The 55,571-nt window shown below is 71.8% G+C and carries 55 protein-coding genes (2 of these 55 cut by a window edge); 12 read left to right on the forward strand and 43 right to left on the reverse strand.

All coding sequences use genetic code 11. The features are described 5' to 3' along the window. The 14 genes from ACIGXJ_RS30660 to ACIGXJ_RS30725 form a co-directional block, all read right to left on the reverse strand. Nucleotides 1-854, reverse strand: partial view of a YifB family Mg chelatase-like AAA ATPase gene (locus ACIGXJ_RS30660; RefSeq protein ID WP_399652196.1) — the 5' portion only. It extends 772 nt beyond the left edge of the window; the window shows 854 of its 1,626 coding nt (coding positions 1-854); it begins with the start codon at nucleotides 852-854; the stop codon falls past the left edge of the window. Nucleotide 855: 1 nt separating this feature from the next. Then, nucleotides 856-1,218: a YraN family protein gene (locus tag ACIGXJ_RS30665; RefSeq protein ID WP_399652198.1), complete on the reverse strand. Its 363-nt coding sequence runs from the start codon at nucleotides 1,216-1,218 to the stop codon at nucleotides 856-858. Between the two features lie 109 nt (nucleotides 1,219-1,327). Further along, entirely contained in the window at nucleotides 1,328-1,636 is a 309-nt protein-coding gene (locus ACIGXJ_RS30670; protein WP_005311352.1) for a DUF2469 domain-containing protein, read from the reverse strand. A 56-nt stretch (nucleotides 1,637-1,692) separates the two neighbouring features. Beyond that, nucleotides 1,693-2,214 (reverse strand): NUDIX hydrolase, encoded by a 522-nt coding sequence (locus ACIGXJ_RS30675; RefSeq protein ID WP_399652612.1) that lies wholly within the window; start codon nucleotides 2,212-2,214, stop codon nucleotides 1,693-1,695. A 40-nt stretch (nucleotides 2,215-2,254) separates the two neighbouring features. Then, entirely contained in the window at nucleotides 2,255-3,004 is a 750-nt protein-coding gene (gene lepB, locus ACIGXJ_RS30680) for a signal peptidase I (protein ID WP_399652199.1), read from the reverse strand. Between the two features lie 95 nt (nucleotides 3,005-3,099). Further along, the gene (gene lepB / locus ACIGXJ_RS30685) at nucleotides 3,100-4,089 is read right to left on the reverse strand and encodes a signal peptidase I (RefSeq protein ID WP_399652201.1); all 990 of its coding nucleotides are present in this window, start codon (nucleotides 4,087-4,089) and stop codon (nucleotides 3,100-3,102) included. After that, nucleotides 3,977-5,080 (reverse strand): signal peptidase I, encoded by a 1,104-nt coding sequence (gene lepB, locus ACIGXJ_RS30690; protein WP_399652205.1) that lies wholly within the window; start codon nucleotides 5,078-5,080, stop codon nucleotides 3,977-3,979. Before lepB (ACIGXJ_RS30690) ends, lepB (ACIGXJ_RS30685) begins: the two co-directional genes overlap by 113 nt. After that, nucleotides 5,073-5,789 carry a signal peptidase I gene (lepB, locus tag ACIGXJ_RS30695; RefSeq protein WP_399652208.1) on the reverse strand — a complete coding sequence of 239 codons (717 nt, stop codon included), beginning with the start codon at nucleotides 5,787-5,789 and terminating at the stop codon, nucleotides 5,073-5,075. The genes lepB (ACIGXJ_RS30690) and lepB (ACIGXJ_RS30695) overlap by 8 nt, the downstream gene beginning before the upstream one ends. 45 nt (nucleotides 5,790-5,834) lie before the next feature. Continuing rightward, nucleotides 5,835-6,185, reverse strand: a complete 351-nt coding sequence (gene rplS / locus ACIGXJ_RS30700) for a 50S ribosomal protein L19 (RefSeq protein ID WP_030168262.1) — start codon at nucleotides 6,183-6,185, stop codon at nucleotides 5,835-5,837. A 140-nt stretch (nucleotides 6,186-6,325) separates the two neighbouring features. Continuing rightward, entirely contained in the window at nucleotides 6,326-7,159 is an 834-nt protein-coding gene (gene trmD, locus ACIGXJ_RS30705) for a tRNA (guanosine(37)-N1)-methyltransferase TrmD (RefSeq protein ID WP_399652211.1), read from the reverse strand. Next, on the reverse strand, nucleotides 7,160-7,702 hold the full coding sequence (gene rimM / locus ACIGXJ_RS30710; protein WP_399652213.1) for a ribosome maturation factor RimM: 543 nt from the start codon (nucleotides 7,700-7,702) through the stop codon (nucleotides 7,160-7,162). Nucleotides 7,703-7,784: 82 nt separating this feature from the next. After that, nucleotides 7,785-8,024, reverse strand: coding sequence for an RNA-binding protein (locus ACIGXJ_RS30715; protein ID WP_030612780.1), 240 nt, complete (start codon nucleotides 8,022-8,024; stop codon nucleotides 7,785-7,787). Nucleotides 8,025-8,026: 2 nt separating this feature from the next. After that, nucleotides 8,027-8,449, reverse strand: coding sequence for a 30S ribosomal protein S16 (rpsP, locus tag ACIGXJ_RS30720; RefSeq protein WP_399652217.1), 423 nt, complete (start codon nucleotides 8,447-8,449; stop codon nucleotides 8,027-8,029). A 293-nt stretch (nucleotides 8,450-8,742) separates the two neighbouring features. Beyond that, on the reverse strand, nucleotides 8,743-9,339 hold the full coding sequence (locus ACIGXJ_RS30725; protein ID WP_399652220.1) for a hypothetical protein: 597 nt from the start codon (nucleotides 9,337-9,339) through the stop codon (nucleotides 8,743-8,745). Between the two features lie 489 nt (nucleotides 9,340-9,828). On the opposite strand from ACIGXJ_RS30725, the gene ACIGXJ_RS30730 reads away from it, so the two are divergent. After that, nucleotides 9,829-10,683 carry an SAM-dependent methyltransferase gene (locus ACIGXJ_RS30730; protein WP_399652222.1) on the forward strand — a complete coding sequence of 285 codons (855 nt, stop codon included), beginning with the start codon at nucleotides 9,829-9,831 and terminating at the stop codon, nucleotides 10,681-10,683. Nucleotides 10,684-10,830: 147 nt separating this feature from the next. On the opposite strand, the gene ftsH is transcribed toward ACIGXJ_RS30730, so the two are convergent. From ftsH to ACIGXJ_RS30760, 6 genes are all read right to left on the reverse strand, one after another. Next, nucleotides 10,831-12,777, reverse strand: coding sequence for an ATP-dependent zinc metalloprotease FtsH (ftsH, locus tag ACIGXJ_RS30735; RefSeq protein WP_399652225.1), 1,947 nt, complete (start codon nucleotides 12,775-12,777; stop codon nucleotides 10,831-10,833). A 131-nt stretch (nucleotides 12,778-12,908) separates the two neighbouring features. After that, the gene (gene ffh, locus ACIGXJ_RS30740; RefSeq protein WP_399652227.1) at nucleotides 12,909-14,459 is read right to left on the reverse strand and encodes a signal recognition particle protein; all 1,551 of its coding nucleotides are present in this window, start codon (nucleotides 14,457-14,459) and stop codon (nucleotides 12,909-12,911) included. Nucleotides 14,460-14,544: 85 nt separating this feature from the next. Next, nucleotides 14,545-16,989 carry a [protein-PII] uridylyltransferase gene (locus tag ACIGXJ_RS30745; RefSeq protein WP_399652229.1) on the reverse strand — a complete coding sequence of 815 codons (2,445 nt, stop codon included), beginning with the start codon at nucleotides 16,987-16,989 and terminating at the stop codon, nucleotides 14,545-14,547. 24 nt (nucleotides 16,990-17,013) lie between these two features. Then, on the reverse strand, nucleotides 17,014-17,352 hold the full coding sequence (locus ACIGXJ_RS30750; RefSeq protein WP_028802442.1) for a P-II family nitrogen regulator: 339 nt from the start codon (nucleotides 17,350-17,352) through the stop codon (nucleotides 17,014-17,016). Next, a complete protein-coding gene (locus ACIGXJ_RS30755; protein ID WP_399652234.1) occupies nucleotides 17,349-18,689 on the reverse strand; it encodes an ammonium transporter in 1,341 nt (446 codons plus the stop codon). Before ACIGXJ_RS30755 ends, ACIGXJ_RS30750 begins: the two co-directional genes overlap by 4 nt. A gap of 335 nt (nucleotides 18,690-19,024) precedes the next feature. Further along, nucleotides 19,025-20,512 (reverse strand): hypothetical protein, encoded by a 1,488-nt coding sequence (locus tag ACIGXJ_RS30760; RefSeq protein WP_399652236.1) that lies wholly within the window; start codon nucleotides 20,510-20,512, stop codon nucleotides 19,025-19,027. Between the two features lie 422 nt (nucleotides 20,513-20,934). Between ACIGXJ_RS30760 and ACIGXJ_RS30765 the strand changes: the two genes are divergently transcribed. Next, the gene (locus ACIGXJ_RS30765) at nucleotides 20,935-21,597 is read left to right on the forward strand and encodes a bifunctional DNA primase/polymerase (RefSeq protein ID WP_399652238.1); all 663 of its coding nucleotides are present in this window, start codon (nucleotides 20,935-20,937) and stop codon (nucleotides 21,595-21,597) included. Nucleotides 21,598-21,679: 82 nt separating this feature from the next. Here ACIGXJ_RS30765 and ftsY read toward each other — a convergent pair whose 3' ends face one another. Beyond that, on the reverse strand, nucleotides 21,680-22,885 hold the full coding sequence (gene ftsY, locus ACIGXJ_RS30770) for a signal recognition particle-docking protein FtsY (protein ID WP_399652241.1): 1,206 nt from the start codon (nucleotides 22,883-22,885) through the stop codon (nucleotides 21,680-21,682). A 422-nt stretch (nucleotides 22,886-23,307) separates the two neighbouring features. On the opposite strand from ftsY, the gene ACIGXJ_RS30775 reads away from it, so the two are divergent. Then, a complete protein-coding gene (locus ACIGXJ_RS30775; RefSeq protein WP_399652244.1) occupies nucleotides 23,308-23,685 on the forward strand; it encodes a hypothetical protein in 378 nt (125 codons plus the stop codon). A gap of 121 nt (nucleotides 23,686-23,806) precedes the next feature. On the opposite strand, the gene ACIGXJ_RS30780 is transcribed toward ACIGXJ_RS30775, so the two are convergent. The 4 genes from ACIGXJ_RS30780 to ACIGXJ_RS30795 form a co-directional block, all read right to left on the reverse strand. Further along, a complete protein-coding gene (locus ACIGXJ_RS30780) occupies nucleotides 23,807-25,222 on the reverse strand; it encodes a sugar porter family MFS transporter (protein WP_399652246.1) in 1,416 nt (471 codons plus the stop codon). 186 nt (nucleotides 25,223-25,408) lie between these two features. Beyond that, entirely contained in the window at nucleotides 25,409-28,996 is a 3,588-nt protein-coding gene (gene smc, locus ACIGXJ_RS30785; RefSeq protein ID WP_399652249.1) for a chromosome segregation protein SMC, read from the reverse strand. Nucleotides 28,997-29,240: 244 nt separating this feature from the next. Further along, a complete protein-coding gene (locus ACIGXJ_RS30790; RefSeq protein ID WP_351837238.1) occupies nucleotides 29,241-29,444 on the reverse strand; it encodes a hypothetical protein in 204 nt (67 codons plus the stop codon). Between the two features lie 381 nt (nucleotides 29,445-29,825). Next, nucleotides 29,826-30,107, reverse strand: coding sequence for an acylphosphatase (locus ACIGXJ_RS30795; RefSeq protein ID WP_399652252.1), 282 nt, complete (start codon nucleotides 30,105-30,107; stop codon nucleotides 29,826-29,828). A 169-nt stretch (nucleotides 30,108-30,276) separates the two neighbouring features. Here ACIGXJ_RS30795 and ACIGXJ_RS30800 point away from each other — a divergent pair, with 169 nt between their 5' ends. After that, the gene (locus ACIGXJ_RS30800; protein ID WP_399652254.1) at nucleotides 30,277-31,503 is read left to right on the forward strand and encodes a CAP domain-containing protein; all 1,227 of its coding nucleotides are present in this window, start codon (nucleotides 30,277-30,279) and stop codon (nucleotides 31,501-31,503) included. Between the two features lie 93 nt (nucleotides 31,504-31,596). Here the strand turns inward: ACIGXJ_RS30800 and ACIGXJ_RS30805 are convergent, their stop codons facing one another. Next, the gene (locus ACIGXJ_RS30805; RefSeq protein WP_399652257.1) at nucleotides 31,597-31,839 is read right to left on the reverse strand and encodes a hypothetical protein; all 243 of its coding nucleotides are present in this window, start codon (nucleotides 31,837-31,839) and stop codon (nucleotides 31,597-31,599) included. 182 nt (nucleotides 31,840-32,021) lie between these two features. Here ACIGXJ_RS30805 and ACIGXJ_RS30810 point away from each other — a divergent pair, with 182 nt between their 5' ends. After that, nucleotides 32,022-32,408, forward strand: a complete 387-nt coding sequence (locus tag ACIGXJ_RS30810; protein ID WP_399652259.1) for a winged helix-turn-helix transcriptional regulator — start codon at nucleotides 32,022-32,024, stop codon at nucleotides 32,406-32,408. Here the strand turns inward: ACIGXJ_RS30810 and mutM are convergent. From mutM to recG, 8 genes are all read right to left on the reverse strand, one after another. Then, nucleotides 32,381-33,241 carry a bifunctional DNA-formamidopyrimidine glycosylase/DNA-(apurinic or apyrimidinic site) lyase gene (gene mutM / locus ACIGXJ_RS30815; RefSeq protein WP_399652262.1) on the reverse strand — a complete coding sequence of 287 codons (861 nt, stop codon included), beginning with the start codon at nucleotides 33,239-33,241 and terminating at the stop codon, nucleotides 32,381-32,383. The two genes, ACIGXJ_RS30810 and mutM, sit on opposite strands and share 28 nt — an antisense overlap. 75 nt (nucleotides 33,242-33,316) lie before the next feature. Continuing rightward, complete coding sequence (rnc, locus tag ACIGXJ_RS30820) at nucleotides 33,317-34,114, reverse strand: ribonuclease III (protein WP_399652265.1); 798 nt, start codon at nucleotides 34,112-34,114, stop codon at nucleotides 33,317-33,319. Between the two features lie 8 nt (nucleotides 34,115-34,122). Further along, complete coding sequence (rpmF, locus tag ACIGXJ_RS30825) at nucleotides 34,123-34,296, reverse strand: 50S ribosomal protein L32 (protein ID WP_099201005.1); 174 nt, start codon at nucleotides 34,294-34,296, stop codon at nucleotides 34,123-34,125. 2 nt (nucleotides 34,297-34,298) lie between these two features. Then, nucleotides 34,299-34,952, reverse strand: a complete 654-nt coding sequence (locus ACIGXJ_RS30830) for a YceD family protein (RefSeq protein WP_399652268.1) — start codon at nucleotides 34,950-34,952, stop codon at nucleotides 34,299-34,301. Nucleotides 34,953-35,085: 133 nt separating this feature from the next. Further along, nucleotides 35,086-36,150, reverse strand: a complete 1,065-nt coding sequence (locus ACIGXJ_RS30835) for a cell division initiation protein (RefSeq protein ID WP_399652270.1) — start codon at nucleotides 36,148-36,150, stop codon at nucleotides 35,086-35,088. A 67-nt stretch (nucleotides 36,151-36,217) separates the two neighbouring features. Further along, nucleotides 36,218-36,697, reverse strand: a complete 480-nt coding sequence (gene coaD, locus ACIGXJ_RS30840) for a pantetheine-phosphate adenylyltransferase (RefSeq protein WP_399652614.1) — start codon at nucleotides 36,695-36,697, stop codon at nucleotides 36,218-36,220. A 26-nt stretch (nucleotides 36,698-36,723) separates the two neighbouring features. Continuing rightward, on the reverse strand, nucleotides 36,724-37,308 hold the full coding sequence (rsmD, locus tag ACIGXJ_RS30845) for a 16S rRNA (guanine(966)-N(2))-methyltransferase RsmD (RefSeq protein WP_399652273.1): 585 nt from the start codon (nucleotides 37,306-37,308) through the stop codon (nucleotides 36,724-36,726). A gap of 106 nt (nucleotides 37,309-37,414) precedes the next feature. Beyond that, a complete protein-coding gene (gene recG, locus ACIGXJ_RS30850) occupies nucleotides 37,415-39,610 on the reverse strand; it encodes an ATP-dependent DNA helicase RecG (RefSeq protein ID WP_399652276.1) in 2,196 nt (731 codons plus the stop codon). An 85-nt stretch (nucleotides 39,611-39,695) separates the two neighbouring features. Between recG and ACIGXJ_RS30855 the strand changes: the two genes are divergently transcribed. After that, nucleotides 39,696-41,510: an HSP90 family protein gene (locus tag ACIGXJ_RS30855; RefSeq protein WP_399652278.1), complete on the forward strand. Its 1,815-nt coding sequence runs from the start codon at nucleotides 39,696-39,698 to the stop codon at nucleotides 41,508-41,510. Next, nucleotides 41,507-44,446: a tetratricopeptide repeat protein gene (locus ACIGXJ_RS30860; protein WP_399652281.1), complete on the forward strand. Its 2,940-nt coding sequence runs from the start codon at nucleotides 41,507-41,509 to the stop codon at nucleotides 44,444-44,446. The genes ACIGXJ_RS30855 and ACIGXJ_RS30860 overlap by 4 nt, the downstream gene beginning before the upstream one ends. Before the next feature lie 83 nt (nucleotides 44,447-44,529). Here ACIGXJ_RS30860 and ACIGXJ_RS30865 read toward each other — a convergent pair whose 3' ends face one another. Then, nucleotides 44,530-46,212, reverse strand: coding sequence for a DAK2 domain-containing protein (locus tag ACIGXJ_RS30865; RefSeq protein WP_399652283.1), 1,683 nt, complete (start codon nucleotides 46,210-46,212; stop codon nucleotides 44,530-44,532). A gap of 247 nt (nucleotides 46,213-46,459) precedes the next feature. On the opposite strand from ACIGXJ_RS30865, the gene rpmB reads away from it, so the two are divergent. Continuing rightward, nucleotides 46,460-46,645: a 50S ribosomal protein L28 gene (gene rpmB / locus ACIGXJ_RS30870; protein WP_003993230.1), complete on the forward strand. Its 186-nt coding sequence runs from the start codon at nucleotides 46,460-46,462 to the stop codon at nucleotides 46,643-46,645. 183 nt (nucleotides 46,646-46,828) lie between these two features. Here the strand turns inward: rpmB and thiD are convergent, their stop codons facing one another. Beyond that, a complete protein-coding gene (thiD, locus tag ACIGXJ_RS30875; RefSeq protein ID WP_399652286.1) occupies nucleotides 46,829-47,614 on the reverse strand; it encodes a bifunctional hydroxymethylpyrimidine kinase/phosphomethylpyrimidine kinase in 786 nt (261 codons plus the stop codon). Further along, nucleotides 47,611-48,576, reverse strand: a complete 966-nt coding sequence (locus ACIGXJ_RS30880; protein WP_399652289.1) for a thiamine-phosphate kinase — start codon at nucleotides 48,574-48,576, stop codon at nucleotides 47,611-47,613. Before ACIGXJ_RS30880 ends, thiD begins: the two co-directional genes overlap by 4 nt. Before the next feature lie 230 nt (nucleotides 48,577-48,806). Here ACIGXJ_RS30880 and ACIGXJ_RS30885 point away from each other — a divergent pair, with 230 nt between their 5' ends. Further along, nucleotides 48,807-49,040, forward strand: a complete 234-nt coding sequence (locus ACIGXJ_RS30885) for an Lrp/AsnC family transcriptional regulator (protein WP_003997603.1) — start codon at nucleotides 48,807-48,809, stop codon at nucleotides 49,038-49,040. Between the two features lie 20 nt (nucleotides 49,041-49,060). Then, a complete protein-coding gene (locus tag ACIGXJ_RS30890) occupies nucleotides 49,061-49,582 on the forward strand; it encodes a DUF3515 domain-containing protein (RefSeq protein ID WP_399652292.1) in 522 nt (173 codons plus the stop codon). Nucleotides 49,583-49,674: 92 nt separating this feature from the next. Here the strand turns inward: ACIGXJ_RS30890 and ACIGXJ_RS30895 are convergent, their stop codons facing one another. From ACIGXJ_RS30895 to ACIGXJ_RS30905, 3 genes are all read right to left on the reverse strand, one after another. Beyond that, nucleotides 49,675-50,832, reverse strand: coding sequence for a D-alanine--D-alanine ligase family protein (locus tag ACIGXJ_RS30895; RefSeq protein WP_399652295.1), 1,158 nt, complete (start codon nucleotides 50,830-50,832; stop codon nucleotides 49,675-49,677). A gap of 59 nt (nucleotides 50,833-50,891) precedes the next feature. Further along, nucleotides 50,892-51,842, reverse strand: coding sequence for an NAD(P)H-dependent glycerol-3-phosphate dehydrogenase (locus tag ACIGXJ_RS30900; RefSeq protein WP_399652616.1), 951 nt, complete (start codon nucleotides 51,840-51,842; stop codon nucleotides 50,892-50,894). A gap of 74 nt (nucleotides 51,843-51,916) precedes the next feature. Continuing rightward, the gene (locus ACIGXJ_RS30905; RefSeq protein ID WP_399652297.1) at nucleotides 51,917-52,687 is read right to left on the reverse strand and encodes a lysophospholipid acyltransferase family protein; all 771 of its coding nucleotides are present in this window, start codon (nucleotides 52,685-52,687) and stop codon (nucleotides 51,917-51,919) included. 166 nt (nucleotides 52,688-52,853) lie between these two features. Here ACIGXJ_RS30905 and cofC point away from each other — a divergent pair, with 166 nt between their 5' ends. After that, complete coding sequence (gene cofC, locus ACIGXJ_RS30910) at nucleotides 52,854-53,492, forward strand: 2-phospho-L-lactate guanylyltransferase (RefSeq protein ID WP_399652299.1); 639 nt, start codon at nucleotides 52,854-52,856, stop codon at nucleotides 53,490-53,492. A gap of 9 nt (nucleotides 53,493-53,501) precedes the next feature. After that, nucleotides 53,502-53,705: a hypothetical protein gene (locus ACIGXJ_RS30915; protein ID WP_399652301.1), complete on the forward strand. Its 204-nt coding sequence runs from the start codon at nucleotides 53,502-53,504 to the stop codon at nucleotides 53,703-53,705. Nucleotides 53,706-53,789: 84 nt separating this feature from the next. Here the strand turns inward: ACIGXJ_RS30915 and ACIGXJ_RS30920 are convergent, their stop codons facing one another. The 3 genes from ACIGXJ_RS30920 to leuD all read right to left on the reverse strand — a co-directional run. Beyond that, nucleotides 53,790-54,434 carry an HU family DNA-binding protein gene (locus ACIGXJ_RS30920; RefSeq protein WP_399652304.1) on the reverse strand — a complete coding sequence of 215 codons (645 nt, stop codon included), beginning with the start codon at nucleotides 54,432-54,434 and terminating at the stop codon, nucleotides 53,790-53,792. Nucleotides 54,435-54,571: 137 nt separating this feature from the next. After that, the gene (locus tag ACIGXJ_RS30925; RefSeq protein ID WP_399652306.1) at nucleotides 54,572-54,802 is read right to left on the reverse strand and encodes a hypothetical protein; all 231 of its coding nucleotides are present in this window, start codon (nucleotides 54,800-54,802) and stop codon (nucleotides 54,572-54,574) included. A 337-nt stretch (nucleotides 54,803-55,139) separates the two neighbouring features. Continuing rightward, a protein-coding gene (leuD, locus tag ACIGXJ_RS30930) for a 3-isopropylmalate dehydratase small subunit (protein WP_399652309.1) crosses the window boundary here: on the reverse strand, nucleotides 55,140-55,571 show its 3' portion. The gene runs 162 nt beyond the window's last position; 432 of the gene's 594 nt are visible here — the last part of the coding sequence; its start codon lies beyond the right edge, outside the window; the stop codon is at nucleotides 55,140-55,142.

A 55,571-nucleotide genomic window follows, 5' to 3' on the forward strand; every position in this document is an offset into this window, starting at 1 on the left:
TTGCCCGCGGGCAGCAGCCCGGCCACCGAGTGCACGGCCGTGACCTCCAGGGACTCCTGCCGGGTGAGCCGGGGCAGGATGCCGGGCAGCCGCTCGGCGAGCATGGTCTTCCCGGCACCGGGCGGTCCCTCCAGGAACAGGTGATGGCCTCCGGCGGCGGCGACCTCCACCGCCGTGCGGGCCGAGAGCTGGCCCACCACGTCGGCGAGGTCGTGCCCCGGGTCGTGCTGTGCGGCACCCACGCTGTGCATGCCGGTGGCCGCCCCGGTTCCCGGCATGCGCAGTCCGGCGAGCAGCGGGTCGGGGCGCCCCAGCTCGTCGGGGTCCTCGTCGGGCACGGGTTCGTCGGTGAGCACGGCGATGAGCTGCCGCAGACTGCGGACCCCGAGCACCGACACCCCCGGCACCAGGGAGGCTTCCGCGGCCGCGCACTCGGGCACGACCACCTGCTCGTAGCCCGCGTCGGCGGCGGCGAGCACGGCCGGCAGGATGCCCCGCACCGGACGCACCCTGCCGTCCAGACCGAGCTCGCCGATCATCACGATGTCGGCCAGGACACGTGGGTCGATCCGTTCGGCGGCGCCCAGGACGGCACAGGCGACGGCGAGGTCGAAGCCGCTGCCTGCCTTCGGCACCGACGCCGGGCTCAGCCCCACCGTCAGCTTCTTCTGCGGCCAGGCCGTGCCCGAGTTCACCACGGCGGCGCGGACGCGGTCGCGGCTCTCCGTGAGGCTCTTGTCCGGGAGCCCCACGAGGGTGAACGCCGCGACGCCGGGTTCGAGGTCGGCCTGGACCTCGACGACCACGCCCTCGACACCGACGAGGGCCACCGAACACGTACGGGCGAATCCCATGTCAGGCCACCCCCCGCGCGTGCTCGACGACGGGTGCGCCGCGCCGGGGCAGCAGCACGCCGACCAGGTCGATGCGGACGCCGCCCGGCGGTGCTCCCCCGTGCTGCTGGATCCAGCGCTCCGCGAGATTCCGCAGGCGTCGCGCCTTCTCCGGGTTCACGCCGGCCATCGGATGCTCGAAGTCCCCGCCCCTGCGGGTCTTCACCTCGCACACCACCAGGACGTCCCCGTCCCGGGCCACGATGTCGATCTCCCCGGTCCTGCCGCAGCGCCAGTTGCGCTCCAGGATCGCCAGACCGGCGTCGGTCAGCCGCCGGGCGGCCAGGGTCTCGCCGTACTTGCCGAGTGCACTTCGTGCGTTCATGTCGGCACCACCTCCGGCGCCAACGATCACGCAGCCCACCCGGGGCGAGTCGATCCATGTGCACAGGCGGGCGGCTGTGGATAACTCCGCCACCCGTTCGGGTGCGGCCTCAGCTGCCCGGCAGCTCCAGATCGCTCTTGTTCAGCTCCTCGATGTTCACGTCCTTGAACGTGAGCACCCGCACCTGCTTCACGAACCGAGCCGGCCGGTACATGTCCCACACCCAGGCGTCCGCCATGGACACCTCGAAGAAGACCTCACCCTGGACCGAGTGCACCTGCATCTCGTAGTCATTGGTCAGGTAGAAACGCCGCTCGGTCTCGATCACGTACTTGAACAGACCGACGACGTCGCGGTACTCGCGATAGAGCTTGAGCTCCATCTCGGTCTCGTACTTCTCGAGGTCCTCGGCGCTCATGGCATGTTCCCCTTCAGCCGTGCGATCCACCCATTGTGCGCCAGTCCCGAGGGCCCCTAGACGATTTCCGTGTCAAGGATGACGGGCCCGGCCGGGGGACCCTCGTCGAGCAGCGTGCGCAGCAGCCCGGCGAGCCTGGTCGGGTACACCGTCTCATGGGTCCGGGCCAGTTCCTCGCACGCCCACCACCTGGCCCCGGCGACGCTCCGCCGCTCCAGCTCCGTCAGCGCCGTCGCCCGGGTCTCGGTCTGCGCCGTACGGGCCAGGTAGTACCACTCGTCCTGCTCCCAGCGGCGCCCCGCGAACGGGAAGGAGCATCTGCGCCGCCACAGCACCGGGCCGAGTTCGACCTCGGTGATCCCGGTCTCCTCGGCGAGTTCCCGCAATGCGGCCTCTTCGCGCGTCTCGTCGCCCTCCACCCCGCCGCCGGGCGTGAACCACCAGTCGTCCGCCGGATCGGCCGGCTCATGACCGTGCAGCAGCAGAATGCGGTCCCGCGGATCGAGCAGCACCACCCGGGCGACCTTCCGCAAGCCGCCCTCGTACGCATCGACCGACCCGTCCTCCGGCGACTCCACAGACCCGGCCCCGTACGAGGACTGCGGTGCGTCCGTCGCCTCAGCGGCCACGAGTGCCTCCGACCCGCTTGGCGATCGGCCCGTACGCCGCGCCGAGCAGCACCAGCACGGCCCCGCCGAGGATCATGTAGACGATCACCTGGTACGGCCCCGGCTCGGACAGCTCGGAGCCCAGTGCCTGGAAGCCCGTCGGGCGCTCCAGCAGGCCGTTCATCGGCCACACGACGGCGTCGACCCTGCCGGAGACGGCGCTGCGCGCGACCGAGCCGCTGGCCGCGTCCTGGAGGTGGGCGGTGGAGTCCAGCGAGCCGTGCCGCTCGTCGCCGAGCAGGAACAGGCGGCCCTCGGGGACGGTCACCGTGGGGAAGGCGATGCTCTCCGCGGGCTCGCCCTCGGGCAGATACGGTTCCTCGATCTGCTTGCCGTTGACGGTGAGCATGCCCTCGGTGCAGCAGGCCACGGTGTCCCCGCCGACGGCGACGACCCGCTTGACCACGGGGGCGTTCGCCCAGTTGGGGTCCTTGAAGACGACGACGTCGCCACGGCGTATCTCGTCGCCGTCGACGCGCTGCGCCAGCACCCGGTCGCCCGCCTCGATCGTCGGGCTCATGGAGCCGGTGGGCACGGTGTACGGCCGGTAGACCACCGCTCCCCAGCCGAACCCGGCGAGGAACAGCACCAGGCCCAGCGCCACCACCAGCCCGGACAGCATCTGCCCGGCCCGGCCGCCGGCCGCCCGGTCGTCTGTACCGCCGTGCTGCGGGGCCGTACGTGTCGCGCTCTCACCCATGGGTCCGCACCCTACCCGGCGGTACGGGAAGCGGTCAGCCCCTCCTGCCGCGACCGGGGTCGTCGTAGGAGGGGCCGGCGCGGCAGCGGGAGGAGTCAGGGCCTGCGGCGGCGCCACACGGCGATGGGCAGCACGCCCACGAGCGCGAGGGCCTGCGGCGCGCCCGTCAGGGCCGGGGCGGCCGACGCCTGGTCGCCGAGACCGGGCTGGTCGAAGGTGTCCGGCACCGGCAGGGTGCCCCAGCGGTTGATCGGCCAGGCCTTGACGATGGCACGGCCGACGACCTTGTCCACGGGCACCATGCCCTTGTTGGCGTCCGCCTGGTTGTAGCGGGAGTCGCGGGAGTTCTGGCGGTGGTCGCCCATCACCCAGATGAAGCCCTCGGGCACCTTCACCTTGAAACGGCCGCCGGAGGTGTCGTCGCTGCACGGGGTGTTGCCCGGGTAGACGTACGGCTCGTTCAGCGCCTTGCCGTTGACCTTCACCGGGCCGGTGCCGGTGCACTCGACCGTGTCGCCGCCGACGCCGATGACCCGCTTGATCAGGTCCTTCTCCTCCGAGGACGGCATCAGGCCGATCCAGCTGAGGACGGTCTGCAGGGCGTTCGGGTCGGGCGTGGGCTCGCCGGCCAGCCAGTTGTCCGGGTCGTGGAAGACGACGACCTCGCCGCGCTCGGGCTCGGAGCCGAACCAAGGGGTCAGCTTGTCGACCAGCACCCGGTCACCCTGCTGAAGGGTGTTCTGCATCGAGTCGGACGGGATCGAGAACGCCTGCACCAGGAACGTCTTGATCAGCAGCGCCAGCACCAGCGCGATACCGATCAGGATCGGCAGCTCCTTCCAGAAGGAGCGCTGCTTCTTGGTCTGCCGCTCGCCGGGCTCGCCCGGCTCTCCCGGCTCCCCGGGTTTCCTCGGCTCGTCGCCCTGCGGTGCCTGCTCGCCCGTCACCGTGCCGTCCTCGGTCGTACCGGCGTCACTCCCTGGGTTCACGATGCTGTCCGCGGCCGCACCGGCCGCTTCCACGGGGCGTCCGCGGTGTTCCTCGCCGTCGTGTCCGGACCGTGCGCCAACCGCCACATCCCCCACGCCAACTCCTTACTCTGTGCCGCCGCCTGCGCCGTACGCGGTGCAGGCCCACCACTCCCATAACGAGCGGGAGTTCCGCAGGGCTCGGGAGCTGGGTCATTGCGTTCGGATCGTCGGGGGCAACCCTATGCGACAGCCGGGGAGCCGCGGTCGACCCGGGCGCCGAGTCGGGCACGGAGGCGAAGGTTTCCGGCTCCTCCAGACCCGTCCAGTGGCCGACGGGCCAGCCGATGACGATCGCCCGCCCCACCACCTCGTCGACGGACACGGTGCCGCCGTAGTCGGTGTCCTGGTGCGAGCGGGAGTCCGCGGAGTTGTCGCGGTGGTCGCCCATCACCCACAGCCGGCCCGGCGGCACGGTGACGTCGAACTTGGATTCGGAGGGGGCGTTCCCGGGATACAGGTAGTCGGTCTCGTTCAGCGGTACGCCGTTGACGGTCACCCGCCCCTGCGTGTCGCAGCACACGACATGGTCGCCGCCGACCCCGACGACCCGCTTGATGAGGTCCTTCTCGTCGTCGGAGGGCAGCAGGCCGATGAAGGTCAGCGCCTCCTTGACCTGCTTGACGACGACGGGGTCGTCCTTCTTCTGGGTGGGCTGCTCGTCCTGGAGCCAGCCGCCGGGGTCCTTGAACACCACGACGTCACCCCGCTCGGGCTCGGAGCCGAACCAGGGGGTGAGCTTGTCGACCAGCACCCGGTCGCCGATCCGGATCGTCTGCTCCATGGAGCCGGACGGGATGACGAAGGCCTGGACGAGGAACGTCTTCAGGACGAGCGCAATCAGCACCGCCACACCGATCAGGAGCGGGATCTCCTTGATCGCCGAGCGCCGCCTGCGCCGCTTGACCTTGCGCTGCAGCTTGCGCCGCTCGGCCCGGGTGCGCCCGCCGGACGGCCCGGCCGCACCGGACGCACGGCGGGTGCCGGTGGGCAGCAGTTCCTCGGCGGCACCGTCGGACGTCCCGCGCGGCTTTCCGCGGTTACCCATGCGCACCGCCGGACGCGGGCACACGCGCGTACGCGCCCGGACGTTCCAGTCGCGTCAGATGACCGACCGGCCATACGACGGACTCGGCCCGCCCGATCACCGCGGTGACGGGCACCATGCCGCCGCCGGGTGAGCCCAGGCGGTCGCGGGAGTCGCTGGAGGCGCTGCGGTGGTCGCCGAGCAGGAACAGCCGGTCCGCGGGCACGACGACGTCGAAGGACACCGTGGAGGGCCGGTCACCGGGATACAGGAAGGCCGACTCGTCGACCGGCCGGCCGTTCACCTCGATCCTGCCCTTCCTGTCACAGCAGACCACGTGGTCTCCCCCCACACCCACGACGCGTTTGATGTAGTCGGCGTCACCGAAGTACCCCGAACCGTCGAAGACCACGACGTCCCCCCGCTGCGGCTCGGCCCCGAAACGGTACGCCAACTTATTTACGAGAACGCGGTCCCCGATCCTCAATCCCCGCTCCATCGAGCCGCTGGGGATCTGGAAGGGCTGCGCCACGAACATGTTGACGAGCAGCAGGAACGACAGACAGACCAGCAGCGTGAGGGTGAACCGGCCGCCGGGCAGCCAGGACGTGATCCGCCCCGGCAACGCGAAACGCGACCGTCCCTCCGGCCCCCCGGTGTCCGAGGTCTCCTCGGATCCAGAGGGGCGGGAGGAGCGGTCGCGCTCCGTGTGCTGTGCTTCGGTGTCCATCGGGGCCAGATGCTATCCGGCCCCCATGTGAGCCCCGACGCGAGATCAGCTCTCGCGCTTCTCCTTGATCTTCGCCGCCTTGCCGCGCAGCTCGCGCAGGTAGTACAGCTTGGCGCGGCGCACGTCACCGCGGGTGACGAGCTCGATCTTCTCCACGATCGGGGTGTGCACCGGGAAGGTGCGCTCGACGCCGACGGAGAAGGAGACCTTGCGGACCGTGAAGGTCTCGCGCACGCCGGAACCCTGGCGACGGATCACCACGCCCTTGAACTGCTGCACACGGGAGCGGTTGCCCTCGATGACGCGGACGTGGACGTTGACGGTGTCACCCGGGCGGAAGGCCGGGACGTCGCTGCGCAGCGACGCGGCGTCGACGGAGTCGAGCAGGTGCGACATTTCGTCTGCTTTCTTCGCTGATGCCACAGGTCATCAACGGAAACTAGATCTTCTGGTGGGAACTGCCGTGCGTGTCGGTGCGGGCGTCGTGTCCCCCTGTGGCAGGTGGGGCGCACCGCCGGACGACGCACAACAGCGGCCTATTCTTCCACGTCCTCGACCCGCCGCCAAAATCGGCCGTACGGCTCGCCCTCCGGGTCCGGCGCCCAGCCCAGGATGGACAGCATCTCCCGGTCCTTCTTGTCGAAGGCCTTCGGGTCGCAGGTCTCGATCAGGTCGGGCCGGTTGGCCGTCGTGCGCCGGAGCGCCTCGTCGCGGCGCCAGCGGGCGATCTTGCCGTGGTGGCCGCTGAGCAGCACCTCGGGAATGTCCCGGCCGCGCCACAGCGGGGGCTTGGTGTAGACGGGGCCCTCCAGGAGGTTCGCCATCGCGCCGGGCGCGAAGGAGTCGTCCCGGTGCGACTCGGCGTTGCCCAGCACCCCGGGCAGCAGCCGGGCCACGGCCTCGGTGATGACCAGCACGGCCGCCTCGCCGCCGGCCAGGACGTAGTCGCCGATGGAAACCTCGTAGACCGGTATCCGGGTGGCGTACTCGTCGATGACACGCCGGTCGATGCCCTCGTAGCGCGCGGGCGTGAAGATCAGCCAGGGGCGCGCGGAGAGTTCCACGGCCAGTTCCTGGGTGAACGGGCGGCCGCTCGGCGTGGGCACGATCAGCGCGGGCGCGCCGGAGCCCGCCTCGTAGCCGTCGGCCAGGACGGAGTCCAGGGCGTCGCCCCACGGCTCGGTCTTCATGACCATGCCGGGGCCGCCGCCGTAGGGCGTGTCGTCGACCGTGTTGTGCCGGTCGTACGTCCAGGAGCGCAGGTCGTGCAGCCGGACGTCCAGCTGTCCACGCGCGCGTGCCTTGCCGACCAGGGAGACGTTCAACGGCTCAAGGTACTCGGGGAAGATCGTGACGACGTCGAGGCGCATCTACGCCTCGTCCCGGCCGGAGGCAACCTCCGCCTGGTCGTCGATCAGCCCGGGCGGCGGGTCGATGACGGCCCGCTGCTCCTCCAGGTCGATCTCGGTGACGATCTCCTGGACGAACGGGATCATCACCTCGCTGCCGTCCTCCCGCTCGACGATGAACAGGTCCTGCGAGGGCAGGTGCGAGATCTCGGTGATCCGCCCCACCTCGACGCCGTCCTTCGTCACCACGTCCAGGTCGATCAGCTGGTGGTCGTAGTACTCGTCCTCCTCCTCGGGCAGCTCGTCCGGGTCGACGTCGGCGATCAGGAGGGTGTTGCGCAGGGCCTCGGCGGCCGTGCGGTCGGCGACGCCCTCGAAGCGGAGGAGGAGACGGCCGCTGTGCACCCGGCCGGTCTCGATGGTCAGGGGTCCCGCGGAGGCGGGATCGGTGGCGAGTACGGCGCCGGGGGCGAGCCGCAGTTCCGGCTCGTCGGTGCGGACCTCGACCGTGACCTCGCCCTTGATGCCATGGGCACGGCCGATGCGAGCGACTACCAGCTGCACTGTGCTTGATCTCCTGTAGATACGACTACGGGCCGGGGACGGCCCAGTGGCCCTCCCCGGCCCGAGCCGGTGCTGCGTTACGTCAGCGGACGTCGTCCACGTCGACGAGGTCGACACGGACACCGCGGCCGCCGATGGCGCCCACGACGGTACGCAGAGCGCGTGCGGTGCGGCCGTTGCGGCCGATCACCTTGCCGAGGTCGTCCGGGTGGACCCGGACCTCCAGCACTCGCCCGCGGCGCAGGTTGCGCGAGGCCACCTGCACATCGTCAGGGTTGTCGACGATGCCCTTCACGAGGTGCTCGAGAGCCTCCTCGAGCATGCTCAGGCCTCGGCCGACTCGGAGGACTCGGCGGCAGCCTCGTCCTTCTTCTCCGCCTTCTTCTTCTGGGTGATGGCCTCACCCTTGCCCTCGTCGTCGCCGCCCAGGGCCTCGAACGACGGGCGGGCCTTCTTGGGCTCGGCGACGAGCAGCGGAGCCGGGGCGGGCTCGCCCTTGAACTTCTGCCAGTCACCGGTCTTCTTCAGGATGGCGAGAACCGGCTCGGTCGGCTGCGCGCCGACACCCAGCCAGTACGCCACGCGCTCGGCGTCCACCTCGATGACCGACGGGTTGTAGGTCGGGTGGTACTTGCCGATCTCCTCGATCGCACGGCCGTCACGACGGGTACGCGAGTCGGCGACGACGATGCGGTAGTGAGGCGAACGGATCTTACCGAGACGCTTGAGCTTGATCTTGACTGCCACGGGAGTGGATTCTCCTGGATTTGACGTGGTTGGGCACGGCGAGAGAGCCGCGTGGGGTTGCGGTACCCGAGTGCCCGATGGACGCGTCAGCCGGAGGAGAGAGGGGTCCTGTGCGGCTGTCGAGTACAGCTAGCCATTCTGCCACACCCGGCGGGTCCCCTCGGACCGGGGAGCCCCGCCGGGGGCCGTAAGGGCACGACTGAGGGGCACCCGGCGCCCAGAGGTGACAGACGCCGGATGCCCTGGAGCCCGGCCGCACCGGCAGCCACGAGATGCCGGTGACAGAGGCCCTCCTACGCCGCTCCGACCACCTCGGGAATCCGGAACGGCTTCCCGCAGCCCCCGCACACGATCGGCGCCTGGGCGAGGACGGACGGGACCACGCGGACGTTGCGACCGCAGTCGCAGACGGCCTTGACGCGGACGCCGCCGCCGGAGGAGCCATGGCGCGCGGCCGGGCCCCGGAAGGTGCGGGAGGTGTCGGCCGAGGTCGCCGCCAGGTGGGCCTTCAGGGCCCGCTGGAGGCGCTCGATCGTCGGGCGGTAGCGCCGCTTGGCCTCGGGGTTGAGCGTGACCAGCGAGAAACCGCTGCTCGGGTGCGGCTCCTCGGGGTGGTCCAGGCCCAGCTCCTCGGCGATCGCGAGGAATCTGCGGTTGTGGTACCGGCCAGCCCGGGAGGTGTCGCGCACTCCCCGGGCGGCGGCGATGCCGTGGACTGCCTCATGGAGCAGCCGTTCGAAGGAGAGTTCGTGACCGCACGCGGACGACGACTCCCCGATCAGGGACTCGGGCGCGGCAAGGTCCGGCAGCTCGGGGTGGTACCGCTGAATGTCGGCCCACGCCTGTGCCAGCTCTGCGGCGAGAACAGGTGGTGTCTGTGTCGTGCTCACGTAATGACAACGAGCCAGGGCACCGCTGTGTTCCTATTCCGGGGCATCCCAAATAATTTGCACGTACCCGTCAGTTGCCGCTGATGCGTCCCGACGAGGGCGGGTGCGCTGATCTGCGGAGAAGCCACGCAGCTCCTACCAAGCCGGTGCGTAGCAACCTCTACGACCCGACGTGTAGAGCAGTCGGCGACGGTGGCCCGCGGATGCGCAAGACGCGTTTCGGCCGCCTCCGGTATCCCACCCAGCGCACGGGGCCACAGCGACGTTACCGGGCGCCCACCGCGCCCCTGACACCGCCCCGTCCCGGCTCAGGTTGCGGGCGCGTGAATTCTCGCCACATGGGCGGCCGGCCCCCAAGCCGGGCCACACGACCACTGGACGCCACCGCGAGCCGGGAGTTACCTGGCATACGGGGGAACAGCGAGCGCACGGCACGCGGGCCACGCGAACCGGCCCGGCAGAAGACTCTTCGCGGATTGGGGCGCTTTGATGACACCTACGCTCGTGCGGCAGCACCAGCCTCATACGGGGGCGCGTCCCCGTGTGGACCTGCGGGCACGCGCGCGTGACTGGTCCGAGATCCAGGAGCGGATGCTGGTCCCGCTCTACGAGGCCGTCTACGAACGGCTCGACGTGGGACCGCCGACGCGGCTGCTGGGCCTCGGCTGCGGCAGCGGCCTCGCCCTGCTGCTCGCGGCCTCGCGCGGTGCGGCCGTCACCGGTGTCGACGGCTCCTCCCCCGAACGGCTCGACCTGGCCCGGCAGCGCCTGCTGCCCGGCTCGGGCCCGCACGCGCGCGTGGCCGCCCGGCTCGTCGAGGGCGCGCCCCGGGACGCGGCCGGGCCCGAGTCGGCGCCGTACACGCTGGTCACGGCGTTCGAGCCGGTCGGCAGTCTGGACGGTGACGCGGAGGGGCTCGGCGAGCTGCTCGCGGCGGCGGCGCCGCTGGCCGAGCGCGGGGCGCCCGTGGTGCTGACCGGCTGGGGCCCGCCCGAGCGGTGCGCCACCGCGGGTGTGCTGCGCGCGGTCCTCGGTCCCGCCGAGCCCGCGCGCGGCAGCGGCGGCTGGCGTCCCGCGCTGCGCGACGAACTGGAGGAGGTCGCCCAGCGGGCGGGCCTGCGCCCGGACGGCTCGGGGCGGGTCGCCTGCCCCTTCGGGTACGCCGACCTCGACAGCGCGGTGCGCGGAATGCTGTCGACGGGCCTGTTCGACGGGGCCCTGACCGGGGACGACCGCGAGCAGGTGGACAAGGAGCTGGCCGAGAACCTGCACGCGCACCGGCGGGTGGACGGCACGGTGTGGATGCCGAACGTCTTCCGCTACCTGATCGCCCGGGTGCCCTGATCCCGCCCCGGATCCCGCCCCGGATCCCGCCCCGGACCCGTCACGCTCCGGACGTGATCCGGTCCCGATCCCGCCCTGATCCGGTGGTGATCTTGTCCTGATCCGTTCCGGACCTCCGACAGTCCAGGCCGGTTCTCGACCGTTCGGCTACCCGCCGCCCTCGGTGTCCTTCGACAGCCGGGTGACCCCCGCGATCCGGTACGCGTCCGCCTCCTCCAGGGTCTCCCGCTCCAGCAGCGCCCGCGCCAGCGCGTCCAGCTGCCCGCGGTGGTCGCGCAGCTTGCGGCAGGCCTCCTCGTAGCAGTCGTCGACGATCCGCCGCATCTCGCCGTCGATGACATCGAGGGTCTGGGGCGCGGCCGCGAGCCCGTACGCCTGCTGGGCGTCGCCCGGCAGGGCCGACAGCCGGCCCACGCGCTCGCTCATGCCCCAGCGGGCGACCATCCCGCGTGCGATGCCGGTGACCTGCTCCAGGTCGTTCTCGGCGCCGGTCGTCACGACCCCGAAGACGACGTGCTCGGCCGCCATGCCACCGAGCGCGCCGATGATCCGGCCGCGCAGATAGTCCTCCGTGTACGCGTACTTGTCCGATTCCGGGGTGGACAGCGTCACGCCGAGCGCCCTGCCGCGCGGCACGATGGTGATCTTGCGAACCGGGTCGGCGCCCGGCTGGAGCATCCCGAGCAGCGCGTGCCCGCTCTCGTGGTACGCCGTCCTGCGCCGCTCCTCCAGCGGCATGACCAGCGGCCGTTCGGCACCGAGCTGCACCTTCTCCAGCGCCTCCGACAGGTCGGACCGCGTCACCTGCCGCTGTCCGCGCTTGACGGCGAGCAGGGCCGCCTCGTTGGCGAGGTTCGCCAGCTCCGCGCCGGTCATGCCCGGTGTCGTACGGGCGACATGGGCCAGGTCCACGTCGTCGGCCAGCGGGATCTGCCGGGTGTGGATCTCCAGGATGGCCTCCCGGCCGCCGCGGTCGGGCGGCGAGACGTTGACGATCCGGTCGAAGCGGCCGGGCCGGGTCAGCGCCGGGTCGAGGACGTCGGCGCGGTTGGTGGCCGCGATGACGATGACGCCCTCGGAGCCGGAGAAGCCGTCCATCTCGGTGAGGATCTGGTTCAGCGTCTGCTCACGCTCGTCGTGCCCGCCGACGGTCCCCCCGCCGCCGCGCGCCCGGCCGATGGTGTCGATCTCGTCGATGAAGACGATCGACGGCGCCACCTTGCGGGCCTCCGCGAACAGCTCCCGCACCCGGGAGGCGCCCACGCCGACGATCATCTCGATGAACTCCGAGGCCGACGCCGAGAAGAACGGCACCCCCGCCTCTCCCGCGACCGCCCGCGCCAGCAGCGTCTTGCCGGTGCCCGGCGGTCCCGCGAGCAGCACACCGCGCGGCATCTTCGCGCCCATACGGCGGTAGGCGTCCGGGTTCTTCAGGAAGTCCACGACGTCGTTGAGCTCGCCCGCGACCTCGTCGATGCCGGCCACGTCCGCGAAGGTCGTGCGCTTGTCGCCCGCCTCCAGCTCGACCGGCTTGGGCGGCGCCTTGCGCCCGAACACGCCGCCCGGGCCGCCCATCCCCTGACGCATCCGCCGCGCGATGACGATCCACACGACGACGATCAGCAGCATCGGTGCCAGCGAGATCAGCAGGTTGGCCAGAAAGCTGCGCTGCTGGACGACCGGCTCCGCCGTCACCGTGACCTTGTTCCTGCTGAGGTCCTCCCACAGCCGGTCGTCCGCGAAGGACGGCCGCTGTGTCTTGAACTTGGTGTAGGTGCCGTCGTGATCCGGCCGGTCCCGCTTCTCCTTGAGCTGCCCCTGGATCGCGTCGCCCTTGGAATAGATCTTGCTGACGTTCCCGGCGTCGACCTGCCTGCTGAACTCCGTGTACGAGATCGTCGGCTCGTCCCCCTCGCCGAAGAACGACAGCACGAGGTTGGCGATCAGGAACACGATCAGCGCGGTGAGGGCCAGGCTCCACCAGCCGCCCCGCAGCCTGCGCCCGCCCGACGGCGGTCTCGGCGGCTCCTCGGGCGTGCCCTCGGTGCGCCAGGGCTGCTCGGGCGACTTGCGCGGCGGCGCCGGGTTGGTCATATCGGGACGTTACGACAGGAAAGCCGCGCAGGCATGCGGATGTACGACGCCGGAGTGCGGCCCTCCGCGAACGCCCTGGGGGCGCCCTCCGTGACAGAGGGCGCCCCCAGGGGACGTACGGCGGGACCCGCTCAGCCCATGAACTTCTTGAACTCGTCCGGCAGCTCGAAGTCCTGGCCCGCCTGCTGGCCCGGCAGCCCGAAGGCACCGCCCTCGGCGGCGGCCGCGCGGCGGGCGGCCTCCTCCTGCTCCTGCTGCTTGCGCTTCATCGGGTTGCCGGAGCGCTGCTTGCCCTTGGCCTTCTTCGGCTGCTTCTTGGAGCGGCCGGGGCCGCCACCCATGCCCGGGATGCCGGGCATACCGGGCATGCCGCCGCCCTGGGCCATGCGGGACATCATCTTGCGGGCCTCGAAGAACCGCTCGACCAGGTTCTTCACCGCGCTGACCTCGACACCGGAACCGCGCGCGATACGGGCGCGGCGCGAGCCGTTGATGATCGTCGGGTCCTGGCGCTCGGCCGGGGTCATCGACTTGATGATCGCGGCGGTGCGGTCGACGTCCCGCTCGTCGATGTTGTTGATCTGGTCCTTGATCTGCCCCATGCCGGGCAGCATGCCGAGCAGCTTGGAGATGCTGCCCATCTTCCTGACCTGCTCCATCTGGGACAGGAAGTCGTCCAGGGTGAAGTCCTGGCCCTTCTTCGACGCCAGCTTGGAGGCCATCTTGGCGGCCTCTTCCTGGCTGAACGTCTTCTCCGCCTGCTCGATCAGGGTGAGCAGGTCACCCATGTCGAGGATGCGGGAGGCCATACGGTCCGGGTGGAACGCGTCGAAGTCGTCGAGCTTCTCGCCGTTCGACGCGAACATGATCGGCTTGCCGGTGACCTCGCGGATCGACAGCGCGGCACCACCGCGGGCGTCGCCGTCGAGCTTGGAGAGGACCACCCCGTCGAAGCCGACGCCGTCGCGGAAGGCCTCGGCGGTGTTGACCGCGTCCTGACCGATCATCGCGTCGACGACGAAAAGGATCTCGTCCGGGCTGACGGCGTCCCTGATGTCGGCCGCCTGCTGCATCATCTCCTGGTCGATACCGAGACGGCCGGCGGTGTCGACGATGACGATGTCGTGGACCTTGGACTTCGCGAAGTCGATGGAGTCCTTGGCGACCTTGACCGGGTCACCGACGCCGTTGCCCGGCTCCGGCGCGTATACGGCGACACCGGCGCGCTCGGCGACGACGCTCAGCTGGTTCACGGCGTTCGGCCGCTGGAGGTCACACGCGACCAGCAGCGGCGAGTGGCCCTGCTCCTTCAGCCACCGGCCCAGCTTGCCCGCGAGCGTGGTCTTACCGGCACCCTGCAGACCGGCCAGCATGATCACGGTCGGCGGCTGCTTGGCGAACCGCAGCCGGCGGGTCTCACCGCCGAGGATCTGCACCAGCTCGTCGTTGACGATCTTCAGGACCTGCTGGGCGGGGTTCAGCGCCTTGGAGACCTCGGCACCGAGCGCGCGCTCCTTGACGTTCTTGATGAACGTCCGGACGACGGGCAGGGCCACGTCCGCCTCGAGGAGCGCGATCCGGATCTCGCGCGCGGTGGCGTCGATGTCCGCCTCGGAGAGCCGTCCCTTGCCGCGCAGGTTCTTGAAAGTCGCTGAGAGGCGATCGGAGAGAGTATCGAACACGGCGCTCGCGGTCCTCGGGGTCGGTGGCTGCGGATGAATCGCCCTCCAGGGTATCCCGGCGGCACAGGTCGCCGGAGCCCCCCGGTCAGCCCCGGAGCATCTCCTCCAGCTTCCGCGCCACCGACGCCGCCTCCTCCCCCGGCAGGGGTGCCCCGTCCGGGCCGGTGACGTAGAAGGCGTCGACGGCGTTCGCGCCCAGGGTCGAGGCATGGGCGCTGCGCACCCGCACCCCCGCGTCCTCCAGCGCCCGTCCGATGCGGAACAGCAGGCCGGGCGCGTCCTGGGCGCGGACCTCGATCACCGTGGCGGAGTGGGAGGCGGCGGGGGCGACCGTCACGCGGGGCGGCGGGGCGACGACGCCCCGGCGCCTGGGATAGGCCGCGTCCCGCTCCGCCAGGCGTCCCGCCACGTCCAGCGAGCCGTCCAGCGCGCGCACGAGGTCGGCGCGCAGCCGGGCGGCCTGCGGCAGGGAGCCGTACTCGGCGGCGACGCGCCAGTTCAGCAGCAGGACCGAGCCGTCGACGCCGTCGGGCAGGTCCAGGGCGCGCAGCTCGGCCGTGCGGACGGTCAGGCGGTGCATGGCCAGCACTCCCGCGGCGGCGGGCAGCACACCCCGCTGGTCGGGTACGGCGATCAGCAGCTCCACGCCGAGCGGCTCGGGTGCTCCGGTGGGCTCCTCGGCGGGCGGCTCGGCCTGTGCGCGCAGCGCGAGCACGGGCCCTGCCGTGCGGAAGGCTTCCAGGGCGAGCCGCTCCTGTTCGGCGGTCGGCGCGGCCGTCTCGGGCTCCTCGGCGGCGTCCCCCGCGAGCACGGCGGCGACCCGTTTGACCAGGTCGGCGACCAGTGAGCCGCGCCAGGACGACCAGGCGGCCGGGCCGGTGGCCAGCGCGTCCGCCTCGGTGAGGGCGTGCAGCAGCTCCAGCGTGCTCTGCGAGCCGACCGCGTCGGCGACGGCCCGTACGGTCGCCGGGTCCTCCAGGTCGCGCCGGGTGGCGGTCTCGATGAGCAGCAGGTGATGGCGTACGAGGGTCGCCAGGACCGCCACGTCCGCGCGGTCGAAGCCGATGCGGGCGGCCACGTCGCGGGTGATGATCTCGCCGGCCACCGAGTGGTCGCCCGGCCAGCCCTTGCCGATGTCGTGCAGCAGCGCGCCGACCAGCAGCAGGTCGGGGCGGGACACCCGGCGGGTGAACTCGGAGGCGCGGACGGCGGTCTCGATGAGGTGGCGGTCGACGGTCCACACGTGCACGGCGTTGCGCTGCGGCCGGCACCGCACCCGCTCCCAGTCCGGCAGGAGGCTGCTGATCAGCCCCTCCGCCTCCAGGGCCTCCCACACCTCGACGGTGGGGCGGCCGGAGCCGAGCAGGGTGACCAGCTGCTCGCGGGCCTCGGCGGGCCAGGGCGCCGGAAGGGGCCGTACCCCGGCGGCCATACGGCGTACGGCGTGCAGGGACAGCGGAAGGCCGGCCTGTGCGGCTGCGGCAGCGGCGCGCAGCGGGAGCACGGGGTCGCGGTCGGGGCGTGCGGCGCGGGCCAGCACCACCTCGCCGTCCTGCTCGACGACGCCCTCGGCGAGCGGCGACCTCTCGGGGACGGGCTTGCCGCCGCCCAGCATGGCGCGCAGCCGGGGCCGTACGGCTCGGGAGCGCAGCACACGGCCGACCTCGCGCCAGGTGACGTCGCTGGCGTACGAGATCACCCGGGCGGCCTCGTAGACCTGGCGCAGCAGGGTGTCGGCGTCCAGGAGGCCCAGTTCGGCGGCGACCTGGTCCTGCTCCTGGAGGGAGAGCCGGTCGGTGGCGCGGCCGGTGGCCAGGTGGAGGGCGTCGCGGACGTCGAGGAGGCGGCGCCTGGCCTCGGCGAGTCCTTCGCGCGGGGCGTCGGCGAGCCAGGAGGCGGCGACCGCGCGCAGGGCGGTGGCGTCGCGCAGCCCGCCGCGGGCCTCCTTCAGGTCCGGCTCCAGCAGGTACTGCAGCTCGCCCTGGCGTTCGGCGCGTTCGGCGCACAGCTCCTGGAGTTCGGGGAGGCGTTTGGGTGCCTGGTTGCGCCAGTCGGCGAGGACGGTGGTGCGCAGCGAGGCGGTCAGCCCGAGGTCTCCGGCGATATGGCGGGCGTCGAGGAGGCCGAGCTGGACCTTGAGGTCCTCCCCGGCGGTCCGGCGTGCCTCGGCGGGGGTGCGCACGGAGTGGTCGAGGGCGAGGCCGAGGTCCCACACCGGGTACCAGAGCCGGTCGGCGAGGGCCGCGACCGCGTCGGTGTCGGAGCCGTCGTGCAGCAGGAGCAGGTCGAGGTCGCTGCGCGGGGACAGCTCGCCGCGGCCGTATCCGCCGACGGCGACCAGGGAGACGCCCCGCTGGTCCTTGGCGCCGGCGGCGAACAGGCCGGCCAGCCACTCGTCGGTCAGCTCGGCCAGGGCGGCACGGCGCGGCGGCCCGGACCGCGCCCCCTCGGTGAGGAGGCGCAGCCGGGCCGCCGCGTAGCCGCTGGGTCCCGAACCTTCTTCTTCTGTACGGATGCCCGTGTTCGTCACCCGGCGACTCCTGTTCTGGAAGTGTCAGAGCGCGTCGGGACCGCGCTCGCCGGTCCTGACCCGTACGGCCGTGTCGACGGGGATCGACCAGACCTTGCCGTCACCGATCTTGCCGGTCCGGGCGGCCTTCACGACGACCTCGATCAGCTGCTCGGCGTCGTCGTCCTCGGCCAGCACCTCGATGCGGATCTTGGGGACGAGGTCGACGGTGTACTCGGCGCCCCGGTAGACCTCAGTGTGGCCGCGCTGGCGGCCGTAGCCGCTGGCCTCGGTGACGGTCAGGCCGTGCACCCCGAAGGCCTGGAGGGCTTCCTTGATCTCGTCGAGCCGGTGGGGCTTGACGACGGCGGTGATGAGCTTCATGCGTCCACCTTCTTGCTCGCGGCGGTCTCGGCGACGGGGGCCGGCACGGCGGTCCGGGCGGCACCGCCACCGGCGCCGCTGAAGTCGTATGCGGTCTCGGCGTGCTCGGCCTGGTCGATGCCGGTGACCTCGTCGTCCTCGGAGACCCGCATGCCGATGGTCTTGTCCAGGACGAAGGCGAGGATCGCGGAGACGACCAGCGAGTAGGCGAGGACGGCGAAGACACCCGCGCACTGCTTCCAGAACTGCTCCAGGCCGCCGCCGTAGAACAGGCCCTCCACCTCGGACTGGCCCTTGCCGCTGGCGAAGAGGCCGACGAGCAGGGAGCCGACGACACCGCCGACCAGGTGGACGCCGACGACGTCGAGCGAGTCGTCGTAGCCGAGCCTGTACTTCAGGCCGACGGCCATGGCGCACAGCAGACCGGCGACGGCGCCGACGGCGATCGCGCCGACCGGGGAGACCGCGCCTCCGGACGGGGTGATGGCGACGAGGCCCGCGACCGCGCCGGAGGCGGCGCCCAGCGTGGTGAACGCGCCGTGGCGGATCTTCTCGTAGGCGAGCCAGGCGAGCATGGCGGCGGCGGTGGCGACCTGGGTGTTGACGAACATCAGGGAGCCGGTGCCGTCGTCGTTGCCGAGCCAGGAACCGGCGTTGAAGCCGAACCAGCCGAACCACAGCAGACCCGCGCCGAGCATCACCAGGGGGAGGCTGTGCGGGCGCATCGGGTCCTTCTTGAAGCCGACGCGCTTGCCGATGACCAGGATCACGCCGAGCGCCGCGGCACCCGCGTTGATGTGGACCGCCGTACCGCCCGCGAAGTCGATCACGCCCATGTCGAAGGCCCAGCCGCCCTCGCCCCACACCCAGTGGGCGACGGGGAAGTAGACGACGGTCGCCCACAGCGTGATGAACAGCGCCCACGCGGTGAACTTCACGCGGTCGGCGAGCGCACCGCTTATCAGGGCGGGGGTGATGATCGCGAACATCAGCTGGAAGACCATGAACACGAGCAGCGGGATGTTGTACGAACCCCACAGCTCGTTCTTGTCGACGCCGCTGAGGCCGACCCAGTCGGCGTTCCAGCCGATGAGGCTGCCGGAGTCGTCGCCGAAGGCGAGGGAGAAGCCGTAGAGCACCCACAGGATGGTGACGATCCCGAGGCTGATGAAGCTCATCATCAGCATGTTCAGGGTGCTCTTGACGCGGACCATGCCTCCGTAGAAGAAGGCCAGCGCCGGCGTCATGAGCATCACCAGAGCGGAGCAGATGAGCATGAAACCTGTGTTGGCGGCAGAGAGCTCCGTCTCTGCGGCAAGCGTGATGGCTGGTGCCATCGGCGTCTCCTCGTCGTTGGTACGGCCCCGTGCGGGCGAAGCCTGAGCGGATTGAGGGGTGGGCCGGTTATGCGCCATGAGATTGGCGCAGCGCGGTTTCGGTGGAAGCCCCTCGTTGTTTCGCGGCGGTGACGAAGGCGCCGTGCGTGTTACGCGTCGGTGAATCGGCAGATCTCGGCGCGCGCGATCGTTATCGTGGCGCAACCTTCTCCGGGAGGACGTGAACCGGCCGCGGTCGGCCTTCCGAATGACTGGCATGGGGGAGCCGAGTCGGGCAGTTCGGGAGGGCCGGCCGCGGCCGGGGTTCTGGGGTTGCCCAGCGGGTTCTGTGCGGTTCAGACCGCTTCCGCGGTCTCCGGCAGCTCGATCGCGAGCCGGTCGGTGAGGTCGACGACCTCGGCGAGGTCACCGAAGTCGCGTACGGCGGTGTCGACGGTCTTTCGGATACGGGTGTTCACCCGCTCGGAACGCACCTTCTTGGCCACCTGCATGGCCTGCGCGGCCAGCACGGTGGCCTGTTCCGGCTCACGCTGGAGCAGGTGCACGGTGGCCATGCCGATGAGGTTGAGCGCGTACGACCGCTGGTGCTCGCCGTCCTTGGCGAACAGGTCCACGGCCCGCTGCATCAGCGGCTCGGCGAGGGAGGCGTAGGCGGGGCTGCGGCCGGCGACATAGGCGAGGTCGCGGAAGGAGTGGCTGTTCTCGCCGTGCAGTTCGGCCTCGGAGAAGAAGCGGATCCAGTCGGGGTCCGGGTCGTCCCACTCGTCGGCCTCGGCGAAGGTGTCCTCGGCCATCCGCACGGCCCGCTTGGTCTTGCCGGGCTGGCCCATGTTGGCGTACGCGCGGGCCTCCATCGCATACAGCATCGCCTGGGTGCGCGGGCCGGCGCAGTCCCGGCTGCCGTACTGCGCGAGGTGGATCAGCTCCAGCGCGTCCTCGGGCCGCCCGAGGTGGATCATCTGGCGGCTCATGCTGGACAGGATGTACGAGCCGAGCGGCCGGTCGCCGGCCTCCTTGGCGGCGTGCAGCGCGAGGACGAAGTACTTCTGGGCGGTGGGCTGCAGACCGATGTCGTACGACATCCAGCCCGCCAGTTCGGCGAGTTCGGCGGCGACCTTGAACAGCCGGCGGGTCGTCGCCTCGGGCTGCGCCTCCTGGAGCAGGTCGGTGACCTCGTGCAGCTGGCCGACGACCGCCTTGCGGCGCAGGCCCCCGCCGCACTGGGCGTCCCACTGCCGGAACATCACGGTGGTGGACTCCAGCAGGTCCAGCTCGGGCCGGGACAGCTCACCACGCGCGCGGGCGGCGGGTGTCGACGGCTCGGCCTGCTGTGCGGCGGCCTGCGCGACGGGGACCAGCCAGCGCTGCATGGGCTCGATGAGGGCGGGGCCCGCGGACAGGGCCAGCGAGGTGCCGAGGAAGCCGCGCCGGGCCAGCATCAGGTCGCTGCGGGAGAACTCGCTGAGCAGCGCGACCGTCTGCGGGCCGGTCCAGGGCAGGTCGACGCCGACCGCGGAGGGTGAGGGACGGGCCGCGCGCAGGCCGAGGTCCTCGACGGAGACGACACAGCCGAACCGCTCGGAGAACAGCTCGGACAGAATGCGCGGGATCGGCTCGCGGGGGTTCTCGCCGTCGAGCCAGCGGCGTACGCGGGAGGTGTCGGTGGAGACGTGGTTGGCGCCCAACTGGCGGGCGCGGCGGTTCACTTGGCGGGCCAGCTCGCCCTTCGACCAGCCGCTTCGCACGAACCACGAACCGAGCAGCTCGTTGGGGCGCTTGTCAGCGTGTCCGCCGCTTGCGCCGCTTCCGCCGTTGCCGCCCACTGGAACGCCCCCATCCCTGAAGACCGCTTGCCGCCGCTTTGCGTCAAGCCTTATCAGAATGCCCTTGGTTCGGGCTTCCCGTCCGCAAGTTCTCACCCTTGGAACGGGAAAGCGAGTTGCCTCCGGCATACCCACGAGTGCATGTGCCGAAGGGCTCGTGTACTCAAAGTAATCCTACGATCACCCGCCCAGCCATGGCGATTGCGGAATCGCCACCATTCGCCACCCCTTCGAATGAACTCACGGTGGCCTTCACACGATTCACTTGACATAGGACAGCCGGGAGTGGGCGGAGCGATGCACACAGGGGCGCGCGCTGCCGGGCGCACCACCCGGTGCACTTGAAGGCGCCATTTGCACCACGGCTCATGAGTGTCCGGCGGTCTCGTAACCACCGGTGCGTCGGACCCGTTGGAGGGGGCATGGGCTTCACGATCGGCAGCAGTCGGGGCATCCGCGACATCCGGTCCGGCTCGCGTCGCCGCGGACGCACGTCGGAGTGCACCGCCGTGGCCGAGTACACCGGACTCTGGGGCTGGGACGTCGTCCCGGGGGCACGGGCCGCGGCGGGTGTGTGCTCCTGCGGCCGCGCCGACTGTCCCTCCCCCGGCGCGCACCCGCTGGACTTCGCCCCCGAGGTTCCGGCCGGGGCCACGCTGGACGAGGCGACCGGGGCGTGGGCGGAGTTCCCGGGTGCGGCGGTCATGCTTCCGGTGGGCCGGGCGTTCGACGTCATCGAGGTGGGCGAGGCGGCGGGGCGCCGGGCCCTGGCGCGGCTGGAGCGCATGGGCCTGCCGCTGGGCCCGGTCACCGCGACGCCCGACGGCCGCGCCCACTTCCTGGTCGCGCCCGGTGCCGCCGCCGAGCTGCCCGCGCTGCTCTACCGGATGGGCTGGGACGACCCGGGCCTGGAGCTGCGCGCCCTGGGGGCCGGCGAGTACATCACCGCGCCGCCCTCCGACCGGGGCGGCCTCGGCCCGGTCCGCTGGCTGCGCGCGCCCGACCTGGACTCGGCGACGCGTCCGCCGCAGGCGCGGCTGCTGCTGGGGACGCTGGCCTACGTGGCGCACCGGTCTCGGGCGTAGCCCTGACGGGCGGTGACCATGGCGAAGGGCCCTGCCGCATCTGCACCGTGCGACGGGGCCCTTCTTTTCTGCTCCCGGGGGCTCACTCCCCGATGAGCGCGTCCACGAACGCCTCCGGCTCGAACGGCGCCAGGTCGTCCGGCCCCTCGCCGAGCCCGATGAGCTTGACCGGCACGCCCAGCTCGCGCTGTACGGCCACGACGATGCCGCCCTTGGCGGTGCCGTCGAGCTTGGTGAGGACGATGCCGGTGATGTCGACGACCTCGGCGAAGACACGGGCCTGCACCAGACCGTTCTGCCCGGTGGTGGCGTCCAGCACCAGCAGCACCTCGTCGAGCGGGGCGTGCTTCTCGACGACGCGCTTGACCTTGCCGAGCTCGTCCATGAGGCCGGTCTTGGTGTGGAGGCGGCCGGCGGTGTCGATGAGGACCACGTCGACCCCCATCTCCTTGCCCTCCTTGACCGCGTCGAAGGCGACGGAGGCGGGGTCGCCCGCCTCGGGCCCGCGCACGGTGTAGGCGCCGACGCGCTCGCCCCAGGTCTGGAGCTGGTCGGCGGCGGCGGCCCGGAAGGTGTCGGCGGCGCCGAGCACGACCGAGCGTCCGTCGGCGACGAGGACGCGGGCGAGCTTGCCGGTGGTGGTGGTCTTGCCGGTGCCGTTGACGCCGACGACCATCACGATGCCGGGCTTGCGGTCCTCCGGCTCGGTCTTCACGGTGCGGTCGACATCGGTGCCGACCAGCTTCAGCAGTTCCTCGCGCAGCAGGGCGCGCAGCTCCTCGGGCGTGCGGGTGCCGAGCACCTTCACACGCTCGCGCAGCTGCTCGACCAGCTCCTGGGTGGGCTGCACGCCGACGTCGGCGGTGAGCAGCGTGTCCTCGATCTCCTCCCAGGTGTCCTCGTCGAGGTGCTCGCGCGACAGCAGCGTGAGCAGCCCCTTGCCGAGGGCGTTCTGGGAGCGGGACAGACGGGCGCGCAGGCGCACCAGGCGCCCCGCGGTGGGCTCCGGGACCTCGATCTCGGTCGGCGGGAGCTCTTCGACGACGGGAGGTTCCTCGACGGCGGTGGCGCCGGCCGGGAGGTCCACCTCCTCGATGGTGCGGCGCGGTTCCTCCCGCGGCGTCTCGGCCTCGTCGCCGACGTGCGGCTCGGCCGGAGGGGCGGTGATGTCGGGGGCTGCGGGGGGCGGCGGGGGCAGCGACTTCTTCCGCCGGCTGCCGACGACGAGCCCGCCGAGCGCGCCGAGCACGACCACGGCGATGACTACAGCAAGGATGAGGATGTCCATAACCCGTCCAGTATCGGCCATGGGTCCGCTCCGGAGCCGCTCGGACGTTCCTCCAATGGGCGGGCGTGCGGACCCCAGGCCACCTGAAACACCGTCAGCTGCGGTTCCGCCGTCCGGGCCGCCCGCCCGCCGAGGGGCACCACGGCCCGTCCCGGCCGTACGCCTCGACCTGGGCGGACGGTGCGCCACCCCCGCCCCCTCCGCCGCCCGCCGCCGGGCCGCACTGGGAGATGACGGCGTACGCCCACGGCCCCGCGATCACCACCGAGCGGACGGAGAGCACCACGGCGTGGCGGACGACTGCCCAGGCGCGGACTGCGCCGGCAGGGCCCGGCTCCGGGACGGGCCCGTCGCCGGGACCCCGCTGCCGCACCTGTCCTTTATCGGTGCCGCGGGCCTCCGGTCACTGATCCACTGGGCGCATGAGCCTGCTGGTGGAAGCGTTCGTCCGGGAGCCGGACGGAAGTATGCGCATCCTCGACGTGCCCGACGACGTGTACCGGTCCGGCGGTTTCGAGTCCTGGCGCAGGACGGTGTGGGGCTCGGAAGCCGTGCGCTCGCTGGGGGCCCGCCTCCTCCCCGTGCCGGCGGAGGAGGACCTGGTGGTGGAGGCAGCCCAGGTGCCGGAGTTGCTGCGCGAGGTAGCCGTCCTGCGCGCCCATCTCGAGGTGATCGCCGGGACGACCGAGCGTCCGCGCTCGGCCGGGGAACGCCGCGACCAGCTGGAGCTGCGGCTGCGGATCATCGAGGACAGCGCCCGCAAGGCCCTGGAGATCGGCGGTGGCGTCCTCGTCTGGTGAGGTGAGGACGGCTGGGCACGCACACCGCCGCTCCCGGTCCTGGCGGTGGCCAGGGCCGGGAGCGGCGGGGGTTACGAGGAGAGGGGCAGCGGGGACTTGGCCCTTCTCCCCGAGCCGGGGGTCAGCCCATCTCCTCCAGGGACTTGCCCTTGGTCTCCTTGACGAACTTCAGGACGAACGGGATGGAGAGCGCGGCCGAGACCGTGTAGATCACGTAGGTCGCGGACAGGTTCCAGTCGGCCAGGGACGGGAAGCTCGCGGTGATGGCCCAGTTGGCGATCCACTGCGCGGAGGCGGCGACACCGAGCGCGGCGGCGCGGATCTTGTTCGGGAACATCTCGCCGAGCATGACCCAGACGACCACGCCCCAGGACAGGGCGAAGAAGAGGACGAAGACGTGCGCGGCGATCAGGGCGGTCCAGCCCTGCGCGGCCGGGAGCTTGCCGTCGACGAGGTCGTAGGAGAAGGCCCAGGCCTCCAGGGCGAGGCCGATCACCATGCCGACCGAGCCGATGATGGCGAGCGGGCGGCGGCCGACGCGGTCGACGAAGATCATGGCGATCACGGTGCCGACGATGTTGATGATCGACGTCGTGAAGGAGTAGAAGAACGACTCCGTCGGGTCGACGCCGACCGACTGCCACAGCGTCGAGGAGTAGTAGAACGCGACGTTGATGCCGACGAACTGCTGGAAGACCGACAGGCCGATACCGACCCAGACGATCGGCTTGAAGAAGAAGGAGCCGCCGAGCAGGTCCTTGAAGGAGGACCGGTGCTCGCTGCTCATGGCGTGCTCGATCTCGGCGACCCGGGCGTCCAGGTCGATGTCGCCCTCCACCTCGGCGAGGATCTCGCGGGCGCGCTCGCGCTTGCCGACGGAGAGCAGGAAGCGGGGCGACTCGGGGATGGCGAAGGACAGCAGGCCGTAGAGGACGGCCGGGACGACCATGACGCCGAGCATGACCTGCCAGGCCTCGAGGCCCCACAGGCTGCCGCGCTGGTCGCCGTCGGCGGCGTTCAGCAGACCCCAGTTGACCAGCTGCGACACCGCGATGCCGATGACGATGGCGGCCTGCTGGAAGGAGCCGAGACGGCCGCGGTAGGCCGGCGGGGCGACCTCGGCGATGTAGGCGGGGCCGATGACGGAGGCCATGCCGATGGCGAAGCCGCCGACGACCCGCCAGAAGGCGAAGTCCCACAGCGAGAACGGCAGCGCGGAGCCGACGGCGCTGACGGTGAACAGCACGGCGGCGATCTGCATGACCCGGATGCGGCCGATGCGGTCGGCGATGCGGCCCGCGGTCGCGGCGCCGATCGCGCAGCCGATCAGCGCGATGGCGATGACCTGGGCCAGCGCGGCCGAGCCGATGTCGTAGCGGTCCCGGATGGCCTCGACGGCGCCGTTGATCACGGAGCTGTCGTAGCCGAACAGGAAACCGCCCATCGCGGCGGCGGCCGCGATGAAGATGACATGCCCGAGATGGTCGGGGGGAGCCGTCCCGGCTCCTGACTTGGATGCCTGCGCTGTGCTGGTCACGTTCAACTCCTCGGGCCATCGGCAGCGCTGCCGAAGGTAAAAACGACGTGGCTGAGACTATGCGTTCAAGTTTCGAAGTCAAGAGGTGCCGACTGTGACTTTTACGCACACCCGTGAGGGCGATGTGTTCAATTCTTGAAGAACGGTGGGAGATGGGGCCAGGAGAGGGGCCAGGAGACGGGATCCTCAGCGCAGCCGCTGGCTGATGACCTTCGACACCCCGTCGCCCTGCATGGAGACGCCGTACAGCGCGTCGGCGACCTCCATCGTGCGCTTCTGGTGGGTGATCACGATCAGCTGCGAGGCCTCCTGCAGCTCCTGCATGATCCGGATCAGCCGCTGGAGGTTGGTGTCGTCGAGGGCCGCCTCCACCTCGTCCATCACATAGAACGGGCTCGGCCGCGCCTTGAAGATCGACACCAGCAGGGCCACGGCCGTCAGCGACCGCTCACCGCCGGACAGCAGGCTCAGCCGCTTGACCTTCTTGCCCGGCGGGCGCGCCTCGACGTCCACACCGGTGGTCAGCATGTTGTCGGGGTCGGTCAGCACCAGACGGCCCTCACCGCCCGGGAACAGCCGGCTGAAGACACCCTCGAACTCCCGGGCCGTGTCCCGGTACGCCTCGGTGAAGACCTGCTCGACGCGCTCGTCGACCTCCCTCACGACCTGGAGCAGGTCCGCGCGGGTCTTCTTCAGATCCTCCAGCTGCTCGCTCAGGAACTTGTGCCGCTCCTCCAGCGCCGCGAACTCCTCCAGCGCGAGTGGGTTCACCTTCCCCAGCTGCTGGTACGCCCGCTCGGCCGCCTTCAGCCGCTTCTCCTGCTCCGCGCGGACGAACGGCCTCGGCTGGTTGCGCGGGTCCTCGGGGTCCTCGGGCAGCACCTCGCCCTCCGCGGGCGGGGAGGGCGGCACCGGCTGATGCGGGCCGTACTCGGAGACCAGCCCGGCCGGCTCCACGCCCAGCTCCTCCAGCGCCCTGGTCTCCAGCTGCTCGATCCGCAACCGCTTCTCCGCGCCGAGCACCTCGCCCCGGTGCACCGAGTCCGTCAGCTTGTCCAGCTCGGCCTTCAGGTCGCGGCCCTGTGCGCGGGCCGCCGTCAGCTCCTGCTCGCGCAGCGCCTTGGCGGCCTCGGCGGCGGCCCGCTCGCGCTCGGCGCGGCCGAGGGAGACCTCGACATGCGCCAGAAGGGTGCGCGCGCCCTGGGCGACCGCCCCCGCGACGGCCGCCTCGTGCCGCAGCCGGGCCTGCCGCCGCTCGGCACGCGCGCGTGCCTCGCGCTCCGCCCGGGCGGCCCGGTCCAGGGAGTCGGCCCGGCCGGCCAGCCCCTTGACCCGCTCCTCGTGCGTACGGACCTGGAGGCGGGCCTCCATCTCGGTCTGCCGCGCGTTGGCGCCGTCCGCGGCGAGACGGTCCCGTACCGACGTGTCGGGCTCCTCCTCGAACGGCATCTCCTCGGCGACGGCCAGCCGCTCGGCGAGCTCCTCGACCTCCTGGAGCGCCTTGTCGAGGGCGTCCTGGGCGCGTGCGGCGGCCGCACGGCTGCGCTCGGCCTCTCCGGCGGCGCCCCTGGCCTGTCCGGCGAGCCGGCCGAGCTGCTGGGCCACGGCCGACTTCTCGCGGTCGGCGGCACGGCGGCGCTCGCCGAGTTCCTCTACGAGGGCGCTTGCTTCTCTACGTCGCTCAGTGGCGGATTCCTGTTGTCGCCGCAGGGCCTCGCAACGGACCTGGAGCTCCTCCAGCTCGGCGGCGGCCTCGTCGACGGAGGCCTGGACCTCCAGAAGGCTGGGCGCGCCCGCGGAGCCGCCCTGGGCGAAGTGGGCGCCAAGAAGGTCGCCCTCGGCGGTGACCGCGGTGAGCTGGGGGTGCGCGTAGATCAGCTCTTCTGCGTCGTCCAGGGTGTCCACGACGACGACGTCGTGGAGAAGTCGGTGTACGGCGGGCATGAGGTCGGCGGGGCCACGGACGAAGCTCGCCGCGGGTGGAGCCGGCACGTCGTCGTCCGCGGGTGCGTCGTGGCCGGCCGCGCAGTTCCCGGCCTCTGTGTGGGGCGGCGCGGCGGACGCCGGCAGCAGGGCCGCCCGTCCTCCGTCCTGCTTGCGCAGCAGGCGGATCGCCTCGGCCGCCTGGGCCGGGGTCGTCACCGCGACGGCGTCCGCCGCCGCGCCCAGGGCGGCCGCCAGTGGCACCTCGTAACCCGGGGTGATCGTCAGCAGCTCGGCCGCCGGGCCCAGCAGGCCGGTCAGTCGGTCCGGGGCGCCGAGCAGTACGCCCGTGCCGTCCTTCCGGCGCAGGCCCAGGGCCAGGGCCTCGCGGCGGGCCTCGGTCGCCGCCCGCGCGCGTTCCGCCGCGGTGGCCGCCTCCCGGGCGGCGGACAGTGCCGACTCCGCCTCGGCCAGCCGGCGCTTGGCCTGCTCGTGCTGCTCGGAGAGCTCCGCGTCGCCCGCGTCGAGGCCGTCGACCTCTGCCTGGAGGGCCTCGTACTCCTCCTGGGCGGCGGCGGCACGTTCCTGTGCCTCGTCGCGGGCGGCGGCGAGACGGTCGATCTCGGCCTGGGCGGAGGCGGCGCGGGAGCGGGCGGCGCTGACCTGGCCGGCGAGGCGGGCGAGGCCCTCGCGGCGGTCGGCGATGGCGCGTGCCGCGTCCTTCAGGCGGCGTTCCTCGACGGCCAGCTCGCGTTCCAGTTCGGCGCGGTGGGCGACGGTGTCGTCGAGGGCGCGCTGGGCCGCTTCCAGGGCGGCCTCCAGCTCGGCCTCCTGTTCCCGGACGCGGGCGGCCTCGCGCTCCATGTCCTCGGGGTCGCGGCCGCGCCGCTCCTCGGGGGGCGCGGAGGTGGCGCTCTTGACCCGGGCGTCGGCCAGCGAGATCGTGCCGCGCACCCGCTCGGCGAGCTGGGAGAGCTCGTACCAGGTCTGCTGGGCGCGCTGGAGGCGCGGGGTGAGGCGGCGCACCTCGTCCTCCAGGAGCGCCTCGCGCCGCAGTGCCTTCCTCAACTCCTGCTCGGCGGCCTCCCTGCGCTCCTTCAGGGCGGCCTCGTCGGCGACCTCGGCCTGCAGCGCCTCCCGCAGCCGTACGAGATCGTCGGCGAGGAGGCGCAGCCGGGCGTCGCGCAGGTCGGCCTGGATGACGGCGGCGCGCCGGGCGACGGCGGCCTGGCGGCCGAGCGGCTTGAGCTGGCGGCGCAGCTCGTCCGTGAGGTCCTGCACGCGCGCGAGGTTGGCCTGCATCGCGTCCAGCTTGCGCAGGGCCTTCTCCTTGCGCTTGCGGTGCTTCAGGACGCCGGCGGCCTCCTCGATGAAGGCCCGGCGGCCCATCGGGTCGGCGTGCAGGACGGAGTCGAGCTGACCCTGGCCGACGATGACGTGCATCTCGCGGCCGATGCCGGAGTCGGAGAGGAGTTCCTGGATGTCGAGCAGGCGGCAGGTGTCGCCGTTGATCTGGTATTCGCTGCCGCCGTTGCGGAACATGATCCGCGTGATGGTGACCTCGGCGTACTCGATGGGCAGCGCCCCGTCGGAGTTGTCGATGGTCAGCGACACCTCGGCCCGGCCGAGCGGCGGGCGGCCGGTGGTGCCGGCGAAGATGACGTCCTCCATCTTGCCGCCGCGCAGCGACTTGGCGCCCTGCTCTCCCATGACCCAGCTGAGGGCGTCCACGACGTTGGACTTGCCCGAACCGTTCGGGCCGACCACGCAGGTGATGCCCGGTTCGAACCGGAGCGTGGTCGCGGAGGCGAACGACTTGAACCCCCGGAGGGTCAGGGCCTTGAGGTGCACGCCGCCGGACTCTACCTTCCGGTGCCTGTCTCACTCCATGAACGCGCGGTTTCGCCGGTGAACGCCGGGGGCACACCAGACGTTGAAGAGGCTGAAAGGATGCACGGGGGAAAGAAAACGCGGGGGAAGGAAAGGGCGGGGCAAGAAAGAAGGGACGCCGAAGCGTCCCTTGCAAACTCTGACAACTGAGCGGTTGGATACGGGCAGCCCAACCACTGCTTGTCGATGTGCTGCGATGCAGTGATCAGGTGAGCGCAGGCTCCGCCTGGTGTGCGTCGATGCTCTCCATGATCTCGTGGTGAGAAGCGGCAGCCGTCAGCGCGTCGTTCTCAGCCTGGATCCGTACGAGCTCCGATTCCAGGTCCTGTACACGCTGCTGGAGCCGTCGCATCTCGGCGAGGAGTCGAGGGTCGGAGCCGCCGACGTAACCGAGAAGCGCCTTTGCCATGATGGATGGTCCTCCACACTGAGTGACCGACCGATGCGGTTGGGTCGTGAGGGATTTCGCACCCGCGGTGCTTGGCAGGATCAAGTGCTGCACTGCCGTTGTTCCATGCCAAACAGCTAAGGTGCGCGGGGCTTTCAGCGTCTCACCAAAAAGTTTGACGGTCAACACGATCACGCCCCGTATTGGGGGGCTACCCGCGGTCTGCGGCCGGAAAACAGCGGCGACGCGACTCCTGCGGGGCCCTCGGGGCGTGGCGATCATCTTTCCGTGCGGAGCCTGCCAGGGCAAGGGGTTCTCCGCAACAACCAGGAGCTTTCCCCTTCGGGCGGCCTGTGCCGGAATGCCCCGGCGCCGCAGCCGGGGACCGTGCGCGGCCGGGGTTCAGCGAATGGCGAAGCCGTCGTAGCCGCCGCGCGGTGTGTCCCAGATCTCGGTGACACCGTCCACGCGCCCGGGCGTGTCGTCACCCCGGAGCCAGTCGAGGAGCCCCTCGCAGCCTGCGCGCGGCCCCTCGGCGACGACCTGGACCCGTCCGTCGTCCAAATTGAGAGCAAAGCCACTCAGGCCGCCGATCTCCAGCGCCTTGGCCCGCGTGAACCAGCGGAAACCCACACCTTGGACGCGTCCGCGCACCCAGGCGACCAGTCGTACATCCTCGCTCATGGGTGCAACCTAACCGGCCGATGTCACTCGGCACACTTCCTCCCCTTGCGCCATGCGGTACCGTCCCCACCCAATGCATCTCATATGAAACTCACTCGATCGGGTGAGTCGCGTCGGCCGTGGGGGACGAGTCGACGGCACGGATCGCAAGGACGAGGAAGGCCAGAACATGGGACGCCACCGACGCTCCGCCGCCGGCCGCGCCGCCAAGGGCCGCACCACGGGGGTCACGCCGGCGGAGCGTTCCGTCGCGGGGGGCCGCGACCCGCAGCACTCGTACGGGAAAACCCCCACCGCGCCGGGCATCGCGCCCTATCTGAACCCCGAGGCGTATGCCGAGGTGTACGCCAGGAGCAGCGCGTACCTCTTCGCGACCGACGACCCGGGAGCGGGCGGCGAGGGCACAGCCGCGGACACGGCCGTCCTCGACACCTCCGCCCTTGCCGGCGGCCCGGGCGGCAGCGGGTACAGGCCCGACGACGGCTCGCGCCACCGCGCCGGATCCACGCATCCCGCCGGCACCCACCGCCGCCGCAGGAAGGCCGCGACGCCGGTGAAGACCGGTCTGCTCGGGGTCTCCGCCGCGGTCGCGCTCGGCGCGGTGGCGGTCGCGACCGGTGTCCTGCCCGGCGGCGACACCTACCGGCTCGGCGGCGGCGACTCCGACAAGGTGCAGTCCGCCGAGACGTCCGGCAACATCGAGGCGCAGCAGGGCGGCACGTCCGGCGCCGCGACCGAGGAGGCGCCCAGCGCCCCCGGCTCGGCCGGCGGCGGCAGCGGTGACGGCAGCCGACGCTCGACCTCCCCCAGCACGACCCCGTCCGCCTCGGCCTCCGCCTCCGCTTCGGCCTCCGCCTCCGCCTCCGCGTCCGCGACGCCGAGCAGGACGCCGCGCGAGGAGAGGACGCAGCAGACGCGGAAGCCGACGGCCCCGCCCTCCCGGAAGCCGAAGGCGACGCCGTCCCAGAAGCCCACCGAGGCCCAGGTCGAGCCGACCGCCCCGGCGACGGTGTCCGCGGAGGCGGCGGCCGAGGCCGAGGTGCTCCGGCTGGTCAACGTCGAGCGCGTGCAGGCCGGCTGCACCCCGCTGGCCGCCAACAGCGGCCTGTCGCAGCTGGCCCGCGCCTTCAGTGTGGACATGGCCGAGCGCGGCTTCTTCGACCACACCGACCCCGACGGCCGCACTCCCTGGGACCGCGCGGAGAAGATCGGCATCACCGACCTCGGCGGCGAGAACATAGCCCGCGGCCAGGCCGACCCGGCTGCCGTCATGGCCGCCTGGATGAACAGTCCCGGCCACCGGGCCAACATCCTCAACTGCGACTTCAAGACCCTGGGCGTCGGCGTGCACTACGGCGAGGGCGGCCCCTGGTGGACGCAGGACTTCGGCTACTGAGACGGCCCCGGGCACCGGGACCCGGAACGGGGAGCAGCGGGCCGCTGCGACCCGCTGCCGTGGAGGGTGCTCCCCTCCTCTCGTCCCGTGGTGTCAGTTCTGCCCGGGCGGGGCGTGGCCGGCCGGGTTCTGGTTCTCGGACTCCTGGGTGAGCCCCGCACCCGTACAGCTCGGCTGCTGGCCGCCGGGCTGATGGCCGCCTCCGTTGGTGCACTGGGTGTCGACCGGCTGGATCTTGGCGTCCGCGATGCTCGCGCCGCCGAGGCTCAGTGCGAACGCCGCGGCGACTCCGGCGAAGACAGCTCCCAGCCGCCTGGCTGTCAGTCTGCTCGGCATCTTGACCGCCCTTCACGATCTTCGGCTGTCGTATGTCCCGGGCAACGTTTGTGTGGCATATGCGACATGTCAAGCGTTGGGTCGCATAGCGGACAGCGCGTCTCATAACGGCTGGCGATTTCGGCTTATGCAGCTGCCGCACCAGGCACACTAACCGACGGTTAGTGTCGTACGCTCGACATATGACGACCACGCCCGAGAACCTGCCCTACGACGTCTTCGCCCGGGCCTGCCCCTCGCGCGGCACGCTGGAGCATGTCACGGGACGCTGGGGCGCACTCACCCTGGGCGCGCTGCACGAGGGCTCGCTGCGCTTCAACGAGCTGCGCCGCCGGGTGGACGGCGTCAGCGAGAAGATGCTGTCGCAGACGCTGCACGCGCTGGAGCGCGACGGCCTGGTGCACCGCGAGGCCCAGCCGACGAACCCGCCGAGGGTGGACTACGAACTGACGCCGCTCGGCCGCGAGGTCGCCGAGCGGCTGCTGGGCCTGATCCACTTCGTGGAGGGCCGGATGGACGAGGTCCTGGCCGCCCGGGAGCGCTACGACACCACGCGTGGCGCGCGCTGACACTTCGGGCAGAAGTAGCTCGACCGGTTCATCCACGGCCGCCTGCGCATCGGCGTACCGCACCGCTTGCACGGCAGACCCTCACGGCCGTACGCGTCCAGCGAGCGGTCGAAGTAGCCCGACTCCCCGTTGACGTTGACGTAGAGGCTGTCGAAGCTGGTGCCGCCGACGGCGAGGGCCGCGTTCATCACATCCCTTACGTGGCCCAGGAGTTCGAGGGTGCGCGGGCGGGTGAAGCCGGCCGTGGGGCGTTCGTAGTGGACGCGGGCGCGCCAAAGAGCCTCGTCCGCATAGATGTTGCCGACGCCGCTGATCAACGACTGGTCCAGCAGGGCGCGTTTGATGGTGGTCCGCTTGCGCCGCAGAGCCTGGTGGAAGGCCTCTTCGTCGAACAGCGGGTCGAGGGGGTCGCGGGCGATGTGCGCGATGACGTCGGGCAGCCCGTCCTCGCCGGTGTCGTGCAACGACAGCCCGCCGAAGGTGCGTTGGTCGACGAAGCGGAGTTCCGTGCCGAGCCCGTCGGCGAAGCGGACCCGGATCCGCAGGTGCTTCTCGTCGGGCGCCTCCTGCGGCTGCACGAGCAGCTGCCCGCTCATCCCGAGGTGCGCGAGCACCGCCTGCCCGGTGTCCTCCAGCGGCAGCCACAGATACTTGCCCCGCCGCCTCGGCACCCCGATGCGATGCCCCTTCAGCCGCTGCGCGAAGTCGTCGGGGCCGGCCACATGCCGGCGCACCGCACGCGGATGCAGCACCTCCGCCTCGGCGACGGCCCGGTGGGACACCCACCGCTCCAGGCCCCGCCGGACGACTTCGACCTCGGGCAACTCGGGCATGGGGCTCCCCCGGGAAAGAGGCGAACGCCCGCACCCTGGAAGGGGATGCGGGCGCTCGGTGTACGGGTGTGTCGGTCAGGCGGAGGCGGACGCCTCGTCGGCGTTCGCCTCGACGGCGTCGGCCGCCTGCTTGGCGCGCTCGTCCGCGTCGGCGCGGATGGCGCGCCAGGCGGACTCGGCGGCCTGCTGCTCCGCCTCCTTCTTGCTGCGGCCGGTGCCGGTGCCGTACGAGACGCCTCCGACGCGGGCGGCAGCAGTGAAGGTCTTCTCGTGGTCCGGACCGGTCTCCGTGACCAGGTACTCGGGCACGCCCAGACCTTCGGTCGCGGTGAGCTCCTGGAGGGACGTCTTCCAGTCCAGGCCGGCTCCGAGGTTGGAGGACTTCTCGATCAGCGGGTCGAACAGGCGGTGCACCAGCTCCGCCGCCGATTCCAGGCCCTGGTCGAGATAGACCGCGCCGATCACCGCTTCAAGGGTGTCGGCGAGGATGGACGCCTTGTCCCGGCCCCCCGTGCCCTCTTCACCACGGCCGAGCCGGATGAAGGAGCCGAGGTCGAGCGTGCGGCCCACGTCCGCCAGTGCGCGCGAGTTGACCACCGCGGCCCGCAGCTTGGCCAGCTGGCCTTCGGGCAGGTCGGGGTGGGTGCGGTACAGCGTGTCGGTGACGACGAGGCCGAGGACGGAGTCACCGAGGAACTCCAGCCGCTCGTTCGTCGGCAGACCGCCGTTCTCGTACGCGTAGGAACGATGGGTCAGCGCTCGCACCAGAAGGGCGGACTCGACCTTGTAGCCGAGCCGCCCTTCCAGAAGCGTGTGGGACGAGGCTGTGTTGTCCGATGCGTTCTTCTTCGGCGTGGACACCGTGCCTCTCACCAGCCCGCTCAGACCGCGAGGACCTGGCGCTTGTTGTAGGTGCCGCAAGACGGGCACGCGATGTGCTGCTGCTTGGGCTCGTGGCAGCGCTCGCACGCAACCAGGGTGGGGACCGCAGCCTTCCACTGCGACCGGCGGTGGCGCGTGTTGCTGCGCGACATCTTCCGCTTCGGAACAGCCACGGCTACTTCTCCTGCTTCTCGTCGGCGCGTGCTGACTGAGGCGCGCCGCCGCTCATCTCGTCCTTATCGCCGTCTTCGATTGAATCGGCGAATCCCTGCAATGCCGCCCAACGGATGTCGACGGCGTCGTGGTGGTGGTCCGGGCTGTCGTTCAGGTTGGTTCCGCACTCGGAACACAGTCCCGCACAGTCCTCCCGGCACACCGGCTGCATCGGCAGTGCGAGCACCACCGCATCGCGCAGCACGGGTTCGAGGTCGAACAGGCCGTCCTCGATGAAGAGCCTGTCCTCGTCTTCCTCGGCGTCGTCGGTCGGTTCCGCCTTGGAGCGGCCCCGATCGTCGGCGTCAGGGTACGAGAACATCTCCTGGAAGTCCGCTTCGACATCCATCTGAAGCGACTCCAGACACCTTACGCACTCCCCCTCGGCCTGTGCACGGGCGGTGCCTGTGACAAGCACCCCTTCCATGACCGACTCGAGGCGGAGGTCGAGCTCCACCGGGGCGCCTTCCGGCACTCCGATGACTCCCGCGATACCGAGGTCGTTGGGAGCGTCGATCGTGCGGGTGAGCCGCTGCAGCGCACCTGGACGCCGCCCCAGCTCGTGCGTGTCGAACACGAGGGGGTTGCGATGGTCGAGGCGAGCGTTGGAGGCCATTCCTGCTTTCGATCTTCTAGCTCAGAGGGACGCGGCCCTTCGGTGTGCCGGGGCAGCGCTGATCACGGACGTACTCGCGACCGAAGAGCCAGGATACTGGACCTTTCGCTCTCGGCCCAATCCGGGTCGTCGGCTACTGGCCCCGGCCCTGCTCGTACGCCCTGAGCTGCTCGGCGCTGATCATGCCGGTGTCGAAGAGGCTGGTCTCGTCGAGCGCGTAGCCCGCCTGCGGGGGCTGCTGCGGCTCGTGGTGCGACTGGTGGGGCAGCTGGGCCTGCTGAGGCTCGTAGGCGGGCTGCTGGGGGGCCGCGTAGCCCTGGTAGGCGTACGGGTCCGCCTGCGCCGTCTGCTGGTAGCCGTACGGGTCCTGCTGCGGATAGCCGCCATACGGGTCGGCCTGCTGCTGATAGCCGTACGCCGGCTGCGGCTGGGGGTCGTACTCCGGGCGCTGGGGCTGCTCGGCGGGGGCTGCGTCCTGCTCGGCGAGTGCCGCGAGGTCGGCGAGGTAGTCGGCGTCGCTGGAGTGCTGCAGGGTGCTGGTGTCGTCGGCGAGGGCGCCGAGGTCGTCGGTGGCGATCCGGCCGTGCAGCTTCTGCCGGCCCCGTCCGACGGCGTCCAGGGTCTTGGCGAGGACCGCCTCGAAGGCGCCGAGCTTGGCGTCCACGTACTGGTCGGCGGTGCGGCGCAGCGTCTCCGGGTCGTGGCTGCGCTCGGGCGCGTCCTCGTCCTCGTAGCCCTGCTCGTCCAGGCCCGGGCCGGTGCCCAGCAGCTTCTCGCGGCCGCGGCCGACCGAGCCGAGGGTCTTGGTGAGGACGACCTCGAAGTTGGCGAGCTTGGAGTCGACGTAGTCGTCGGCCTCCGAGCGGATCTCCTCGGCCTCCTGGCGGGCCTCGCTGAGGATGCGGTCGGCCTCGGCCTGGGAGCGGCGGGCCACCTCGGTGTCGGAGATCAGGGAGCCGCGCTCGGCGTGTGCCTGCTCGATGATCCGCTCGGCCTCCTGGCGGGCCCGCTCGACCATGTGCTCGCGGTCGCCGATCAGCTCCCGCGCCTGGGCGAGGGAGTCGGGCAGGGCCGCCCGTACCTCTTCGAGCATCGCGAGCAGCTCGGCGCGGTTGACCACGCACGAGGCCGACATGGGCATCGACCGGGCACTGGAGACCGCGGCGACGATCTCGTCGAGCTTCTTCTGCACGTCCACCGTGTGCTCGCCACTCTCTACAGCTGTGATGGAGACGGACGGGACGACTGTAGTCCCCCGTCTGCCATCAGGCGTCTCGCAGGCGCTCGTTGAGGGCCTCGAGGACGATCGGCGGCACCAGGTGGGAGACGTCGCCGCCCCAGGTCGCGACCTCCTTGACGAGCGAGGAGGACAGGAAGCTGTAGGTGGGGTTGGTCGGCACGAACAGCGTCTCCACCCCGGAGAGGCCGTTGTTCATCTGGGCCATCTGCAGCTCGTAGTCGAAGTCGCTGACGGCACGCAGGCCCTTGACGATGGCGGGGATGTCCCGCTCCTTGCAGTAGTCGACGAGGAGGCCGTGGAAGGCCTCGACGCGGACGTTCCCGTACTCGGCGGTGACCCGGCGGATCAGGTCGATCCGCTCGTCGATCTCGAACAGGCCCTTCTTGGACTTGTTGATCATCACCGCGACGTACACCTCGTCGTAGAGGCGGGAGGCGCGGGAGATGATGTCGAGGTGTCCGTTGGTGATCGGGTCGAACGACCCGGGACAGACGGCGCGGCGCACTTGAGATCCCTCGCTCTCCGGTCCGGTCATCGTGCGTCTTCGCACGTAGAGGCGGCGCGACCGTACCAAAACGTTCCCTCGCCGTAGCGACGGGCCCTCAGCGGCTCGAAGCCCTCGGGCCAGTGGAATTCGCCGCCTCTGGTGCTGCGCTCCACGGTGACGAGCGCTTGCTCATCGAGCCAGCCTTCCGAGCGGAGTGTGAGGAGGATCTCGCGAAGATCGTCGTCTGTGACCGCATATGGGGGGTCCAGGAAGACCAGGTCGTACGGCTGTGAGGGGGGCGTCCTGATGATCTGCTCGGCCTTGCCGTGGCGTACCTCGGCGCCGGGGAGGCCGAGGTTCTTCACGTTCTCCCGGATGACGCGGGCGGCTCTCGCGTCGGCCTCGACCAACAGGGTGTGGCCCGCGCCCCTGGAGAGGGCCTCCAGGCCGACCGCGCCCGAGCCGGCGTAGAGGTCGAGGACGCGGTCGCCGTCCAGGGGGCCGCCCAGGAGCGACTGCCAGGTGGAGAAGAGACCTTCGCGGGCGCGGTCGGAGGTGGGGCGGGTTCCCGTGCCGGGGGGTACGGAGAGTCGACGTCCGCCGGCTGCGCCGGCGATCACGCGGGTCATCTTCGGTCCTTGGTCGTGGGCGGGTGCACGTTCATTGTGGCTGGTCGCGCCCATGCGGCGGTAGCCGCATACGGATTACAGCCCCGCGCCCCCGCGGTGCGTCCCCTCACCCCTTTTCCAGGTACTGCTCGCGCTCCTCGTCCAGCAGGGCGTCCAGGGCCGTCCGCAGACCGGGGAGGCCGGTCAGCTCCGGGTCCTTCGCGACCAGCGCCGCCGCTTCCTCCCTCGCCTCGGCGATGATCTCCTCGTCCTCGATCACGGCGAGGACCCGCAGGGAGGAGCGGGCCCCCGACTGGGCCTGCCCGAGGACGTCGCCCTCGCGGCGCTGTTCCAGGTCGATGCGGGACAGCTCGAAGCCGTCGAGGGTGGCGGCGACGGCGTTCAGCCGCTGGCGGGCCGGGCTCGCCTCGGGCATCTCGGTGACCAGCAGGCACAGGCCCGGCGCGGAGCCCCGTCCGACGCGGCCGCGGAGCTGGTGCAGCTGGGAGACGCCGAAGCGGTCGGCGTCCATGATCACCATGGCGGTGGCGTTCGGGACGTTCACGCCGACCTCGATGACGGTCGTGGCCACCAGGACGTCTGTGTCGCCCGCGGCGAAGCGGCGCATGACGGCGTCCTTGTCGTCGGGGGCCATCCTGCCGTGCAGGACCTCCACCCGCAGGCCCTGCAGGGGTCCCTTCAACAGTTGGCCGGCGACGTCGAGGACGGCGAGCGGGGGCCGCTTCTCCGCGTCCTCGGCGGCGGGCTTCTTCTTCGGGTCCACTTCCTCGTCGCCGATGCGGGGGCACACCACATACGCCTGATGGCCGTTCGCCACCTCCTCGCGGACCCGCTCCCAGGCGCGGGCCAGGAAGTGCGGCTTGTCGGCGGCCGGGACGACATGGCTGGCGATGGGCGAACGGCCGGCCGGCAGCTGGTCGAGGACGGAGGTCTCCAGGTCGCCGAAGACGGTCATCGCGACGGTGCGGGGAATGGGCGTGGCCGTCATGACGAGCAGATGCGGCGGCTGCTTGCCCTTGCCGCGCAGTGCGTCGCGCTGCTCCACACCGAACCGGTGCTGCTCGTCGACCACGACCAGGCCCAGGTCGTGGAACTGCACCTTGTCCTCGATCAGCGCGTGCGTGCCGATCACGATGCCGGCCTCACCGGTCACCAGGTCGAGCAGCGCCTGCCGTCGCGCCGCCGTCCCCATGGACCCGGTCAGCAGCACCACCTTGGTGGCCTGCTCGGCCCCGCCCAGCATGCCGCCCTCGGCCAGTTCGCCCATCATCTCCACGACGGACCGGTGGTGCTGCTGGGCGAGCACCTCGGTGGGCGCGAGCATGGCCGCCTGTCCGCCGGCGTCGACGACGGCGAGCATGGCCCGCAGGGCCACCATCGTCTTGCCAGATCCGACCTCCCCCTGGAGCAGCCGGTGCATCGGGTGCTCGGTCGCCAGGTCGTCGAAGATCTCTTTCGAGACCTTCTGCTGGCCCTCGGTGAGGGTGAAGGGCAGACGGGCGTCGAAGGCGGTGAGCAGGCCGTCCGGCCGCGGTCTGCGGGCCACCGCGGGGAGTTGGGCGTCGGCGTGGCGGCGCCGGGCGAGGGCCACCTGGAGGACGAAGGCCTCGTCCCACTTGAGGCGGGAGCGGGCGTCCTCGATGTCCGCCTTGGTGTGCGGGCGGTGGATCTTGAGCAGGGCCTCGGGGAGCGCGACCAGGCCGCGGCCGGCGCGGAGGGTCTCCGGGAGCGGGTCGACGGCCTCCTGCGCGCTGGGCAGGACGGTCTGGACGGCCTTGCCGATCTTCCAGGACTCCAGCTTGGCGGTGGCGGGGTAGATGGGGATGAGGGAGCCGGCCCAGGTCTCGACGGCCTCCTCGCCGTCGCCGCGCAGGAGTTCGTAGGCGGGGTGGGCGAGTTGGAGGCGGCGGTTGAAGACGGAGACCTTGCCGGCGAACATCGCGCGGGTGCCCGGCAGGAGTTCCTTGTGGGGTTTGTGCACGCCGTTGCCGAAGAACACCAGTTGGAGCCGGCCGCTGCCGTCGGTGATCGTCACTTCCAGGCGCTGGCCCTTGCCGCGGGGCGCCTTCGCGGAGGCGAACGCGTGCAGCCGGGCGTCGGCGACCTGGGCGACCACCGTGACGTGCTCGTCCATCGGCAGGTCGGCGAGGTGCGTGAGCTGCCCGCGCTCCTCGTATCTGCGCGGGTAGTGGTGCAGCAGGTCGCCGACGGTGTGCAGGCCGAGGTGCTCGGCCATCACCTTCGCGGTGGCGGGGCCGAGCACCTTCTTCAGTGGTTCTTCCAGTGCGGGCACGAGATCCATTGCACACCACGCCACTGACAATGCCCCAAACGTGGCGGGAAACCCCTGGTCAGACGGCTCGTTCGGGCCATAGGATGGCCCGCCCATGGACCCCCGGACGTCACCGTCACCCCCGCATACGTTCCAGGTCGACCTGCGCGGTCTGGTGGACCTGCTGTCCCATCACCTCTACTCCAGCCCGAAGGTCTACCTGCGCGAGCTGCTGCAGAACGCCGTGGACGCGGTCACCGCGCGGCGGGCCGAGCAGTCCGGCGCCCCGGCGCGGGTGCTCGTCCACACCGCCGACGGCCGTCTGCGCGTGGAGGACACCGGCGTCGGACTGACCGAGGCCGACGTGCACACGCTGCTGGCCACCATCGGCCGCAGCTCCAAGCGGGCGGACGGCATCCAGGCGGCCCGCTCCGACTTCCTCGGCCAGTTCGGCATCGGTCTGCTGGCCTGCTTCCTGGTGGCCGAGCGGATCCGTGTGGTCAGCCGCAGTGCGCGTACACCGGACGCCGCTCCCGTGGAGTGGACCGCGTGCGACGACGGCTCGTACACCGTGCGCACCCTGCCGGACGAGGAGCGCCGCGAACCCGGCACCACCGTGCATCTCGTGGCCCGGCCCGGCGCCGCCGAATGGCTGGCGCCCGAGCGGGTGCGGGAGCTGGCGCGGGACTTCGGCTCGCTGCTGCCGTACGACGTGACGGTGGACGGCGAGGCCGTCACCGAGCTCCCCGCGCCCTGGGACCGGGAGCACCCCTCCCCCGCCGCCCGCCGGGTGGCGCTGGGCCGGCACTGCCACGGGGTGTTCGGGTTCACGCCGCTGGACTCGATCGACCTGTCGGTCCCGCTGGCGGGGCTGCGCGGGGTGGCGTACGTGCTGCCGTCGGCGGTGAGCCCCGCGCAGCGTGCGCGGCACCGCGTCCACCTCAAGGGCATGCTGCTGACCGAGCGGGCCGAACAGCTGCTGCCGGACTGGGCGTTCTTCGTGCGCTGTGTCCTCGACACGGACAGCCTGCGGCCCACCGCCTCGCGTGAGGCGCTGTACGAGGACGAGACCCTGGCCGCCGTCCGGGAGGCGCTCGGTGAGCGGATCCGGGCGTGGCTGCGGGACCTCGCGGCGGGCGATCCGGAACGGCTGAGGGCGTTCCTGCGCGTGCACCACCTCGGGGTGCGGTCGCTGGCGCGGCACGACGAGGAGATGCTGCGGACGATGCTGCCCTGGCTGCCGTTCGAGACGACGGACGGCGAGCTGTCGCTGGAGGAGTTCGCCCAGCGGCACCCGGTGGTGCACTTCACGCGGTCGGCCGAGGAGTTCCGGCAGGTCGCCCCGATCGCCGCCGCGCAGGGCATCGGGGTCGTCAACGGCGGCTACACGTACGACAGCGAACTGGTGGAGGCGCTGCCGTCGGTGCTGCCGGGCGCGGTCGTCGCGGAGCTGGACGCCGACACCGTGACCGCGCACCTGGACTCGGTGGACCCGGCTGAGGAGCTGGCGCTGTCGGACTTCCTGGCGGCCGCGCGGGCGGTGCTCGACCCGCTGGACTGCGATGTCGCGCTGCGGGCCTTCCACCCGGTGTCGGTGCCCGCGCTGCACTTCGACGACCGGGCCGCCCGGCACGAGCGGGAGCGGGCGGAGGCCGAGGCACAGGCGGACGAGCTGTGGGCCGGCATCCTCGGCTCGCTGCGCGGCGGCGCGCCCCGCGCGCGTCTGGTGCTGAACCATCTCAACCCGCTGGTGCGGCGCATCGGTTCGCTGAAGGAGGCGGGCCTGGTCGGCACCGCGGTGCAGTCGCTGTACGGCCAGGCGCTGCTGATGGCGCAGCGCCCGCTCAGACCGGCCGACTCGGCACTGCTGAACCAGGCGTTCATCGGCCTGCTGGAGTGGGCCACCCACGAGGAAGGCGGCCGGCGATGACCGACGTCACGGACATCGGTTCCCTGCGGCTGGCGATGGCGGAGAACGCCGGGCAGCCGGAGGGCCCGGCGCGCAACCGGCGGGCCGAGCAGCTGGTGCGCGACGCCGAGCGGCTGGGCGTACCGGCCGCGCTGGTGGAGGCGCTGGTGCACCACGTGCGCGTGGGGAACTACAGCTCCGAGAAGGACCGGATGTTCGTGCCGTTCACCCGGCTGCTGGGCCTGTGGGACGAGCACCCGGAGCACTTCGGCGAGGAGGAGATCCACGCCCTGCACTGGTTCTTCAAGTGGATGTCGTCCGGGATGGTCGACCAGCCGCAGATCCCGCTCGCGTCGATGGAGAAGTGGCTCGGCGAGATGGAGCGCCGCTACCGCCTGGCGGGGTACTCCGACCGCGCGGTGCGCAGCGCCGAGCTGTGGGTGGCCGCGCATGTGGGTGACACCGAGCGGGCCGAGCGGGCGTTCGCGGCCTGGCTCGCCGCCGACCGGGACGAGATGGCCGACTGCCACGCCTGCGAGCTGAACGGGCAGGGCTGGTGGCACGCCGAGCGGGGCCGGGACGAGGAGGCGCTCGAGCTGTGGGGGCCGGTCCTGGAGGGCGAGTTCGCCTGCGCGCACGAGCCGCACAACGTCCTGGCGTCCTCGCTGGTGCCGCTGCTGCGGCTGGGCCGCGCGGAGGAGGCACGGGCGCACCATCTGCGCGGGATCAGGCTGGTGCGGCCGATGGAGAGCATGCGGGCCGCCTACGCCGACCATGTGGAGTTCTGCGCGCTGACCGGCAACGAGGCACGCGGGCTTGAGCTGCTCGCGGAGCGTCCGGGGCACTTCGTCGCCACCGGCAACCCGAGCAGCGGGATGGAGTACCTGGCCGTGGTCGCCCTGCTGATGGACCGGCTGACCGCGCTCGGTCTGGGTGACCGCGCGGTGCCCGGGCCGCCCGGCCGGGAATGGACCGCGCGTGAACTCGGCGCGCACGCGCGCGAGGAGGCCCTGTCCCTGGCGCGGCGGTTCGACGAGCGCAACGGCACGTCGTCCGTCGGGGAGCGCATCCGCGCGCGGATGGACCGGGAGCCGCTGCTGGACCGTCTGCCGCTGGGCGTACGGGCCGCGCCGCCCGCCGCCACGCACCCGGCGTCCGCGTCCACGCGCGTGACGCCCCCGCGGGCGCCCGGACCGGATGCCGACCCGGTCGCCCTGCTGGCGGAGGCGCGGCGGCTGTCGGAGACGCTCCGGCCGAACGCCGTCGAGGCGTGGGCGGCGGCCGCGCGGGCCGCGCGGGGGCTGGAGCTGGGGGTGCGCGACCGCGCGGAGATCGCCGACCACGAGGCGATGGGGCTCGGCCCCGAGGGCGCCGCGCTGTTCGAGCGGGCGGCCGAGCTGTACGCCGAGGCGGGCGACCTGGGCGAGTCCCTCGCGGCACGCACGCGTGCGGCGTACGTCCGTGCCCTGGGCGGCGACGTGGAGGGCGCCCTGGCCGCGGTCGCCGAGCCCTACGAGCAGGTCCTCGCCCTCTACGCCGAGGACGCGACCGGCGTACGCCAGACCGCGTCGGTCGTGATGGGCCGGGCCCGCGTCCTGATGCGCCGGGTCCAGGAGGCCGCGGAGCGGGGCGGGGCCGCGCCGCAGGCCCTGGCCGCGGCCCGGGACGCCGTGGGCGAGGTGCTCGCGCTGGTCGACGGCCACGACGGCGGCGACGTACGGCTGGCGGCGCGGCGGGCGGAGGCGCGGGCCATGCTGGCGGACCTCGCGGCGCACGCCGGTGAGCCGCGCGAGGCGGTCGCGCTGTTCGGGCGGGCCGCGGCGGAGTTCGTGGCGGCGGGCCTGCCGTGGTTCGCGGTGGAGTACGAAGCGCGGCTGGCGATGCTGGCCCACCACCTCGGGGACGTCGAGGAGACCGAGCGGGCGCTGCGGGCGGCACTGGAGCACGGCGGGCCGCATCTGGAGCCGCCGGGGCGCGCCCAGTTGCACCTGCAGCTGGCGGAGGTGCTCGGCGGGCGGGACGAGCCGGTCGAGGCCGCCGAGCAGGCCCTGGAAGCGGTGCACTGGGCCGACGCCGCGGGCGACGCGGCGTTCGCGGCCTGGGCGCGGCAGATGCTGGGCGGGTTCCTGCTGCGGCAGGCGCGCTGGGCGGAGGCGGCCGAGGTGCTGGAGTCGGCGCTGGCGGACCTGTCGACGGACACGCACGGCGACGGCGCGGTGGTGCAGACCCAGTGGTGGCTCGGTGACGCCCTGAGCGAGCTCGGCGAGCACCGGGCGGCCGCGGAGCTGCGGCTGCGGGCGGCCGAGATCGCCCGGCACTGGCCGGAGCAGCAGGACCACGCCACGCTCGCCCACCTGGCCGGCGAGTCACTCGGCGCCGCGGGCCTGCACAGCGAGGCCGACCGGGCCTACGCCCGCGCGGGCGACCTGTGGCGGGAGCTGGGCGATCCGCACGGCCTGGTCCGCTCCCTGCGCGCCCGCGCCTGGCTGGCGCTGCACACGCGGGACGGGGCGGACCGGGCGGCCGAGCTGATGGAGGAAGCCGTGCAGCAGTGCGCCACGGCTCTGGACGCGGCCACAGGCGCGCAGGCCCGGGCCGAGCTGGCCGCGGAGCTGGGGCACACGCATCAGCAGTTCGGGGGTCTGCTGGCGGGCATCGCCGAGGAACAGCGGCACGAGCAGGACCGCGGGGCCGGGTTCGAGGCGGCCCTGGCCCGGCTCCTGGAGGCCGTCGCGGTGTTCTCCGCGCTGGGCGAGGACGCCGTGCACGCGCGTACGGACGCCGAGCTCGCGGCGGCCCGGCTCGCCCTCGAGCTCGGCCGTCCCGCGCAGGCGGCGGCGCACGCGGACGCCGTGCTGGCGGCCTGCGCCGGCCTGGACGGCGAGTCGGACGCGGTGGCACACGCGCGTGCCGTGGAGGCGAGCCGCCTGCTGCGGCTCGCGAGGGAGCGGGGCTGAGCCACTCCACGCCGAGGAGCGGAAGCGGAGCCGGCCCACTCCACGCCGACAAGCGGGAGCGGGGCTGAGCCGCTCGGGGTTGGTTACTCCACGCCGATCAGCAGCAGCGAGCCCTGCCGTCCGCCGCTGTAGACCACCGTGTCGACGGCGAGGTAGGACTCCCGCACACGGGTCCGGAGGCGCTCGGCGATGTCGTCGGGCGCCTCGTCGCCGAGGACGAGGGTGACCAGCTCGCCGCCGGCCGCGAGCATCCGGTCCAGCACGGTCCGCGCGGTGTCGGCGACCTCGGACCCGATCACCGCCACGTCGCCGTCGATCAGCCCGAGGACGTCCCCGGCCTGGCAGATGCCGGCGCTGGTCCAGGACTGGTGCTCGGCGACGGTGACCTCGGCGTACCGGGTCGCGCCGGCCGCGGACGTCATGGCGACGACGTCCTCGTCGAAGCGGCGGTCCGGCTCGTGCACGGCCAGCGCGGCGATGCCCTGGACCGCCGAGCGCGTCGGGATCAGCGCCACGCGCACGCCCTCGGCGCGGGCCTGCTCGGCGGCCGCGGCGGCGGTGTGGCGCAGCTCGGCGTCGTTGGGCAGCAGCACGACCTCGCGCGCGTGGGCACGTCGTACGGCCTGGACGAGCTCACCGCTCGCGGGCGGCTCCCCGGGCCGCGCGAGTACGGCGGTCGCGCCGGCCTCGGCGTACAGCCCGGCCAGGCCCTCACCGGGGACGACGGCCACCACCGCCCGCTGGGCGCGCTGCGCGGGCGGCCGTTCGCCGCGCGTGGTGTGCACATCGCCGAGCCCGAAGTGGGTGATCCGGATCCGGTACGGGCGTCCGGCCTCGATGCCCGCCTCCACCGCGGCTCCGGCGTCGTCGACGTGCACATGGACGTTCCACAGGCCGTCGCCGCCGACCACGACCAGGGAGTCGCCCAGCGCGTCCAGGCGGCGCCGCAGCCGCGCCACGGCCTCGTCGTCGGCCTCCAGCAGGTAGATCACCTCGAAGGCGGGCCCGTCCTCCTGCGGCCCGTCGTGGCACGCCGCCGTCTCGGTGACCTCCCCTACACGTACACGCACGCGCGCGTGCGAGTCCGTCGGCGCACCGCCCGGCGTCTCCCCGGTGAGCGTCTCCACCAGGGCGCCCAGGACGGCGACGAGCCCGCGCCCTCCGGCGTCCACCACGCCCGCGCGTCCCAGGACGGCGAGCTGCTCCGGGGTCCGGGCGAGGGCCGCTCGCGCGCCCTCGTAGGCGGACCGGGCGACCTTGCCGCAGTCGCCGTCCGCTCCGGCGGCCCCGTCGGCGGCGGCCGCGGCGACGGTCAGGATCGTGCCCTCGACGGGGTGGGCGACGGCCTGGCGGGCGGAGTCGGCGGCCCGCCGCAGGGCGAGACCGAGACCGGCTCCGTCGGTGTGCGGGGTGCCGCCGTCGGCGGCGAGCACCTGGGCCATGCCGCGCAGCAGCTGGGCGAGGATCGTGCCGGAGTTCCCCCGCGCGCCGATCAGCGCGCCGTGGGCCATCGCCCCGAGGGCGTCCGCCAGGGAGGGGCCGGCCGGGCCGCCGCGGCCGGCCGCGTGACCGTCGAAGACCGCCTCGACCGCTCCGGCGGCGGACTCCACGGTCAGATAGAGGTTGGTGCCGGTGTCGCCGTCCGCCACGGGATAGACGTTGATCGCGTCGATCTCCTCGCGCGCGTGCCCGAGCGCCCGCAGCGCGAGTCCGCACCAGGTACGCACCGCGAGAGCATCGAAGAATGTCTGCGGCACCTGCGCCACCTGCGCCTCCTTGGACTGCTGACGTGGACGCAGCGTAGACCCCGGGCCGGTGGCGGACGGAAGAGGGCCGGGAGCGGGGCGCTGAGCAGCCATGGTAGTTTCGTTGTACGGGAGCAGCCGTTGTATGCTGCTCCGGTTGCCCGATCCACATCGGGCTATTCCCCTGGCACCGCCACTCAGATCCTAGATCTCGATTCCGGCATGCCGGGATCAACCGTAAGTGCATCTGAAGTCTTTGGAGTGACCCGTGGCTGCCAACTGCGACGTCTGCGGCAAGGGGCCGGGCTTCGGCAACAACATCTCGCACTCGCACCGCCGTACGTCCCGTCGCTGGAACCCCAACATCCAGCGTGTGCGTACCGTGGTCGGCGGGACGCCGAAGCGCGTGAACGCCTGCACCTCGTGCATCAAGGCCGGCAAGGTCTCGCGCTGACGCTCAGCTGAGCGCGCGGCCACCCCGGTTCGCTGCACAGAGCCGGTCCACCTCCGGGTGGGCCGGCTTTTTGCCGTACCCGCTTTCGCCGTACCCGCTTTCGCCGTCCCGTTTCGCCGTACCTGGGGCGGAGCGCAGGGCACCGCGGCCCCGGGTCGGCGGCCGGGGCCCCCGGGACAGGGATCAGTCCCTGAACCGCCACCCGTGGTCCACCGGGCCGATCCCGCCGCCCAGCGCGAATCCCGCGGCGATGGCCCCGGTGACGTACTCCTTGGCCCGCCCGACGGCCTCCGGCACGCTCAGCCCCTTCGCCAGCCCCGAGGCGATCGCGGAGGCGAGGGTGCAGCCCGTGCCGTGGGTGTGCCGGTTGTCGTGCCGGGGCGCCCGCAGCCAGTGCTCCGCGGACCCGTCGGTGAGCAGATCCACCGCGTCACCGGACAGATGCCCGCCCTTGATCAGCACCCAGCGCGGGCCGTACTCCAGCACGGCCGCCGCGGCCGGCCGCAGGTCGTCCTCGGACTCGACGTGGACGCCTGTGAGTCGGGCCACCTCGTCGAGGTTCGGGGTGGCGACGGTCGCGGCCGGGAGGAGCTTGGTACGCACGGACTCCAGCGCGGAGGCGGCCAGCAGCGCGTCCCCGTGCTTGGAGACGCCGACCGGGTCCACCACGGCCGGCGCGTCCGTGCCGGAGATCAACTCGGCGACCGCCTCGACCAGTTCCGCCGAGGCGAGCATGCCGGTCTTCACCGCGTCCACGCCGATGTCGTCCACGACGCCGCGGTACTGCGCCCGTACGGCCTCCACCGGCAGTTCCCAGGCGCCCTGGACGCCCAGGGAGTTCTGCGCGGTCACGGCGGTGATCACGCTCATGCCGTGCACGCCGTGGGCAAGCATCGTCTTCAGGTCGGCCTGGATGCCGGCGCCCCCGCCGGAGTCCGAGCCCGCGACCGTGAGCACCCGGGGGATCACGCGTCCTCGTCCCCGAAGTGGTCCCAGCCGCCCTTGCTCGTCCACGGCGCCCCGTCGACGGTCACCTGCGGCAGCGCGGAGGGGTTGAGCACCTCGCCGATGACCTTCCAGCGGGCGGGCAGCTTCACGTCCGGCGGGAAGGTCGCCACGATCGCGTGGTCCTCTCCCCCGGTCAGCACCCACTGCATGGGGTCGACACCGACGGCCTGGCCGATGTCGTTCATCTGCGAGGGGACGTCGATCGCGCCGGAGCGGATGTCGATGCGGACCTTGCTGGCCTCGGCGATGTGTCCGAGGTCGGCGATCAGCCCGTCGCTCACGTCGCACATGGCGGTCGCGCCGAGCCCCGCCGCGGCCGGACCGGCGTGGTACGGCGGCTCCGGGCGGCGGTGGGCCTCCACGAAGGCGCGCGGCGAGCGGAAGCCCCGGGAGAGCACCGCGTAGCCGGCCGCGGACCAGCCGAGCCAGCCGGTGACCGCGACGAGGTCGCCGGGCTGGGCGCCGGCCCGGGTGACGGGCTCCTGGTTGCGCAGGTCGCCGAGCGCGGTGATCGACACCATGATCGTGTCGCCGCGTACGACGTCGCCGCCGACCACGGAGGCGCCCGCGACCTGGCACTCGTCGCGCAGGCCGTCCATCAGCTCGCTCGGCCAGGTGACCGGGAGTTCGGCGGGGACGACCAGACCCAGCAGCAGGGCCGTCGGTACGGCGCCCATGGCCGCGATGTCCGCGAGGTTCTGGGCGGCGGCCTTGCGGCCGACGTCGTAGGCCGTGGACCAGTCGCGGCGGAAGTGCCGGCCCTCCAGCAGGATGTCGGTGCTGGCCACGACCCGGCGGTCGGGCGCGGCCACCACCGCGGCGTCGTCGCCGGGGCCGACCCGGACCGCCGGGGTGGTGGTGAGACGGGAGGTGAGCTCCCTGATGAGCCCGAACTCCCCGAGCTCACCAACAGTGCCCTTCATCGGCCTATCGCCCCTTCTGTCCCTGTGCGTGCCCGGTCGCGAGCCGTCCGCGTCCTCGATACGGTCATGCTGACCGCGTCCGTCACGGTCCTGAAGACCGTCAACCTCTGTCGTGCCTGCACCCCGGCGCGCGAGCTCCGGTTCCCGCGGGTCTCCCCGCGGGAAGCGACGACGCGATACCGTGGCGTTCCTTTTCCCCACATGATCCTCGTGGCCGCCCTGGAGGTTCCGTGGTACAGGCGTACATCCTGATCCAGACGGAGGTCGGCAAGGCGTCGACCGTCGCCGAGACGATCAGCAAGATCCCTGGTGTCATCCAGGCCGAGGACGTGACGGGTCCCTACGACGTCATCGTGCGCGCCCAGGCCGACACCGTCGACGACCTGGGCCGCATGGTGGTCGCCAAGGTCCAGCAGGTGGACGGCATCACCCGCACCCTGACCTGCCCGGTCGTACATCTGTAGCCCCCGTCTACCCTTGGCCGGTGCACTCTTTCCGTCACCGGTACCGCTTCGTCATCGGGCTGCCCGCACTCGCCCTGCTGTTCGCCGCCGTGGGCTGCTCCTCAGGGGACGACAGCGCGTCCACGGCGGTTCCCAGCCCTGGGCCCGCCGTCGCCGAGCTGTGCCGGAAGCTGGACGCTGCGCTGCCCGACAAGGCCGGCGGTGCGGGCCGGGAGGATCCCTCGCCGGCGTCTGCGCTGACCGCGGGCTGGGGTGACGACCCGGCGATCATACTGCGGTGCGGTGTGCCTCAGCCGCCGAAGATGGTGTCTCCCGAAGTGGCCGAGGGCCGGGACGCCGACGCGGTCCCCGGCGGGGTCGAGGGGGTCGACTGGCTGATGGAGAAGTGGGACGCGGGCGCGTACCGGTTCACCACGGCGAACCGGGAGGCCTATGTGGAGGTCGTCGTGCCCCGGGGCGTCGACAGTTCCGCCGTGTTGATCGACCTGGCTTCGGCCATCAGGAAGACCGTGCCCTGGAAAGAAGGCTACGAAGCGCCGTAGGGGCGCGGGTCGGGCGCGACCGACCGTCCGTGGTGGTCGCGCCCGCGCGGCGGAGCGGTGGATCGATACGGCCCCGCGTGCCTAGAGGGCGTCTACCTCAGGCCGGTCGACCTGCGAAGCGCCGCCTGGATCAGCCTGTCCACCAGCTCGGGGTACTCGATCCCGCCGGCCTGCCACATCTGCGGGTACATCGAGATGGGCGTGAAGCCCGGCATGGTGTTGATCTCGTTGATCACGAACTCGCCCTCCTCGGTGAGGAAGAAGTCCGCGCGGACCAGGCCCTCGCAGGAGGCCGCGTCGAAGGCGTCCACCGCGAGGCGCTGGACCTCGGCGGTCTCCTCGGCGGTGAGGGGCGCCGGGACGACGCCGGGGGTGGAGTCGATGTACTTGGCGTCGAAGTCGTAGTAGGCGTGGGCGTCCGGCGGGGGGATCTCCGCGGGGACGGAGGCACGCGGGCCGTCCTCGAACTCCAGGACACCGCACTCGATCTCACGGCCGCGCAGGGCCGCCTCGACCAGGATCTTGGGGTCGTGGCGCTGGGCCTCGGCGATGGCCTCGTCCAGGCCGGAGAGGTCGTCGACCTTGGTGATGCCGATGGAGGAGCCGGCGCGGGCCGGCTTCACGAACAGGGGCCAGCCGTGCTCGCCGGCGAAGTCGACGATCTTCTTGCGGGCGGCCGACTCGTCCTGCTGCCACTCGCGGGGGCGGATCACCACGTACGGGCCGACCTTGAGCCCGAAGGAGGTGAACACCCGCTTCATGTACTCCTTGTCCTGGCCGACGGCCGAGGCGAGCACGCCCGCGCCGACGTAGGGGACGCCGGAGAGCTCCAGGAGGCCCTGGAGGGTGCCGTCCTCGCCGTAGGGGCCGTGCAGGACGGGGAAGACCACGTCGACCTCGCCGAGGGCCTTGGGCACCGAGCCGGGCTCGCTGTAGACGACCTCGCGGTTCGCGGGGTCGACCGGGAGCACCACGCCTCCCTCGCCGGACTCGGCCAGTTCCTCGACGCTCGGCGTACGGCGGTCGGTGATCGCCATGCGTTCCGGCGCGTCGGCGGTCAGGGCCCACCGGCCGTCCCGGGTGATGCCGATCGGCAGCACCTCGTACTTCGTCCGGTCGATGGCCTTCAGCACGGCGCCGGCCGTGACCACGGAGATCCCGTGTTCGGAGCTGCGGCCGCCGAACACGACGGCGACCCGCGGCTTCCGGGACGGCTGCTCAGGGCTCTGGGGGAGGTTCTCGGTGCTCATAACGCGATGAGCGTACCCGCCCGTAGGGGCCGAGTCAGCGTAGGGCGCTTCGCCTTCGCTCAGCGTCGCTCGGGCTTCGCGCTGCGCGACATCAGCTCCTTGAGGGCGACCACGGGCGGCTTGCCCTCGTGGACGATGCCGACGACCGTCTCGGTGATGGGCATGTCGACGCCGTGCCGGCGGGCCAGATCCAGCACGGACTGGCAGGACTTGACGCCCTCGGCGGTCTGCCTGGTGACGGCGATGGTCTCCTGCAGGGTCATGCCCTTGCCGAGGTTGGTGCCGAAGGTGTGGTTGCGGGACAGCGGCGAGGAGCAGGTGGCCACCAGGTCGCCGAGGCCCGCGAGTCCGGAGAAGGTGAGCGGGTCGGCGCCCATCGCCAGGCCCAGCCGGGTGGTCTCGGCGAGGCCGCGGGTGATCAGCGATCCCTTGGCGTTGTCGCCGAGGCCCATGCCGTCGGCGATGCCCACGGCGAGGCCGATGACGTTCTTCACGGCGCCGCCCAGCTCGCAGCCGACGACGTCGGTGTTGGTGTACGGCCGGAAGTAGGGGGTGTGGCAGGCGGCCTGGAGCCGCTGGGCGACCGACTCGTCGGTGCAGGCGACCACGGACGCGGCCGGCATGCGGGCGACGATCTCCCGGGCGAGGTTGGGTCCGGTGACCACGGCGATGCGGTCGGCGCCCACCTTGGCGACGTCGTCGATCACCTCGCTCATCCGCATGGCGGAGCCGAGTTCGACGCCCTTCATCAGGGAGACCAGGACGGTGTCGGGGGCGAGCAGCGGCGTCCACTCGGCGAGGTTGCCGCGCAGCGTCTGCGACGGCACGGACAGCACCGTGAAGTCGGCGCCCGCGGCGGCCTCGGCCGGGTCGGTGGTGGCCCGCAGGTTCGCCGGGAGTTCGACGCCCGGGAAGTAGTCCGGGTTCGTCCGGGTGGAGTTGATCGCCTCGGCGACCTCGGGGCGGCGTGCCCACAGGGTGACCTCGCAGCCCGCGTCGGCGAGCACCATGCCGAAGGCCGTGCCCCATGAACCGGCGCTGAAGACCGCAGCCTTGACCGGCTGAGCCGGGTTGACCGGGTTGCTCACTTGCCCTGCCCCTCTGCCTGCCTGCCCTGGGTCTGCGCCTGCGTGCGGCGCCGCTGCTCGATCCGCTCGCGCCGCGGGTCGTAGGGCGTCTCGGGCGCCTTCTCGCCGCGGATCACCTCCAGCTGGCGGGTGATCGCGGCCATGATGACCTCGGTGGCCTCCTTGAGCACCTCCGCGGTCATCTCACGGTCGTAGAAGGGGGTGAGGTCCACCGGCGGGCCGGCGAGGACGCGGTGCGTCTTGCGCGGCAGGAGGCTGGGCTTCTTCGCGTACGGCGGCAGCAGTTCGTTGCAGCCCCACTGGGCCACCGGGATCACCGGGCACTTGGTCTGCAGGGCGACGCGGGCGGCGCCGGTCTTGCCGGTCATGGGCCAGCCGTCGGGGTCGCGGGTGAGGGTGCCCTCGGGGTAGAAGGCGACGCATTCGCCGCGCTCCACGGCCGCGATCGCGGCGCGGAAGGCGCTGAGCGCGTCGGTGGACTCCCGGTAGACGGGGATCTGCCCGGTGCCGCGCATCGCGGCGCCGACGAATCCCTTCTTGAAAAGGCCGCTCTTCGCCAGGAAACGCGGAACCCGTCCGGTGTTGTATTGGTAGTGCGCGTATCCGAAGGGGTCGACGTGCGAATTGTGGTTCACCACGGTGATAAATCCGCCCTCGGCCGGAATGTTCTCCATTCCACGCCAGTCCCGCTTGAGCAGAACCACCAGCGGCGGTTTGCAGATCACCGCGGCGAAGCGGTACCAGAAGCCGATTCTGCGGCGGGGCACGCGAGCACCTTCCTCTAGGGCCTGGGGGGCCGCACAAGTGTCGCCCCAGGCCGCCGGTCTGTCGAGAACACCGTACGCCCCGCCGCCGGAACCGCCAGATGGGACCGGGGGAACCGCTGCCGGGCCCCGGGGGAGAATGTCCCGGACCAGGAAGGGACGGAAGCGCGTGCTGTGGACGTTGGTCATTCCCGTGAAACCCCTGACGCTGGCCAAGAGCAGGCTCGCGGACACCGCCGGCGACGGGGTGCGGCCGGGGCTGGCCCTCGCGTTCGCGCTGGACACCGTGGCGGCCGCGCTGGCCTGCGCCGCGGTGCGGGATGTGGCGGTCGTCACGGACGACGCGCTGGCCGGGCGGGAGCTGGCGGCACTGGGGGCGCGCATCGTCCCGGACGAGCCGCGCGCGGGCCTGAACGCGGCGCTGGCGCACGGGGAGGAGGTTGTGCGCACTTCGCGGCCCCAAAGCCCGCTGGCGGCCCTCAACGCCGATCTTCCGGCTCTCCGTCCGGAGGAATTGGCGCGGGTCCTGGAAGCGGCCGCGCAATTCCCGCGTGCTTTTCTCCCCGATGCCGCCGCTGTCGGCACCACACTCCTCGCGGCCGCTCCCGGGCGGGATCTGCGGCCCGCATTCGGCCCGGATTCCCGGGCCCGCCATCGCGCGTCCGGCGCCGTGGAACTCGCGCCCGCCGGAGTGGATTCCGTACGGCAGGACGTGGACACCGGTGACGATCTGCGCGCGGCGCTCGTGCTCGGGGTCGGCCCTCGTACGGCGGCGGCGGCCGAGCGGCTGACGTCGCTCGGGCAGTAGGCTGCGGGCATGCAGGCGACCGCATACACGTACGACGCCGAGACGCGCAGCGGACAGGTGCTGCTCGACGACGGCACGCCCGTTCCGTTCGACACGGCCGCGTTCGACGCGGGCGGGCTGCTGCGCCTGCGTCCCGGGCAGCGGGTGCGCATCGAGACCGAGGGTGAGGGCGCGGCCCGCAAGATCACCCTGGTGACGCTGCAGACCTTCTGAACAGGCCTTTCAGGGCTGCGGACACGCCGCGGGCCGGACTCCTGACGGAGTCCGGCCCGGCGCGTGAGTGCCCTGTGCCGTCGCCTACTTGTTGCGGGCGGCGGTCTTCTTGGCGGTGGTCTTGCGCGCCGTCGACTTCTTGGCGGGCGCCTTCTTCGCGGTGACCTTCTTCGCCGGAGCCTTCTTCGCGGTCGCCTTCTTGGCGGTGGTCTTGGCCGCGGTGGTCTTGGCGGTCGAGGTGGTCTTCTTGGCGGGGGTCGCCTTCTTCGCGGTGGTCTTCTTCGCGGTCGCCGTGGTCTTCTTGGCGGTCGTCTTCTTGGCCGTGGTCTTCTTCGCGGCGGCGGTCTTGGTGGTCGCCTTCTTCGCGGCGGCCTTCTTGACGGTCGCGGAAGCTCCGCCGGTCAGGCTGCCCTTGGGTGCCTTCTTGACGGCGATGTCGCCCTTCGGGAGCTTCTTCGTGCCGCTGACCAGGTCCTTGAAGCCCTGGCCCGCACGGAAGCGCGGGACGGACGTCTTCTTGACCCGAACCCGCTCGCCCGTCTGGGGGTTACGGGCGTAGCGGGCCGGACGCTCGACCTTCTCGAACGAGCCGAAGCCGGTGACCGAGACCCGGTCACCCGCGACCGTCGCACGGACGATGGCGTCCAGGACCGCGTCGACAGCGTCGGCGGCCTGCTGGCGGCCGCCCAGCTTGTCGGCAATCGCTTCTACGAGCTGCGCCTTGTTCACGTCTTCCCCTTCGGAGACATCGCCAGAACGAAAGTGTTCAAGCTTTTTCGCACGTTAGGCAGATATATACCGCAAATCAAACACGAAACGGGCTTATCACCCTTGTGCCGCAACGGACTCGACCGCACCGGGGTTGTTCAGCGGCCCTCTTCGGGGAGTCGACCCTCGTCGAGGTCCTTGGTGAACCGCTCCAGACGCCTTGCCGCATCGGCGAGATCGTGTTTGGCCGCGGCCGTAATGACCAGCAGCTTCCGGGTCAGCGCCATCCGTACGCCCTCCGGGACTTGCAGTGCGCGCACCCTTGAGTGCGCTTCCTTGAGTTGGTCCGCGACCGCCGCATAGAGCTCGAGTTGGCCGTCGTGTCCCATGCACAGATTGTGCCATCTGGGGCGAGTTGTCGCCTGCCCGGGGGGCAACTGCCACACCGGAAGGCCGTCCGAACTCCCGCCGCCGCCACGGTCCGACGGCTCGCCTACCCCGGCAACCAACCTTGTAACCAGGGAAGTTGGCGCATCCGGCGACGAGGGGCATGGCTGTACGGGAGCGGAAACAGCTGTACCCCCGATCGGGGCGATCGGGGGTACAGCGGGGGTTGCGGGTGGCCGGAATTCGACCCCGGTGGGGGGTGCGCCGGGTCGGACCGTACGCATCAGGCCATGTGGATCAGCGCGTGCGGATCGGCTCGTGCGGATCAGGCCGTGCGGTTCAGACCTGGAGCGTGCGCGGCTTGTGCGAGGGGCGCTCGGCCTCGTATGCGGAGATGTCCGCCTCGTTCTGCAGGGTGATGGAGATGTCGTCCAGGCCGTTCAGCAGCCGCCAGCGGGAGTTCTCGTCCAGCTCGAAGGAGGCGGTGACGCCCTCGGCGCGCACCTCGCGGGCCTCGAGGTCGACCGTGACCTCGGCCGTGGGGTCGCTCTCGGTGAGCTCCCACAGCGCGTCCACGGTCTTCTGGTCCAGGACGACGGTGAGCAGGCCGTTCTTCAGCGAGTTGCCGCGGAAGATGTCGGCGAAGCGCGAGGAGATCACGGCCTTGAAGCCGTAGTTCTGCAGCGCCCAGACGGCGTGCTCACGGGAGGAGCCGGTGCCGAAGTCGGGGCCGGCGACCAGCACGGTCGCGCCCTGCCGCTCGGGCCGGTT

It is taken from the genome of Streptomyces sp. NPDC053367, from assembly GCF_044545925.1.
Lineage (GTDB): Bacteria > Actinomycetota > Actinomycetes > Streptomycetales > Streptomycetaceae > Streptomyces.

Excerpts from the sequence above, each read along its gene's own strand:
- ACIGXJ_RS30665 (WP_399652198.1), bottom strand. The coding sequence starts at position 1,218 with ATGAACGCACGAAGTGCACTCGGCAAGTACGGCGAGACCCTGGCCGCC.
- ACIGXJ_RS30670 (WP_005311352.1), bottom strand. The coding sequence starts at position 1,636 with ATGAGCGCCGAGGACCTCGAGAAGTACGAGACCGAGATGGAGCTCAAG.
- lepB (WP_399652199.1), bottom strand. The coding sequence starts at position 3,004 with ATGGGTGAGAGCGCGACACGTACGGCCCCGCAGCACGGCGGTACAGAC.
- lepB (WP_399652205.1), bottom strand. The coding sequence starts at position 5,080 with ATGGGTAACCGCGGAAAGCCGCGCGGGACGTCCGACGGTGCCGCCGAG.
- lepB (WP_399652208.1), bottom strand. The coding sequence starts at position 5,789 with ATGGACACCGAAGCACAGCACACGGAGCGCGACCGCTCCTCCCGCCCC.
- rplS (WP_030168262.1), bottom strand. The coding sequence starts at position 6,185 with ATGTCGCACCTGCTCGACTCCGTCGACGCCGCGTCGCTGCGCAGCGAC.
- trmD (WP_399652211.1), bottom strand. The coding sequence starts at position 7,159 with ATGCGCCTCGACGTCGTCACGATCTTCCCCGAGTACCTTGAGCCGTTG.
- ACIGXJ_RS30715 (WP_030612780.1), bottom strand. The coding sequence starts at position 8,024 with ATGCTCGAGGAGGCTCTCGAGCACCTCGTGAAGGGCATCGTCGACAAC.
- ACIGXJ_RS30730 (WP_399652222.1), top strand. The coding sequence starts at position 9,829 with ATGACACCTACGCTCGTGCGGCAGCACCAGCCTCATACGGGGGCGCGT.
- ftsH (WP_399652225.1), bottom strand. The coding sequence starts at position 12,777 with ATGACCAACCCGGCGCCGCCGCGCAAGTCGCCCGAGCAGCCCTGGCGC.
- ACIGXJ_RS30750 (WP_028802442.1), bottom strand. The coding sequence starts at position 17,352 with ATGAAGCTCATCACCGCCGTCGTCAAGCCCCACCGGCTCGACGAGATC.
- ACIGXJ_RS30755 (WP_399652234.1), bottom strand. The coding sequence starts at position 18,689 with ATGGCACCAGCCATCACGCTTGCCGCAGAGACGGAGCTCTCTGCCGCC.
- ACIGXJ_RS30765 (WP_399652238.1), top strand. The coding sequence starts at position 20,935 with ATGGGCTTCACGATCGGCAGCAGTCGGGGCATCCGCGACATCCGGTCC.
- ftsY (WP_399652241.1), bottom strand. The coding sequence starts at position 22,885 with ATGGACATCCTCATCCTTGCTGTAGTCATCGCCGTGGTCGTGCTCGGC.
- ACIGXJ_RS30775 (WP_399652244.1), top strand. The coding sequence starts at position 23,308 with ATGAGCCTGCTGGTGGAAGCGTTCGTCCGGGAGCCGGACGGAAGTATG.
- ACIGXJ_RS30790 (WP_351837238.1), bottom strand. The coding sequence starts at position 29,444 with ATGGCAAAGGCGCTTCTCGGTTACGTCGGCGGCTCCGACCCTCGACTC.
- ACIGXJ_RS30795 (WP_399652252.1), bottom strand. The coding sequence starts at position 30,107 with ATGAGCGAGGATGTACGACTGGTCGCCTGGGTGCGCGGACGCGTCCAA.
- ACIGXJ_RS30800 (WP_399652254.1), top strand. The coding sequence starts at position 30,277 with ATGGGACGCCACCGACGCTCCGCCGCCGGCCGCGCCGCCAAGGGCCGC.
- ACIGXJ_RS30805 (WP_399652257.1), bottom strand. The coding sequence starts at position 31,839 with ATGCCGAGCAGACTGACAGCCAGGCGGCTGGGAGCTGTCTTCGCCGGA.
- ACIGXJ_RS30810 (WP_399652259.1), top strand. The coding sequence starts at position 32,022 with ATGACGACCACGCCCGAGAACCTGCCCTACGACGTCTTCGCCCGGGCC.
- mutM (WP_399652262.1), bottom strand. The coding sequence starts at position 33,241 with ATGCCCGAGTTGCCCGAGGTCGAAGTCGTCCGGCGGGGCCTGGAGCGG.
- ACIGXJ_RS30830 (WP_399652268.1), bottom strand. The coding sequence starts at position 34,952 with ATGGCCTCCAACGCTCGCCTCGACCATCGCAACCCCCTCGTGTTCGAC.
- rsmD (WP_399652273.1), bottom strand. The coding sequence starts at position 37,308 with ATGACCCGCGTGATCGCCGGCGCAGCCGGCGGACGTCGACTCTCCGTA.
- recG (WP_399652276.1), bottom strand. The coding sequence starts at position 39,610 with ATGGATCTCGTGCCCGCACTGGAAGAACCACTGAAGAAGGTGCTCGGC.
- ACIGXJ_RS30855 (WP_399652278.1), top strand. The coding sequence starts at position 39,696 with ATGGACCCCCGGACGTCACCGTCACCCCCGCATACGTTCCAGGTCGAC.
- ACIGXJ_RS30860 (WP_399652281.1), top strand. The coding sequence starts at position 41,507 with ATGACCGACGTCACGGACATCGGTTCCCTGCGGCTGGCGATGGCGGAG.
- ACIGXJ_RS30880 (WP_399652289.1), bottom strand. The coding sequence starts at position 48,576 with ATGAAGGGCACTGTTGGTGAGCTCGGGGAGTTCGGGCTCATCAGGGAG.
- ACIGXJ_RS30895 (WP_399652295.1), bottom strand. The coding sequence starts at position 50,832 with ATGAGCACCGAGAACCTCCCCCAGAGCCCTGAGCAGCCGTCCCGGAAG.
- ACIGXJ_RS30900 (WP_399652616.1), bottom strand. The coding sequence starts at position 51,842 with ATGGTGCTCGCCGACGCGGGCTGCGAGGTCACCCTGTGGGCACGCCGC.
- ACIGXJ_RS30915 (WP_399652301.1), top strand. The coding sequence starts at position 53,502 with ATGCAGGCGACCGCATACACGTACGACGCCGAGACGCGCAGCGGACAG.
- ACIGXJ_RS30925 (WP_399652306.1), bottom strand. The coding sequence starts at position 54,802 with ATGGGACACGACGGCCAACTCGAGCTCTATGCGGCGGTCGCGGACCAA.